Source organism: Pseudomonas sp. GL-R-19 (genome assembly GCF_019956375.1).
In the GTDB taxonomy this organism is placed as follows: Bacteria; Pseudomonadota; Gammaproteobacteria; order Pseudomonadales; family Pseudomonadaceae; genus Aquipseudomonas.
Window position 1 is genome coordinate 1 of sequence record NZ_JAHBDJ010000088.1, and the last position, 56,320, is coordinate 56,320.

Consider the following 56,320-nt stretch of genomic DNA (forward strand, 5'->3'; position numbering starts at 1 on the left):
GCGAAAAGCCGCAGCCGACAGTTACGCGCCTTGGAACACAAGGCGCGCAAGCTGGGCATGCAGTTGGTGATGGCTGGATAATTTTTAGAGCAAAAACAATGGGTTATTTTTTGTTTGATAAGAGCTGGCTTGCCAGCGAAGAGGGCATCACGATCTGTAATTATCTTGGCTGACACACCGCCTTCGCTGGCAAGCCAGCTCCTACAGGAGGCGTCTTGAAGCATTCCAAGCGTGTGGCCGTTTGCCGCACTTTTGCCTGTCAGCCCCCGCGCTTGGTTATACTCCCTGCGATCCGCCTGGAGCGCTCATCAGGAGAGCTCATGCTCGCCCCCGTTCAAATCACTTCTGCCACTCGCCAGAACCTCTGGCGGCTGACGTTCATCCGCACCTTGGTGCTGGCCGCACAGGCCGGCTCCGTGGGCCTGGCCTACTGGCTCGAATTGTTGCCGCTGCCCTGGTTTCAACTGGCTGCGACCCTCGGTTGTTCGATGCTGTTGTGCCTGTTCACGGCGATTCGCCTGCGTACCTCGTGGCCGGTAACCGAGCTCGAATACGCCGTGCAACTGGCCTGCGACCTGTTTATCCACAGCGCCTTGCTGTATTTCTCCGGTGGCTCGACCAACCCCTTCGTCTCCTATTACCTGGTGCCGCTGACCATTGCCGCGGTGACGTTGCCATGGCGTTATTCGGTGGTCCTGTCGGGTATCGCGCTGACGATGTACACGCTGTTGCTGGCGCAGTTCTACCCACTGCAAACCTTCCCGATCGCTCGGGAAAACCTGCAGGTGTACGGGATGTGGTTGAGCTTCGCCCTTGCCGCCGCCGTGATCACGTTCTTCGCCGCGCGCATGGCCGAAGAGCTGCGCCGTCAGGAAGAGCTGCGCGCCATTCGTCGCGAAGAAGGCCTGCGCGATCAACAACTGCTGGCCGTCGCCACCCAGGCCGCCGGTGCGGCCCATGAACTGGGCACGCCGCTGGCGACCATGAGTGTGCTACTCAAGGAAATGCGTCAGGACCACCATGACCCGATGTTGCAGGATGACCTGAGCGTGCTGCAGGATCAGGTCAAGTTGTGTAAAGAGACCTTGCAGCATCTGGTGCGCGCCGCCGAGGCCAATCGCCGGTTGGCGGTGGAGATGCAGGACGTCACCGATTGGCTTGATGAAGCCCTTAATCGCTGGCACCTGATGCGCCCGGAAGCCAGTTATCGCTTCCAGCGCCTCGGCCAGGGTCCGGTCCCACGCATGGCGCCGCCGCCAGACCTGACCCAGGCTTTGCTGAATCTGTTGAACAACGCCGCCGATGCCTGCCCCGAAGGGCTGCAAGTGACGCTGGACTGGGATTGGGAAAACCTCACCATCAGCATTCGTGATCATGGTGCCGGTGTGCCGCTGGCCATCGCCGAGCAAATCGGTAAACCGTTTTTTACCACCAAGGGCAAAGGCTTCGGCCTGGGCCTGTTTTTGAGCAAGGCCAGCGTGACACGCGCCGGCGGCTCAGTGAAACTCTACAGCCATGAGGAAGGCGGCACGCTCACCGAGCTGCGCCTGCCCCGTGTCGCCCGAGGAGACGAACATGAGTGAAGAGATCCAAGTCGAAGGCGAAGAACTGCCGCATTTGCTGCTGGTCGATGACGACGCCACGTTCACCCGCGTCATGGCCCGCGCCATGGCCCGCCGCGGTTTTCGTGTCAGCACTGCCGGTTCCGCCGAAGAAGGCCTGGAGCTGGCCAAGGCCGACCTGCTGGATTACGCCGCTCTGGACCTGAAGATGGACGGCGATTCCGGCCTGGTGCTGCTGCCCAAATTGCTGGAAATGGACCCGGAAATGCGCGTGGTGATCCTCACCGGCTATTCGAGCATTGCCACCGCCGTCGAGGCGATCAAGCGCGGTGCCTGCAACTACCTGTGCAAGCCGGCGGACGCCGACGACGTGCTGGCGGCGCTGCTGTCCGAACACGCTGACCTCGACAGCCTGGTGCCGGAAAACCCGATGTCCGTGGACCGCCTGCAGTGGGAGCACATCCAGCGCGTGCTGACCGAGCACGAAGGCAACATCTCGGCCACCGCCCGTGCCCTGGGCATGCACCGCCGCACCCTGCAGCGCAAACTGCAGAAGCGTCCCGTTCGCCGCTGAACCTGAGCTGAACGAATGCGGGCCATATCTCGCGACAAATCGAACCGATCATCTATGATCGGTTCGTTTGTGTTCTTTTCTCTATCGAGCCTTATCCATGAATCAGAACGCTGAGTACTCCGCGGTCAACGACGCCGTGCGCGGGCAGTTTTTTCGCAAAGTGTGGGCGATGATCACGCCTTACTGGCGCAGTGAAGAGAAGGTCAAGGCCTGGACACTGCTGATCGCGGTGATTGCATTGTCGCTGATCAGCGTGGGGATCTCGGTGTGGTTCAACACCTGGTACAAGGATTTCTACAACGCCCTGCAAAAGAAGGACGAAGCGGCGTTCTGGCAACTGATCCTGTACTTCTGCGCGATTGCGGCGGTGGCGATCGTCGGTGCGGTGTATCGGCTCTACCTGACGCAGATGCTGACGATCCGCTGGCGGGCATGGCTCACCGAAAAGCATTTCGCCCGCTGGTTGGGTGATAAAAACTACTACCAGCTGGAGCAGGGCGGTTACACCGATAACCCGGACCAGCGGATTTCCGAAGACCTCAACAACTTCACCTCCAACACCCTTGAGTTGGGGATCGGGTTGCTGCGCAATATCGTCAGCCTGGTGTCGTTCTCGATCATTCTGTGGGGCGTGTCGGGCAGCATTGAAGTATTCGGCATCACCATTCCCGGCTACATGTTCTGGTGTGTCCTGGTTTACGCCGTGGTGGGCAGTTGGTTGACGCATTTGATCGGTCGTCGCCTGATCGGCCTGAATAACCAACAACAACGCTTCGAAGCCGACCTGCGTTTCTCCATGGTGCGGATTCGCGAGAATGCTGAAAGCATCGCGTTGTACAACGGCGAACCGAACGAAAATCGTCGGTTGAGCAGTCGCTTCGGGATGGTCTGGCATAACTTCTGGGACATCATGAAAGTGTCCAAGCGCCTGACGTTCTTCACCGCCGGTTACAGCCAGGCCGCCATCATTTTCCCTTTCATGGTTGCTGCGCCGCGTTACCTCTCCGGAAAGATCGAACTGGGCGAGCTGATGCAAATCAGCTCGGCATTCGGCAATGTGCAGGAGAGTTTCAGCTGGTTCATCAGCGCGTACCAGAGCCTCGCTTCCTGGCGCGCCACCTGCGATCGTCTGCTGAGCTTCCACCAGGCCATGCGTGACAACGAAGAGCGTGCGCCGGCCATCGACGTACAGAATTCGGGCTCGGTGCTGAAGGTGCACAACCTCGGCCTCGACCTGGCTGAAGGTCGTCACCTGCTGACCAACGCCGACATGACCGTGGAGGAGGGCGACCGTGTGATGCTCAGCGGTCGTTCCGGCAGCGGCAAGTCGACCCTGCTGCGGGCGATGGGCCATCTGTGGCCGGCCGGCCACGGCAGTATTCGCCTGCCAGCGGCGCGTTACCTGTTCCTGCCGCAAAAACCGTATTTGCCGATTGGCACCCTGCGTGATGTTCTCAGTTATCCACAGGCTGGCGATATCTATCCGAACGAACGCTACGTGCAGGTCCTGGAAACCTGTCGCTTGCCGCACCTGATTGCCCGTCTCGACGAAGCCAACCACTGGCAGCGCATGTTGTCGCCGGGTGAGCAGCAGCGCCTGGCCTTTGCCCGTGCGCTGCTTTATGCACCGCAATGGCTGTACATGGACGAAGCGACTTCGGCGATGGACGAAGAGGACGAGGCCACGCTGTATCAGGCGCTGATCGACGAGTTGCCGGGGCTGAGCATTGTCAGCGTCGGCCATCGCAGCAGCTTGAAGCGCTTCCACCCACGGCACATTCGTATCGAGAATGGCCATCTTGTGGACCAGGCCGTAACCGCCTGAACACCCCGATTCCTTGTAGGAGCGAGCTTGCTCGCGATGGAGGCTAACGATAACGCGTGCATTCTGAATAAACGCGGTGCGTTCAAGTCCATCGTCGGATCGCCGCCCGGAGCAAGCTCGCTCCTACAAGGTCAAGGTGATCGTACAACCGCGTTGCGCTATGATGTGCTTTCAGCAGCCGAACTTTTCGAGACAGATGTTCACCATGGAAAACCTGAACGACGCACCACGCCTCCCACGCAAGCGCCGCAGCCTCGCTCAGGAACTGGTGACGGTGCTGTCCGAGCAGATCCGCGACGGTCATCTCAAGCGTGGCGACAAGTTGCCCACCGAGTCGGCCATCATGGATGCCCATGGCGTCAGCCGCACCGTGGTGCGCGAAGCGATTTCCCGTTTGCAGGCGGCAGGGCAGGTGGAAACCCGCCACGGTATCGGCACCTTCGTGCTCGACACGCCGAGCCCGAGCGGTTTCCGTATCGACCCGGCGACCGTGGTGACCTTGCGCGATGTGCTGGCGATCCTGGAGCTGCGCATCAGCCTGGAAGTGGAGTCCGCCGGGCTGGCGGCGCAACGTCGCACTCCGGAACAACTGGCCAACATGCGCGCCGCCCTCGATGCGTTGAACGAAAGCGCCGCTCATGCCAGTGATGCCGTGGCGTCGGACTTCGCCTTCCACCTCGAAATCGCGCTGTCCACCGGCAACCGCTACTTCACCGACATCATGACCCATCTGGGCACCAGCATCATTCCGCGCACACGGCTGAATTCCGCGCGCCTGGCCCATGATGACCAGCAGCACTACATGAGTCGCCTGAGCCGTGAGCACGAGGAAATCTACGACGCCATTGCCCGTCAGGATTCCGATGCGGCCCGGGCCGCCATGCGTTTGCACCTGACCAACAGCCGTGAGCGGTTGCGTCATGCGCATGAAGAGGCTGAGGCGCAGCGGGGCTAAGCGTTCTGTTTCAGCGATTCATAGTCTGATATTCCGTCTTCGTCGGAGCGCCGCCCGGAGCCGGCTCGCTCCCACAGTTGATCGTGGATATTCCCGGGTCCTGGATTCGCTCCCGATCCAGTGTGGGAGCGAGCCTGCTCGCGAAGGGGCCACCCGCCACTCCACAAACCTTTTCTCGGCCCAGAAAACTGGCCTCACTCCAGTTATTCCTGTCCCTATCTTCCGACAACGTATCTCCTGAGCGCCTATTTTTCGAGGTGTGATCGTCCCTGTTCTCCCTTCCATGGAAGCCCTGTAAAACAAGGGTTAAACGCATTTTTGTCGAACAATTTTCACCCACGGCGATGAAATGCAGTTGACGGTTGTATTTTAAGTTGTACGATGACCTACAACTTCAGCGCGGGCTGAACGGTTTTCTCACACAACGTCGCTATCCAGGGTGTTCGAATAATGAATCCACAAGAACTGAAGTCCATCCTCTCTGCCGGTCTGCTGTCTTTCCCGGTTACCGATTTCAATGCTCAGGGCGACTTCAATCGCGCGGGTTACATCAAGCGTCTCGAATGGCTGGCCCCATACGGCGCCTCGGCGCTGTTCGCTGCGGGCGGCACCGGTGAGTTCTTTTCTCTGGCGGCCAGCGAATATTCGGAAATCATCAAGACCGCCGTCGACACCTGCGCCACCAGCGTGCCGATTCTGGCCGGCGTGGGCGGTTCGACCCGTCAAGCCATCGAATACGCTCAGGAAGCCGAGCGTCTGGGCGCCAAAGGTCTGTTGCTGCTGCCGCACTACCTGACCGAAGCCAGCCAGGACGGCGTTGCCGACCACGTTGAAGCGGTGTGCAAATCGGTCAACATCGGCGTGGTGGTCTACAACCGTAACGTCTGCCGCCTGACCGCGCCGCTGCTGGAACGTCTGGCCGAGCGCTGCCCGAACCTGATCGGCTACAAGGATGGCCTGGGTGATATCGAGTTGATGGTGTCGATCCGTCGCCGCCTCGGTGATCGCTTCAGCTACCTGGGTGGCTTGCCGACCGCCGAAGTCTACGCCGCCGCCTACAAGGCCCTGGGCGTACCGGTCTACTCCTCGGCGGTGTTCAACTTCATCCCGAAAACCGCGATGGACTTCTACCACGCGATCGCTCGTGAAGATCACGCCACCGTCGGCAAGATCATCGACGACTTCTTCCTGCCGTACCTGGACATCCGTAACCGCAAGGCCGGTTATGCCGTGAGCATCGTCAAGGCCGGGGCAAAAATTGCCGGCTACGACGCAGGTCCTGTGCGCGCACCGCTGACCGATCTGACTGGGGAAGAGTACGAAATGCTCGCCGCGCTGATCGACAAGCAGGGCGCCCAGTAACACCCGATAAAACCAGGGCCGCTGAGCAATCGGCGGCTTTTTGCGTGAGGTCTTTTTATCAAGGGGCAGTCCAGTGACTGATTCAAAGCGTTTCGATAACTACATCAACGGCGAGTGGGTTGCCGGCGGCGACTATTCGACCAACATCAACCCGTCCGAACTGACCGACGCCATCGGCGACTACGCCAAGGCTGATCTGGCTCAGGTCCACGCCGCCATCGACGCCGCCCGTGCCGCGTTCCCGGCCTGGTCCACATCCGGCATTCAGGCGCGTCATGATTCCCTGGACAAAGTCGGTACCGAGATCCTCGCCCGCCGCGAAGAGCTCGGCACCCTGCTGGCCCGGGAAGAGGGCAAGACCCTGCCTGAAGCCATCGGTGAAGTGACCCGCGCCGGCAACATCTTCAAGTTCTTCGCCGGTGAATGCCTGCGCCTGTCCGGCGACTACCTGCCGTCGGTGCGTCCGGGCGTCAACGTTGAGGTCACTCGCGAAGCCCTGGGCGTGGTCGGTCTGATCACCCCGTGGAACTTCCCGATTGCTATCCCTGCATGGAAAATCGCTCCGGCCCTGGCCTATGGCAACTGCGTCGTGCTCAAGCCGGCGGACCTGGTTCCGGGTTGCGCCTGGGCCCTGGCCGAAATCATCTCCCGCGCAGGCTTCCCGGCCGGTGTGTTCAACCTGGTGATGGGCAGCGGTCGCGTGGTGGGCGATGCACTGGTCAACAGCCCGAAAGTCGATGGCATCAGCTTCACCGGTTCCGTGGGCGTGGGTCGTCAGATCGCCGTCAGCTGCGTATCGCGCCAGGCCAAGGTTCAGCTGGAAATGGGTGGCAAGAACCCGCAGATCATTCTCGACGACGCCGACCTCAAGCAAGCGGTCGAATTGTCGGTACAGAGCGCGTTCTACTCCACCGGCCAGCGTTGCACCGCTTCCAGCCGCTTTATCGTCACCGCCGGCATCCACGACCAGTTCGTCGAAGCCATGGCCGAGCGCATGAAGTCGATCAAGGTCGGTCACGCCTTGAAAGCCGGTACCGATATCGGTCCGGTGGTTTCCCAGGCTCAGCTTGAACAGGACATGAAGTACATCGACATCGGCCAGTCCGAAGGTGCGCGTCTGGTCAGCGGCGGTGGTCTGGTGACGTGCGACACCGAGGGCTACTTCCTCGCGCCAACCCTGTTTGCCGACAGCGAAGCCTCGATGCGTATCAGCCAGGAAGAGATCTTCGGCCCGGTGGCCAACATCGTCCGTGTCGCCGATTACGAAGCAGCCTTGGCCATGGCCAACGACACCGAGTTCGGGCTGTCGGCGGGCATTGCCACCACGTCCTTGAAGTACGCCAACCACTTCAAACGCCACTCCCAGGCCGGGATGGTGATGGTCAACCTGCCGACCGCCGGTGTGGATTACCACGTTCCGTTCGGTGGGCGTAAAGGTTCATCCTATGGATCACGTGAGCAAGGTCGCTATGCGCAAGAGTTTTACACCGTTGTGAAGACTGCCTACATCGGTTCGTAACGCACCACCCTCCTGTAGGAGCGAGCCCTGCTCGCGATGGTCTTGAGGTCGCGACGGTAAACCTGATGCCCCGCGTCATCGTTGACCACCATCGCGAGCAGGCTCGCTCCTACAAGGAAACACCAAAGATTCACCCGCGCATAAAAATAATCAGTGGGAGTACATCTACATGCAATCGACCCAAAAGCCGACTCACGTCCGCTATTTGATCCTGCTCATGCTGTTTCTGGTGACCACGATCAACTACGCCGACCGGGCTACCATCGCAATCGCCGGCTCCAGCCTGCAGAAAGACCTGGGCATTGATGCCGTTACCCTCGGCTACATCTTCTCCGCATTCGGTTGGGCCTACGTGGCCGGGCAAATCCCCGGTGGCTGGCTGCTGGACCGTTTCGGTTCGAAAAAAATCTACGCGTTGAGTATCTTCACCTGGTCGCTGTTCACCGTGCTGCAGGGTTATGTCGGCGAGTTCGGCATGTCCACGGCAGTGGTTGCGCTGTTCATGCTGCGCTTCCTGGTGGGCCTGGCTGAAGCGCCATCCTTCCCCGGTAACGCACGTATCGTAGCGGCCTGGTTCCCGACCGCTGAGCGCGGCACTGCCTCGGCGATCTTCAACTCGGCGCAGTACTTTGCCACTGTGTTGTTCGCGCCGCTGATGGGCTGGATCGTCTACAGCTTCGGCTGGCAGCACGTGTTCATCGTCATGGGCGTGATCGGCATCATCTTCTCCGGGATCTGGCTGAAGGTTATCCACAGCCCGCGTCAGCACCCGATGATCAATGATGCCGAGTTCAAGCACATCGCCGACAACGGCGGTATGGTCGACATGGATCAGGACAAGGGCAAAGGCAAGAAGACCGATGGTCCGAAGTGGGACTATATCCGGCAGTTGCTGACCAACCGCATGATGCTCGGCGTATACCTGGGCCAATACTGCATCAACGGCATCACCTACTTCTTCCTGACCTGGTTCCCGGTGTACCTGGTGCAGGAACGCGGCATGACCATTCTCAAGGCCGGTTTCATTGCGTCCTTGCCGGCGATCTGCGGCTTCATCGGTGGTGTATTGGGCGGGGTGATTTCCGATTACCTGCTGCGCAAAGGCCATTCCCTGACCTTCGCCCGCAAGGCGCCGATCATTGCCGGCCTGCTGGTTTCCAGCAGCATCGTCGCCTGCAACTACGTGGATGTTGAATGGATGGTGGTCGGTTTCATGGCCCTGGCATTCTTCGGCAAAGGCGTGGGCGCTCTGGGCTGGGCGGTGGTGTCCGACACCTCGCCGAAGCAGATCGCCGGCCTGAGCGGTGGCCTGTTCAACACCTTTGGTAACCTCGCTTCCATCACCACCCCGATCGTCATCGGCTACATCATCAGCTCCACCGGTTCGTTCAAGTGGGCACTGGTGTTTGTCGGCTGCAACGCTTTGGTCGCAGTGTTCAGCTATCTGGTCATCGTGGGCCCGATCAAGCGCGTGGTACTCAAAGAGCCGCCCGCGAACGGTACTGAAGCCCCTGGCAAATTGTCTCAAGCGCATTCCTGAGGAGCGGCGTCATGCAGTTGATTGAACATTCCGACTCGCCGCGCTACATCCGCCTGCACGAGCGGGATAACGTGGTCATCGTGGTCAATGATCAGGGCGTACCGGCCGGTACCGAATTTTCGGACGGCCTGGTCACCCTGGACTTCGTGCCGCAGAGCCACAAGGTCACTCTGGAAGACATTCCCGAAGGTGGCCAGGTGATTCGTTACGGCCAGGTCATTGGCTACGCCTTGCAGCCGATTCCCCGCGGTAGCTGGGTCAAGGAAGATCAACTGCGCATGCCAACCGCGCCACCGCTGGATAGCCTGCCGCTGTCCACCGATGTGCCGGCCGCGCAGGCACCGCTGGAAGGTTTCACCTTCGAGGGTTATCGCAATGCCGACGGCACCGTTGGCACGCGCAACATTCTCGGCATCACCACCACCGTGCAATGCGTGACCGGCGTGCTCGATCATGCGGTCAAGCGTATCAAGGCCGAGTTGCTGCCCAAGTACCCGCACGTCGATGACGTGGTGGCGCTGACCCACAGTTACGGCTGTGGCGTGGCCATCACCGCCACCGACGCCTACATCCCGATTCGTACCGTACGCAACCTGGCACGTAACCCGAATCTGGGCGGCGAAGCCTTGGTCATCAGCCTGGGTTGCGAGAAGTTGCAGGCCGGGCAGGTGATGCACGAGAACGACAGTTCGGTGGATCTCAGCGAGCCGTGGTTGTATCGGCTACAGGATTCCAGCCACGGCTTCACCGAGATGATCGAGCAGATCATGGAGCTGGCCGAGACGCGCTTGAAGAGGCTCGATCAGCGCCGTCGGGAAACCGTGCCGGCGTCCGAGCTGATTCTTGGCATGCAATGCGGCGGCAGTGATGCGTTCTCCGGTATCACCGCCAACCCGGCGCTCGGTTATGCCTCGGACCTGCTGCTACGGGCCGGTGCGACGGTAATGTTTTCCGAAGTCACTGAAGTGCGCGATGCCATTTATCTGCTGACCTCCCGCGCGGAAAACCAGGACGTCGCCCAGGAACTGGTGCGGGAAATGGACTGGTACGACCGCTACCTGGCAAAGGGCGAGGCAGATCGTAGCGCCAACACCACGCCGGGCAACAAGAAGGGCGGGTTGTCGAACATTGTCGAGAAGTCCCTGGGCTCGATCGTCAAGTCCGGCAGCAGCGCTATCAATGGCGTGCTTGGCCCAGGCGAGCGTTTCAAGCGAAAGGGCCTGATCTTCTGCGCGACCCCGGCCAGCGACTTTGTCTGTGGGACCTTGCAGCTGGCGGCGGGGATGAACCTGCATGTATTCACCACCGGTCGTGGTACGCCTTACGGTTTGGCCATGGCCCCGGTCGTCAAGGTCTCGACCCGGACGGAACTGGCGCAACGCTGGCCGGACCTGATCGACATCGACGCCGGGCGTATTGCCACCGGCCGCGCATCGATCGAGGAACTGGGCTGGGAGCTGTTCCATTACTACCTGGATGTGGCGAGCGGCAAGAAACAGACGTGGGCCGAGCAGCACAAGCTGCATAACGACATCACCCTGTTCAACCCGGCGCCGATTACCTGAGACTGTGGCGAGGGAGCTTGCTCCCGCTGGACTGCGTAGCAGTCCCATTTTTTGGGGCCGCTTCGCGACCCAGCGGGAGCAAGCTCCCTCGCCACATGTGTTTCATTGCCTGTTCAAGGGGCGATCTAGCAGGCGCCGAAGTCTTCAGTGGCTTATCATTAGCCACCTAACGACGCCCACCAAGGTTACCCCCGGCATGCTGGCAATTTTCCTCGAAACCCTGAATATCACCGCGCCGGTGTTTGCCATGCTGTTTCTGGGGGTGCTGCTCAAACGCATCGACTGGATCAACGACAACTTCATCCACACGGCGTCGGCACTGGTGTTCAACGTCACCATGCCGGCGTTGCTGTTTCTGGGCATCCTGCATGCCGACCTGCACGCGGCATTGCAGCCGGCGCTGCTGATCTATTTCTCCGTGGCGACGCTTTTGTGTTTTGCCATTGCCTGGGGCTGGGCGATCTGGAAGTGCCCGCGGGAAGATCGCGGGATCTACACCCAGGGCGCCTTTCGCGGTAACAACGGGGTCATCGGCCTGGCGCTGGCAGCCAGCATGTACGGCGACTACGGGATTTCCCTCGGGGCGATTCTCGCGGCGCTGGTGATCCTGTTTTACAACACCCTCTCGACCATCGTGCTGGCGGTCTACAGTCCGGTGATCAAGTCCGATCCTTGGAGCATCTGCAAAAGCGTGTTCAGCAATCCGCTGATCATCAGCGTGATTGCGGCGGCGCCGTTCGCCTGGTTCAAGATCGGCTTGCCCGGCTGGCTGGAGACCTCCGGCCAGTATCTGGCGCAAACCACGCTGCCGCTGGCGCTGATCTGCATTGGCGGCACGCTGTCGCTGGCGGCACTGCGCAAAAGCGGCCACATGGCGCTGAGTTCAAGCCTGTTGAAGATGATCGGCCTGCCGGTGCTGGCGACGCTGGGGGCATGGCTGTGGGGCTTTCGTGGGGCGGAACTGGGGATTCTGTTCCTGTACTTCGGCAGCCCGACTGCCGCTGCCAGTTTCGTCATGGCCCGGGCGGCGGACGGCAATCACGAGTTGGCGGCGGCAATTATCGTGATCACTACGCTGATGGCGGCTGTCACCACCAACATCGGGATCTTCTTCTTGCAGTGGGGCGGGTGGATTTAAAGGCAAAGGTCAAAAGATCGCAGCCTGCGGCAGCTCCTACAGGAAAACGTAATCCTATGTAGGAGCTGCCGCAGGCTGCGATCTTTTCAAAGCAATAAAATTATTCCGGCTTCTGGTAACTGTCGATCACTTCCTGCGCCGCCCGAAACGCATCGATCGCCGCCGGCACACCGGCATACACCGCGCAATGCAGCAGCGCCTCGCGAATTTCTTCCACGGTGCAGCCGTTGTTCAGCGCACCGCGCACGTGACCTTTCAATTCCTGCGGGCATTTGAGTGCGGTCAGGGCCGCGAGGGTGATCAGGCTGCGGGTTTTCAGCGGCAGACCTTCGCGATTCCATACCCCGCCCCAGGCGTGTTCATTGACGAAATCCTGCAGCGGCTGGGTGAATTCGGTGGCGTTGCCCAGTGCGATGTCGACGAAGGCGTCGCCCATCACTTGGCGGCGGACTTCAACGCCGGGTTTTTGATTCTCGGTCATGGGACTTCCCTCTTATGGTGTTGGCGACGCCAGGCGCGTAGCGACGTGAACAGCAAAAACGCCACCAACGCCGGCAGGACGAAAAACAGCATCAAGTGTTCCAGCTTGCCGGCCAGTGGCATGCCGGTGGTGAACGACACCACGTGCAGTCCATAGGCCAGGTACAAACCCAGAAACAGCAGGCCTTCGGCGCGGGTCACCCGGTAGCCGGAGTAAAACACCGGCAGGCACAGCGCCGCGACGCCGAGCATCACCGGCAGGTCGAAATCCAGGGCGTTGGGCGACACCGACAGCGGCGACGGCGCCACCAGTGCGGTAAAGCCGAGCACGCCCAGGAGGTTGAACAGGTTGCTGCCGATCACGTTGCCCACGGCAATCTCGCGCTCGCCGCGCATTGCGGCGATCAACGAAGTGGCGAGCTCAGGCAGTGATGTGCTGACAGCGACGATGGTCAGGCCGATGATCCGCTCCGACAACCCCAAATCGGTGGCGACCGCAACCGCTGCACCCAGTAACAAGTGCCCGGCGTACACCAGCATCGCCAGTCCGGCGACGATCATCAGCAGGCTGCTCAGCCATGGCGCTTGCGGGTGGTGGTCATGGCTCGATACCGGCCGTGCCGAGTGCCGTGACTGGCGCAGCAACAAGCCCAGGTAAATCGCCAGAGCCGCAATCAGCATCACGCCGTCGGCCCGGGTCAGTTCTTCATTCCAGGCGAGTACGAACACCAACAGGCTGGCGCCGATCATCAACGGAATATCCAGACGCACCAGTTGTCGGGAAACCCTCAACGGAATGATCAGCGCGGACAACCCGAGGGTGACAAGGATGTTGAAAATGCTGCTGCCGATCACGCTGCCGACCGCGATGTCGGCGTTGTGCGCCAGGGTGGCTTGCAGGCTGACTGCCATCTGCGGGGCGCTGCTGCCGAGGGCGACGATGGTCAGGCCGATGATCAGCGGGCGTATGTGCAACCTTGCGGCAATGCGTACGGCGGCGCGCACCATCAATTCGGCGCCGACAATCAGCAGGAGCAATCCGCTGAGCAATTCGATCACGCTGATCAGGGGTAAATCGGCTAATCCGAAAATGGTCGGGGCTCCATCGGTCAGTCGTCGAGGGCCTGGACGCGAACCCGTGCGGTGCCGCTTTTAAGCATGCCCAGGCGCGCGGCGGCTTCGTGGGACAGGTCGATCAGACGGCCACGGGTGTGCGGTCCGCGATCATTGATGCGCACCACGCAGGATTTGTCGTTATTCAGATTGGTCACCTTCACCCGTGTACCGAAGGGTAGCTGGCGATGGGCGGCGGTCATGGAATTCTTGTCGAAACGCTCGCCGTTGGCGGTGCGTTTGCCTTGGTGTTTGGCGCCGTAATACGAAGCCACGCCGGTTTTGTCGTAGCCGTGTGGATCAACGGTGTCGGTGCTGGCGCAACCGGCCAGGAGCGAGAGGAGGGCGCAGGCGCCGAATAGACGTTTCATTTCAAAGGCTCCCAAAATAGTTGTGGCGAGGGAGCTTGTCGGATCGCCGCCCGTCCCGCTCGGCCGCGAAGCGGTCGCAAAATCAGCCAATGCATTCTTGTAGAAAAAATGCGGTTACCGATTTGGGTCTGCTTCGCAGACCAGCGGGAGCAAGCTCCCTCGCCACAGGACGCGGAGCCAGTAAAAATTGCTGGCTCCATCCTGATCAGCCTTCGAGCTTGCTTTTCAGCAATTCGTTCACTTGTTGCGGGTTGGCCTTGCCTTTGGAGGCTTTCATGGCCTGGCCGACGAAGAAGCCGAACATCTTGCCGCGCTTGGCTTCGTCTGCCGCACGGTATTGCTCGACCTGCTCGGCGTTGGCCGCGAGCATTTCGTCCAGCACCGCCGAGATGGCGCCGGTGTCGGTCACTTGCTTGAGGCCGCGCTTGTCGATGATCTCGTCCGCGCTGCCTTCGCCGTTGGCCATTGCTTCAAACACCACCTTGGCGATCTTGCCGGAGATGGTGTTGTCCTTGATGCGCAGCAGCATGCCGCCCAGTTGCTCGGCCGAAACCGGCGACTGGTCGATGTCCAGGCCTTGCTTGTTGAGCAGGCTGCCCAACTCGACCATCACCCAGTTCGCCGCCAGTTTGGCGTCGCCGCTGATGCTCGCGACTTGTTCGAAGTAGTCGGCTTGCTCACGGCTGGTGGCCAGGACGCTGGCGTCGTAGATCGACAGACCGAATTGCTCCTGGAAGCGCTCGCGCTTCTGTGGTGGCAGTTCCGGCAGGGTGGCGCGCACGTCGTCGAGGAACGAGTTCTCGATGACTACCGGCAGCAGGTCCGGATCGGGGAAGTAACGGTAGTCGTTGGCTTCCTCTTTGCTGCGCATCGGACGGGTTTCGTCCTTGTTCGGATCGTACAGGCGGGTCTGCTGGATCACTTTTCCGCCGTCTTCGATCAGCTCGATCTGACGCTGGATCTCGGAGTTGATCGCCTTCTCGATGAAACGGAACGAGTTGACGTTCTTGATCTCGCAGCGGGTGCCGAATTCAACCTGGCCTTTCGGACGGATCGACACGTTGCAGTCGCAACGCAGCGAGCCTTCGGCCATGTTGCCGTCGCAGATTCCGAGGTAACGCACCAGCGCGTGAACTGCCTTGACGTAAGCCACGGCTTCCTTGGCGCTGCGCATGTCCGGCTCGGAGACGATTTCCAGCAACGGCGTACCGGCACGGTTCAGGTCGATGCCGCTGGCGCCGCTGAACTCTTCGTGCAGGCTCTTGCCGGCGTCTTCTTCCAGATGCGCGCGGGTGATGCCGACACGTTTGACCGTGCCGTCTTCGAGGGCGATGTCCAGGTGGCCCTTGCCGACGATCGGCAATTCCATCTGGCTGATCTGGTAGCCCTTGGGCAGGTCCGGGTAGAAATAGTTTTTACGGGCGAACACGTTGTGCTGGCCGATCTCTGCGTCAATTGCCAGACCGAACATCACCGCCATGCGCACCGCTTCCTGGTTCAGCACCGGCAGTACGCCGGGCATGCCGAGGTCAACCAGGCTGGCCTGGGTGTTCGGCTCGGAACCGAAGGTGGTGGAACTACCGGAAAAGATTTTCGACCGGGTGGTGAGCTGGGTGTGAATCTCCAGCCCGATCACGACTTCCCATTGCATGTGTGTCTCCTCAGAAGCCGGTTGGGGTGCGGGTGTGCCAGTCAGTGTTCAGCTGGTACTGATGGGCAACATTTAGCAAGCGGCCTTCCTGGAAATACGGGGCGAGCAATTGCACGCCAACCGGCAGACCATCGACAAAACCTGCTGGCATGGACAAGCCAGGCAGACCCGCGAGGTTGGCGGTGATGGTGTAGACGTCTTCCAGGTACGCAGCGACCGGGTCGCTGTTCTTGGCGCCGAGCTTCCAGGCCGGGTTCGGCGTGGTTGGGCCGAGGATGATGTCGACCTCATTGAAGGCCGCCATGAAGTCGTTCTTGATCAAGCGACGAATCTTCTGCGCCTTCAGGTAGTAGGCGTCGTAGTAACCGGCGGACAGCGCATAGGCGCCAACCATGATCCGGCGCTGAACTTCCGGCCCGAAGCCTTCGCCACGGGAGCGCTTGTACAGGTCTTCGAGGTTTTTCGGGTCTTCGCAGCGATAGCCGAAACGCACGCCGTCAAAACGCGACAGGTTGGAAGAGGCTTCCGCCGGGGCGATCACGTAGTACGCAGGAATCGCGTGCTGCATGTTCGGCAGGCTGATTTCCTTGACCACGGCGCCGAGCTTTTTCAGCTCTTCAACGCTGGCCATGACCAGGTCGGCGATGCGTGGGTCGAGACCGGCGCTGAAATACTCTTTAGGTACGCCGATGCGCAGGCCTTGCAGCGAGCCGTTGAGACTGGCGCTGTAGTCCGGCACGGGTTCATCGATGCTGGTGGAGTCGTTCGGATCGAAGCCGGCCATGCCCTGCAGCAAGATCGCGCAGTCTTCGGCGGTGCGGGCCAATGGACCGCCCTGATCGAGACTGGACGCGTAAGCGATCATGCCCCAGCGCGAAACGCGACCGTACGTGGGTTTCAGACCGGTGAGGTTGGTCAGGGCCGCCGGCTGACGAATCGAACCGCCAGTGTCGGTGCCGGTCGCCGCAGGCAGCAGACGAGCGGCAACCGCAGCAGCCGAACCGCCGGACGAGCCGCCCGGAACGTATTCCAGGTTCCACGGGTTTTTCACCGCGCCGTAGTAACTCGACTCGTTGGCCGACCCCATGGCGAATTCGTCCATGTTGGTCTTGCCCAGGGTCACGGCCCCGGCAGCGGCCAGTTTGGCGACGACAGTGGCGTCGTACGGTGCCTTGAAGTTGTCGAGCATCTTCGAGCCGCAGCTGGTGCGAATGCCCTGGGTGCAAAACAGGTCCTTGTGGGCGATCGGCGCGCCGAGCAGGGCGCCGCTCTCACCATTGGCCCGACGAGCGTCAGCGGCTTTCGCCTGCGTCAGCGCCAGGTCCTCGGTGAGGCTGATGAAACTGTTGAGCTGTGGATCGAGCTGGGCGATGCGCGCCAGCAGGACTTTGGTCAGCTCTTCGGAGGAAAACTTTTTATCGGCGAGTCCGCGGGCGATCTCGGCCAGAGTCAATTGATGCATTGCAGGCTCTTTCCCTTTAGTCGATGACTTTCGGAACCAGGTACAGGCCGTTTTCGACCGCTGGTGCGATGGACTGGTAGGCCTCGCGGTTATTGGTCTCGGTCACGACGTCTGCACGCAGGCGCTGGCTGGCTTCCAGTGGGTGAGCCAGCGGTTCGATACCGTCGGTATTGACCGCCTGCATTTCGTCGACCAGCCCGAGAATGCTGTTGAGGGCCGAAGTGATGTGTGGAAGATCGGCATCATTGAGGCCAAGGCAGGCCAGATGAGCGATTTTTTCCACGTCGGAGCGTTCAAGCGCCATTGGGATTCTCCAGTGGAAAACAAAACGGACCGCGTCCGTGTGTTAGATTGTCGGAACACTACCGCACTTCTACGGTCATAAGGCCGCGATTGTGGGGCTTGGTGCACAGAAAAGCGGCCAATTTAACATATTGGCGCCTTGCCCAAAATCCCTGTCGTTGTTAGAGTTTGCCGCACTTTTTTACCCACGCGTTGCCTAGGGTCCTTTCCCCATGTTCAAGAAACTGCGTGGCATGTTTTCCAGCGATCTTTCCATTGACCTGGGCACTGCCAACACCCTTATTTACGTGCGCGAGCGCGGTATCGTCCTGAATGAGCCCTCCGTTGTGGCCATTCGGACACACGGTAACCAGAAAAGTGTCGTTGCTGTCGGCACCGAGGCCAAGCGCATGCTCGGCCGTACGCCGGGCAACATTGCTGCCATTCGTCCGATGAAGGACGGCGTGATCGCCGACTTCAGCGTGTGCGAAAAAATGCTGCAGTACTTTATCAACAAAGTTCACGAAAACAGCTTCCTGCAGCCCAGTCCTCGCGTGTTGATCTGCGTTCCATGCAAATCCACCCAGGTTGAGCGTCGTGCCATCCGTGAATCGGCCCTTGGCGCCGGTGCCCGTGAAGTGTTCCTGATCGAGGAGCCGATGGCCGCTGCGATCGGTGCCGGCCTGCCGGTTGAAGAAGCTCGCGGTTCGATGGTCGTGGATATCGGTGGCGGTACCACTGAAATCGCGCTGATCTCCCTGAACGGCGTGGTTTACGCCGAATCCGTACGCGTTGGCGGCGACCGTTTCGACGAAGCGATCATCACCTACGTACGTCGTAACTACGGCAGCCTGATCGGCGAATCCACCGCCGAGCGCATCAAGCAGGAAATCGGTACTGCCTACCCGGGCGGCGAAGTTCGCGAAGTCGATGTTCGTGGCCGTAACCTGGCCGAAGGCGTTCCGCGCGCATTCACCCTGAACTCCAACGAAGTGCTGGAAGCTCTGCAAGAGTCCCTGGCGACCATCGTTCAGGCCGTGAAAAGCGCCCTTGAGCAATCGCCTCCGGAACTGGCTTCCGACATCGCCGAGCGTGGCCTGGTATTGACCGGTGGTGGCGCCTTGCTGCGTGACCTGGACAAATTGCTGGCCCAGGAAACCGGTCTGCCGGTGATCGTTGCCGAAGACCCGCTGACCTGCGTTGCTCGCGGCGGTGGCCGTGCATTGGAAATGATGGATAAACACACCATGGACCTGCTTTCCAGCGAATAAGTCGCCGGATTGCCTCTATGCTGTTGAGCGCGCAGGCGGCACTTTGCGGTGCTGCCTGTTCGCGTTTATCTTCTGTCAGTCTGCATCCAGGCCGGATTGCTGCCACATGAATAAACAGAACTTTTGCCTGGAAGGAGCGGCTTATTAAACCGCTTTTCACCAAGGGCCCTTCACTGGGCGTGCGCCTGTTGGTGCTGGTCGTGCTATCGGTCGCGCTGATGGTGGTCGATGCCCGTTTCAGTCTGCTCAAGCCTGCACGCAGCCAGATGTCGCTGGTGCTGATGGACGCCTACTGGATCACTGACCTGCCTGGACGACTGTGGGAAGGTATTGCCAGTCAGTTCGGCAGCCGGACCGAGCTCGTCGCCGAAAACGAAAAACTCAAGACCGAGAACCTGCTGTTGCAGGGGCGCATGCAGAAGCTTGCCGCCCTGACCGAGCAGAACGTTCGGCTGCGCGAGTTGCTCAACTCCTCGGCCCTGGTCAACGAGAAGGTCGAAGTGGCCGAGTTGATCGGCATGGACCCCAACCCGTTCACCCATCGCATCATCATCAATAAAGGTGAGCGCGACGGCGTGGTCCTCGGTCAGCCGGTACTCGATGCCCGTGGCCTGATGGGCCAGGTGGTCGAGTTGATGCCCTACACCTCCCGCGTCTTGCTGCTGACCGATACCACCCACAGCATTCCGGTGCAGGTTAACCGCAACGGGTTGCGGGCGATTGCCAGCGGCACCGGCAACCCGGAACGTCTCGAATTGCGGCATGTGGCCGATACCGCCGACATCAAGGAAGGCGATTTGCTGGTCAGCTCCGGCCTCGGTCAGCGGTTCCCGGCCGGTTATCCGGTGGCGACGGTCAAGGAAGTCATTCACGATTCCGGCCAGCCGTTCGCCATTGTCCGCGCCATTCCGACCGCTGCCTTGAACCGCAGCCGTTACCTGCTGCTGGTGTTCAGCGACAACCGTACGGCCGAAGAGCGCGCCAACGATGCCGCCCAGGCTCAGGAAAGCCTGGATGCACAGGGCGGTGGCCCGATCATTCCGGCGACAGTTCCGAAACTGGTCAACCCGGTAGCCCCCGCTGCACCGGCCGCCGCACCGGCAGCTCCTGCCACGGTGGCGCCCGCGGCCACTGCGCCAGCCAAGCCAGTCACCACGCCAGCCAAGCCAACCACCACGCCAGCCAAGCCTGCGGCCACGCATCCTGCGGCGGCTAAACCGCCAGCGGCGCAACCCGCTGCCGCGAAGCCTGCCGCCAAACCGCCAGTCTCCGCGCCGGCCACTCCAGTGGGGAGAGAATAATGGGCGGTGTAAAAGCATCCCGAAACGGCTGGATAGTCTGGCTGACGTTCGCCGTCGGTCTGCTGCTGAGCGTTTCGCCTCTGCCGCAATTCATGGAAATCCTGCGCCCGCTGTGGCTGGCCTTGTTGCTGGCATTCTGGGCGTTGAACCTGCCGCAGACCGTCGGGATGGTGACGGCGTTTTGTCTGGGGCTGGCTGAAGACGTGCTCTACGGCACTTTGCTTGGGCAGAACGCCTTGATCCTGACCCTCATCACCTACCTGGTGCTGGCGCTGCAGCAACGTCTGCGGATGTTTCCGATGTGGCAACAGAGCCTGGTGATCCTGGTGATCTTCGGCCTCGCCCAGCTTGTACAACTATGGCTCAGTGCCTTGACCGGCAATCGTCAGCCGACGCTGGCGCTGGTGCTGCCGGCACTGGTCAGCGCGTTGCTCTGGCCCTGGATCAGTTTCGGTTTGCGCGGATTGCGTCGACGCTACAAAATCAATTGATTCGCTCAGGCATTAGACAGGGAGAGGTCTTGATGAAACGGTTGTACCTCGCCTCTGGCTCGCCGCGTCGGCGTGAATTACTCACGCAGATCGGCGTTCCGTTCTCCGCCGTGAGTGCGGACATCGATGAAACTCCTTTAGCTCAAGAATCCCCATCGGCCTATGTCGAGCGCCTGGCGCGCGACAAGGCCGAGGCCGGGCGCGGCGTCGTCGTGTCTGACGAACCGTTCTGCGTGCTCGGCGCCGATACCGCCGTGGTACAGGGCGGAAAAATTCTCGGCAAACCGGTTGATCAAGCGGATGCGTGCGCCATGCTGATGATGTTGTCAGGGTGTGAGCATGAGGTCCTGACCGCGATCGCAGTGCTCGATGGCGAACGCTGCGAGTCCCGGGTTGTCACCAGTCGGGTGCGATTTCGTGCTATCAGTCGTGATGAAGCCGCGGCCTACTGGGCCAGCGGCGAACCACGGGACAAGGCGGGCGGTTATGGCATTCAAGGACTGGGTGCGGTGTTTGTCGCCGGACTCAATGGAAGTTATTCAGCGGTAGTCGGACTACCGCTTTGCGAAACCGCGGAACTGCTCGGCCATTTCGGCATACCCTGTTGGCAACCCCGGAACGCGCTTTAAGCGTCGTCCTGAACAGATGCGGCCATTATCGTGAACATGCCTGAACGAGACCCTGCCATGAGTGAAGAGATCCTGATCAACATCACGCCGATGGAATCGCGCGTGGCGGTGGTCGAAAACGGTGTCCTGCAAGAGGTCCATGTCGAGCGCACACAAAAGCGCGGGATCGTCGGCAACATCTATAAAGGCAAAGTCGTGCGGGTATTGCCGGGGATGCAGGCGGCATTCGTCGATATCGGCCTGGATCGTGCCGCGTTCATTCATGCGTCGGAAATTTCCCTGCGCGAAGGCCCGGCGGTCGAGAGCATCAGTGCACTGGTGCACGAAGGCCAGAGCCTGGTGGTGCAAGTGACCAAGGACCCGATCGGCTCCAAAGGCGCACGCCTGACCACTCAGCTGTCGATCCCTTCGCGTTACCTGGTGTACATGCCACGCACGGCCCATGTCGGCATTTCCCTGAAGATCGAAGACGAGGCCGAGCGCGAGCGACTCAAGCAAGTGGTCACTGATTGCGTGGCCAAGGAAGGGATCAAGGAAGCCGGCGGTTTCATTCTGCGCACCGCAGCCGAAGGTGCCGGCGCGGATGAAATCCTCATGGACATCCGCTACCTGCGAAGGCTCTGGGATCAGATCAGTGCCCAGATCAAAACCATCAGCGCGCCCAGCGTGATCTACGAAGACCTCGGTCTGGCGCTACGCACCCTGCGTGATCTGGTGAGCCCGAAAATCGAGAAGATCCGTATCGACTCCCGGGAAACCTTCCAGAAAACCACGCAATTCGTCGCCGAATTGATGCCTGAGATTGCCGACCGTCTGGAGCATTACCCGGGCGAGCGGCCGATTTTTGACCTGTATGGCGTCGAAGACGAAATCCAGAAGGCTCTCGAGCGCAAGGTCCCGCTCAAGTCCGGCGGTTACCTGGTGGTCGACCCGGCTGAAGCCATGAGCACCATCGACGTCAACACCGGGGCGTTCGTCGGCCATCGCAACCTCGAAGAAACCATCTTCAAGACCAACCTCGAAGCCGCGACAGCCATCGCTCGTCAATTGCGCCTGCGCAACCTCGGCGGAATCATCATCATCGACTTCATCGACATGGAAGATGAAGAACACCAGCGCCAGGTGTTGCGCACGCTCGAAAAGCAACTGGAGCGCGATCACGCCAAGACCAACATCATCGGTATCACCGAACTGGGCCTGGTGCAGATGACCCGCAAGCGCACCCGCGAAAGCCTTGAGCAGGTGTTGTGCGAGCCGTGCAACGCCTGTCAGGGGCGCGGCAAGCTCAAGACCCCGGAAACCGTTTGCTACGAAATCTTCCGCGAAATCCTGCGTGAAGCACGCGCCTATCAGGCAGAAGGCTATCGTGTATTGGCAAACCAGAAAGTGGTGGACCGCCTGCTCGACGAAGAGTCGGGCAACGTCGCCGAGCTGGAAGGGTTTATCGGGCGCACCATCCGCTTTCAGGTCGAAACCATGTATTCCCAGGAACAATACGACGTGGTGCTGCTCTGAAGCCTATCGTTTTGATTGCTCGAGAATGGCTGGCCTCAGCTTTTTGCAAAACTTTTGCCATGGGGGCCACCTGACATGGACCGTCTGACACGCATTTTGGCCGCACTGACCCGCTGGGGTCTGGGCCTGTGCGCGTTGGTTTTGGTGTTGATGGCGCTCTACGTCAGCCTCGGACGGGAGCTGACGCCGTTAGTCGCCGAGTACCGTGCCGACATCGAAACCAAAGCCAGCGATGCCTTGGGCATGTCGTTGCAGATCGGCGAGCTCGAAGGCAACTGGAGTGGATTCGCCCCCATACTGATGGCGCACGACGTGACGGTCGGTGAGGGCGCCAATGCCTTGCACCTGGATCAGGTGCGTGCGGTGCCGGACCTTTGGGCCAGTCTTCTGGCGCGACAGGTACGCATCGCTCATCTGGAACTCAGCGGCCTGAAGATCAGCGTCAAGGAGGGTAACGACGGTCAATGGGCACTGGAAGGTTTGCCCGTGCAACAGGATCAACCAACCGATCCGGAACAGCTGCTCAATCGTATGCAGATGATCCAGCAACTGTCGGTGCTCGACAGTCAGGTGACTTTGCAGCCGTTTGCACAGTCGCCGCTGACCCTGACCTACGTCGGCCTCAATCTGAAAACCGGGGCGTCACGGCAGCGGCTCGACGCGCGGCTGACGCTGCCTGACGGGCAGCCGGTGGCGATGAGTTTGCGCACCCGCATTCGTGCCAGTCAATGGCAGGACAGTGAAGCCGAGGTCTACCTGAGCCTGCCGCAAAGCGACTGGTCGAAATGGTTGCCCGAGCGAGTGACCCAAGAGTGGAGTTTCTCTGAGATCAAAGCCGGCGGCGAGTTTTGGCTGACCTGGGGCAAAGGTGCCCTGCAAAGTGCTGCGGTCCGTTTGAATGCACCACAACTCAAGGGTGCCTACGCCGAGCGCAAGCAGATCCAGATCAACAATCTGGCCCTGAACGGCTACTTCCAGCGCAGTGCCGAAGGCGCGTCGGTGATTCTCGATTCCCTGGCGATGAACCTTGGTGAGACCCGCTGGGAAACGCATTTGCAACTCAAGCAAAACGCGGCCACTGATAAAACCGAAGAGCTCTGGCGCTTGCAAGCCGACCGGGTCGATCTCACTCCGCTGACCCCGCTGCTCAACGCTCTGGCGCCGTTGCCAGAAGGTTTTGCCACGGTCGTCGAGCGGCTCAAAGTCACGGGCAGCCTGCGTAACGTGCTGGTCGACTTGCGCCCCAATGCCATAGACGACAGCAAGTTCGGCTTTGCCGCCAATCTCGACCAGGTAGGCTTCGATGCCTATCACGGTGCGCCGGCGGCGCGAAATGTCAGCGGCAGCATCAGTGGTGACCTGGGGCGCGGCGAATTGCGCATGGACAGCAAGGATTTCATGCTGCATCTGGACCCTATTTTCGCCAAGCCATGGCAGTACATTCAGGCCAATGCGCGGCTGACCTGGAAGCTCGATAAAGAAGGTTTCACCCTGATCGCGCCATACCTGAAGGTGCTGGGCGAGGAAGGCAAGATCGCCGGCGACTTCCTGATTCGCCTGCATTTCGATCACACCCAGGAAGACTACATGGACCTGCGGGTTGGCATGGTGGACGGAGACGGTCGCTACACCGCCAAGTACTTGCCGACAGTCCTCAGCCCGGCGCTGGACGAATGGCTGCGTACCGCAATTCTCAAGGGCGCGGTGGACCAAGGCTTCTTCCAGTATCAAGGGTCGCTCAACCATGGTGCCGCAGACGAGGATCGCAGCATCAGCCTGTACTTCAAGGTTCACGATGCCGAACTGGCCTTCCAGCCGGGCTGGCCCCATGTCAGCAAGGTCAGCGGCGATGTGTTTGTCGAAGACAGTGGCGTGCGGATTCTGGCCAGCAAGGGCCAGTTGCTCGATACCCAGGTCAACGATGTTTACGTCAACATTCCCCATGTGCCTGCCGGGCAGAACGTTCATTTGTTCCTCGATGGCGGATTTGCCGGCGGTTTGGGCGATGGCCTGAAAATCCTCCAGGAAGCGCCAATCGGTACCGGGGCAACCTTTGCCGGGTGGGAAGGCGAGGGTGATCTGCAAGGCAAGTTGAAGCTGGATATCCCGCTGGCCAAAGGCGAGGAGCCGAAGATCCTCGTCGATTTCAAGACCGCCAAGGCACGCTTGAAACTGGCTGAACCTGTGCTGGAGCTGACCCAGCTCAAAGGTGATTTCCGTTTCGACAGTGCCAAGGGCCTGAGTGGACAGAGCATCAGCGCACGGGCGTTCGACAAGCCGGTCACCGCACAGATTTTTGCCGACGGCAGCCCGGGCAAGCTCAATACCCGGGTGACCGCGTCGGGCCAGGTCGAGGTCAGGAAACTGACCGACTGGCTGAAGGTGACCCAGCCTCTGCCGGTGAGTGGCGTGATCCCTTATCAACTGCAACTGACCCTCAATGACGCCGACAGCCAATTGCTGGTCAATTCCAACCTCAAGGGCGTAGCCGTCGATTTGCCTGCACCGTTCGGCATGGCCGCCGATGCCGGGCGCGACACAACGTTCCGCATGACCTTGCAGGGCGACGAACGGCGTTATTGGGTCAACTACGGGGACCTGGCGGGTTTCACGTTTGCGGCCCCGGCCAGCAATTTCGCTGACGGTCGCGGGGAATTGTTCCTCGGTTCCGGCGAAGCCGTGTTGCCTGGCGCCAAAGGCCTGCGGATACGGGGCGTACTGTCGGAACTGGACGTTGGCCCGTGGAAAGATCTGGCGGATAAATACGCCGGAGAGGATCCCGGCGGCAGCGCCAGGCAATTGCTCAGCGGCGCGGACTTCAAAGTGGACAAGCTTAGCGGTATCGGCACCACGCTCGACCAGGCCTCGATTCAGCTGGCGCGCAAGCCTTCCGCCTGGGCGCTGCAACTCGACAGCCAGCAGATCAAGGGCAGTGCCAATCTGCCCGATGCGAAAGCCACGCCAATCACGATCAATCTGCAAACCGTGCGCCTGCCCGCACCGGACCCGGCCGTGCTGGCCGATGAAAACTCGCCGGATCCGCTGGCGTCGGTGGACCCGACGAAAATCCCCGCGATGGACATCACCATCAATCAGTTATTCCAGGGCCAGGATCTGGTGGGGGGCTGGTCGCTGAAGATTCGTCCTACGCCCAAGGGCATCGTGTTCAACTCGCTGGACCTGGGCCTCAAGGGCCTACTGTTGGTGGGCAGCGGTGGTTGGGAAGGCGTGCCTGGCGCCAGCAACAGCTGGTACAAGGGACGCATCAGCGGCAAGAACCTGGCCGATGTGCTCAAGGGCTGGGGGTTCGCGCCGAGCGTCACCAGCCGGGACTTTTATATGGATGTCGATGGCCGCTGGCCCGGCTCGCCAGCCTGGGTGGCGACCAAACGCTTCTCCGGCTCGCTCGATGCGACGCTCAATCAGGGCCAGTTCGTCGAGGTCGAAGGCAGTGCCCAGGCGTTGCGGGTATTTGGTTTGCTCAACTTCAACTCCATCGGCCGGCGCCTGCGCCTGGACTTCTCCGACCTGTTCGGCAAAGGTCTGAGTTATGACCGGGTCAAGGGGCTGCTGGTTGGGACCAATGGCGTATATGTCACCCGTGAGCCGATCCGGCTGACCGGCCCGTCGAGCACCATCGAACTCGACGGCACGTTGAACATGGTGGCCGATCAGATCGATGCGAAACTGCTTGTGACCTTGCCGGTGACCAATAACCTGCCGATTGCCGCACTGATCGTCGGTGCACCCGCGGTCGGCGGGGCACTGTTCCTGATCGACAAGCTGATCGGCGACCGGGTCTCCCGTTTCGCCAGTGTGAAGTACACGGTCCAAGGGCCGTGGAAAGAACCGAAAATCACCTTCGACAAGGCTTTTTGAGGTCCTTTTTCAAAAGGCACTCGGCAAGTCTATGGAGTAGCATGGCCGCATACGATTCCAGGAGTGCGCCATGTCTGTAGCGGTGATTCAAATGGTCAGCCAGAGCGATGTGCCGGCTAATCTGGCCCAGGCCCGTCGACTGCTCGAGCAAGCGGCCGCCGGTGGTGCGAAGCTTGCGGTATTGCCGGAAAACTTCGCCGCCATGGGCCGGCGCGACGTTGCCGACATCGGGCGCGCCGAAGCCTTGGGCGAAGGCCCGATCCTGCCCTGGTTGAAACAGACCGCACGCGACCTCAAGTTATGGATTGTGGCCGGCACGTTGCCGTTGCCGCCGGTGGATCAGCCGGCGGCGAAAGCCCATGCCTGTTCGTTGCTGGTCGATGACCAGGGCGATACGGTGGCGCGCTACGACAAGCTGCACCTGTTCGATGTGGACGTGGCGGACAATCGTGGCCGTTATCGTGAATCCGATGACTATGCTTATGGCAACGCAGTGGTCGTGGCGGACACGCCCGTCGGCCGGGTTGGCCTGACGGTCTGCTATGACCTGCGCTTTCCCGAGCTGTACAGTGAATTGCGCGCGGCCGGCGCGGAACTGATTACTGCCCCTTCGGCCTTCACCGCGGTGACCGGCGCGGCGCATTGGGATGTGCTGATACGTGCGCGGGCCATCGAGACGCAATGTTATGTGCTCGCGGCCGCCCAAGGTGGGACGCATCCGGGGCCGCGGGAAACCTTTGGCCATGCCGCCATCGTCGACCCCTGGGGGCGTGTGCTGGCGCAAAAGGATCAAGGTGAGGCCGTACTGCTGGCCGAACGCGACAGCAGCGAACAGGCGTCCATCCGGGCGCGGATGCCGGTGTCCAGTCACCGGCGATTTTTCTCGCAGGGCGCCCAGCGACCTGCATCAGAACGACGAATTTAAGGCGTAAAGCATATGAGCGAGTTGTTGTCCTCAGTCAGTGAACACCTGCTGGCGCCCGGTGGCGTCACGATCGAGAGCCTGCAAGGCGTGCTCGGCGATCTGGCCGGGCCGGGCATCGATGCGGCCGACCTGTATTTCCAGGGGCAGATCTCCGAGTCCTGGGCGCTGGAAGACGGCATCGTCAAGGAAGGCAGTTTCAACCTTGACCAGGGTGTCGGCGTGCGTGCGCAATCGGGCGAAAAAACCGGTTTTGCCTACAGCAATGCCATTACTCTTGAAGCCCTGGGCGCGGCGGCGCGGGCCGCCCGTTCGATCTCCCGCGCTGGCCAGAATGGCACCGTACAGGCATTCACCAGCCAGGACGTCGCACAATTGTATGCGCCGGACAATCCGCTGGAAGTGCTGACCCGCGCCGAGAAAGTCGATTTGCTCAAGCGAGTCGACGCCGCGACCCGCGCCCTCGACCCACGCATCCAGCAAGTCACCGTGAGCATGGCCGGTGTCTGGGAGCGGATTCTGGTGGCTTCCACCGACGGCGGTCTGGCGGCGGATGTGCGGCCACTGGTGCGTTTCAATGTCAGCGTGATCGTCGAACAGAACGGTCGCCGCGAGCGCGGTGGCCATGGCGGTGGCGGTCGGACCGATTACCGTTACTTCCTCGGCGAAGACCGCGCCATGGGCTATGCCCGTGAAGCGTTGCGTCAGGCACTGGTCAACCTTGAAGCCATTCCGGCGCCGGCCGGTACCTTGCCGGTGGTGCTCGGTTCCGGTTGGTCGGGTGTGCTGCTGCATGAAGCCGTCGGTCATGGTCTGGAAGGCGACTTCAACCGCAAGGGCAGTTCGGCTTATAGCGGGCGCATGGGCGAGATGGTCGCATCGAAGCTTTGCACCATTGTCGATGACGGCACCCTGGCCGGTCGCCGTGGTTCATTGAGTGTCGATGACGAAGGCACGCCGACCGAGTGCACCACGCTGATCGAAAACGGCGTGCTCAAAGGCTACATGCAGGACAAGCTCAACGCGCGCCTGATGGGCGTGGCGCGAACCGGTAACGGCCGTCGCGAATCCTACGCGCACCTGCCGATGCCGCGCATGACCAACACCTACATGCTCGCCGGCGAAAGCGACCCGGCGGAAATCATCGCCTCGGTGAAGCGCGGCATCTACTGCGCCAACCTGGGTGGCGGTCAGGTGGACATCACCAGCGGCAAGTTCGTGTTCTCCACCAGCGAGGCGTACCTGATCGAGGACGGCAAGATCACCGCTCCGGTCAAGGGCGCAACCCTGATCGGCAACGGGCCGGAAGCCATGAGCAAGGTGTCGATGGTCGGTAATGACCTGTCGCTGGACAGCGGCGTGGGCACGTGTGGCAAGGATGGGCAATCGGTGCCGGTGGGTGTCGGCCAGCCAACGCTGAAGATTGATGCGATCACCGTGGGTGGCACGGGCGCATAAGGATGAAGACATCCCCTGTAGGGGCTGCCGAAGGCTGCTCCTACAGGGGATTGGCGTTACTCAGCGCAGACCGCGTTGAGTCTCGTCCAGCTCACGGATGTACTTGAAGATTTTACGGCTGGCAGCAGGAGGTTTGTTTTGCGCAACCTCATGCTGGGCCTGACGGATCAGGGAGCGCAATTGCTGGCGGTCCGCGTCCGGGTAGTCGACGACGAATTTTTCCAGAACGGCATCGTCGCCGGCAATCAGACGATCGCGCCAGCGTTCCAGGTTATGGAAGCGTTCGTTGTATTGACGGGTGGAGGCATCGAGTTGATCGAGCAAAACCAGAATGGCGGCAGTGTCCTGATCGCGCATCAGTTTGCCGATGAACTGAAGGTGCCGTTTACGCGCGATGTTCGCGGTGTGCTTGGGCGCATCGGCCAGAGCCCGACGCATTCCGTCGGTCAAGGGCAGTTTTGCCAGCAAGTCAGGCTTGAGTGTTGTAAGGCGCTCGCCAAGGTCAACCAGAGCATGCAGCTCGCGTTTGACCTGGGATTTGCTTTTTTCTCCCGTATCGAGGGAGTCGTCGTAAGAATCAACCATGGTGGCCGTCCGCAAAGAAACGCCGCCATGATAACCAGTCGGGGGCCGCTTGTCCGGCCCGGTCGCTCGATGACCGTTACCGAAAGCAGAATTTGAGTGGAGAACAGCATGAGTGCAGTTGAAAGCGTCGGCCCACAAGCGTTGCCGGCACTGCAGGAGCAAGTCGAGCAGATCATCGCTGAAGCCAGGCGCCAAGGGGCCAGCGCCTGTGAAGTGGCGGTGTCACTGGAGCAGGGCTTGTCGACCACGGTGCGCCAGCGTGAAGTCGAAACGGTAGAATTCAACCGCGATCAGGGTTTTGGCATCACCTTGTACGTCGGTCAGCGCAAAGGTTCGGCGAGCACGTCGGCCAGTGGTCCGGAAGCGATTCGCGAAACCGTCGCCGCTGCACTGGCCATCGCCAAGCACACTTCGGAAGACGAAGCCTCGGGCCTGGCAGATGCCGCACTGATGGCCCGTGATATTCAGGATTTTGACCTGTTCCACCAATGGGACATCACTCCGGAGCAGGCCATCGAGCAGGCTCTGGCCTGTGAGGCCGCGGCGTTTGCCGCCGACAGCCGAATCAAGAACGCTGACGGCACCACCCTCAGCACCCATCAGGGTTGCCGCGTTTATGGCAACAGCCACGGGTTTATCGGCGGTTACGCATCGACTCGTCACAGCTTGAGCTGCGTGATGATCGCCGAAGCGGACGGCCAGATGCAGCGCGATTACTGGTACGACGTGAACCGCCAGGGCAATCTGCTCGCCGACCCGGTCAGCATCGGCCAGCGTGCCGCACAACGGGCGGCGAGCCGTCTGGGCGCGCGGCCGGTGCCGACTTGCGAGGTGCCGGTGCTGTTTTCCGCCGAGTTGGCCGGGGGCCTGTTCGGCAGTTTCCTGTCGGCGATTTCCGGCGGTAGCCTGTATCGCAAGTCGTCGTTCCTTGAAGGCACACTGGGCCAGAAGCTGTTTCCGGAATGGCTGACCATCGACGAGCGTCCGCACTTGATGCGAGCCTTGGGCAGCGCGGCGTTCGATGGCGATGGCCTGGCAACCTACGCCAAACCGTTCGTCGAAAAAGGCGAGTTGGTGTCGTACATCCTCGGTACCTACTCCGGCCGCAAGCTCGGCATGCCAAGTACGGCCAACGCCGGCGGCGTGCACAACCTGTTCGTCACCCATGGTGATGAAGACCAGGCGGCCTTGCTGCGGCGCATGGGACGCGGACTGTTGGTCACCGAGTTGATGGGCCAGGGGCTGAACATGGTCACCGGCGATTATTCCCGGGGCGCGGCGGGTTACTGGGTCGAGAACGGCGAAATCCAGTTCGCGGTCCAGGAAGTGACCATCGCCGGCAACATGCGCGATATGTTCAAGCAGATCGTGGCCGTGGGTAACGATCTGGAACTGCGCAGCAACATTCGCACGGGTTCCGTGCTGATCGAGCGGATGACGGTGGCGGGTAGCTAAACTTCGCCGTTACACAAAAAAGGCGCGCCACCCATCCGGGTGGCGCGCCTTTTTTTGATGTTTACTCGCCTTCGTCGAAGTAGCGATTGATCAGGTCTACCAGCGCGTCCATCGCTTCCTGTTCCTGCTCGCCTTCAGTGCTCAGGTGGATTTTGGTGCCCTTACCGGCAGCGAGCATCATCATGGCCATGATGCTTTTGCCATCTACTGTGGATTCAGGTGTGCGTCCTACCCTGATCGTGCAGTCCTTGAACTGGCCGGCGACCCCGACGAATTTTGCAGAAGCACGGGCATGCAGGCCCAGCTTGTTGATGATTTCGATTTCCCGAGCAGGCATCGCGATGTGAATCCTTTAGCTGAGGTCGCGGTGGCGAACCTGGACGTTCTTCAGGGATTTTTGCAGCGCCTGCCCCAGACGCTCGGTCAGGTAGACGGAGCGGTGATGTCCGCCAGTGCAGCCAATGGCAATGGTGACGTAGGCGCGGTTGCTGGCGGCAAAACGAGGCAGCCACTTTAGCAGGTATGTGGAAATGTCCTGGAACATCTCTTCGACATCCGGCTGTGCCGCCAGGTAATCGGCAACCGGTTGATCGAGCCCGGACTGCTCGCGCAATTCCGGTTTCCAGTAAGGGTTGGGCAGGCAACGCACATCGAATACCAGGTCGGCGTCCACCGGCATGCCACGCTTGAACCCGAAGGATTCTACCAGGAACGCAGTGCCCGGCTCGGGCTGATTCAACAGACGCAGTTTGATGGCGTCGCGCAGCTGGTACAGGTTCAGGCTGGTGGTGTTGATCTTGAGATCGGCGAGGTCGGCAATCGGCCCGAGCAGGTCGCTCTCGACGCTGATGGCTTCGGCCAGCGAGCGGTTGGCGTTGGTCAGGGGGTGGCGTCGGCGGGTTTCCGAGAAGCGCTTGAGCAAGGTTTCTTCGTCGGCATCCAGGTACAGCACATCGCACTGGATGTGGCGGTTGCGGACTTCTTCGAGCAGCTCGGGGAAGCGTGACAGGTGGCTGGGCAGGTTGCGCGCGTCAATGGAAACGGCGACCAGCGGCTGTAGCAGCTCGGTATGAATCAAGGCTCGTTCGGCCAGTTCCGGCAGCAGACCGGCAGGCAGATTGTCGATGCAGTAGTAGCCGTTGTCCTCAAGAACGTCGAGGGCGGTACTTTTACCTGAGCCGGAGCGGCCACTGACGATGATCAAGCGCATGATTACTGACCGTTCTGCTCGTCCAGGACAACCTGATACAGGGTTTCGTTGCTTGCAGCATTACGCAGTTTATCGCGAACTTCCTTGCGGTCGAGCATGCTGGCGATCTGTCGCAGCAGCTCAAGGTGCGCATCGGTGGCAGCCTCCGGGACCAGCAATACGAACAACAGGTCAACCGGCGCGCCGTCGATGGCGTCGAAGTCGATAGGGGCGTCCAGGTGCATCAATGCGCTGATGGGTGAAACACAGCCCTTGAGACGGCAGTGTGGAATAGCGATCCCGTTGCCAAAACCGGTGGAGCCGAGTTTTTCACGGGCAATCAGCGCCTCGAAGACATCTTGCATCTCCAGAGCCGGCACTTCGCGGGCGATCAGATTGGCAATTTGTTCGAGGGCTTTCTTTTTACTGCCTCCCGGCACGTTCACCAGGGAACGGCCGGGGGTCAGGATACTTTCAAGTCGGATCATGGGTTGGGAGTGTTAACGACCGGTTGCGCCCTGGAGGAGGCTCTGGGTCTTTTCCTTATGCTTTTTGAGTTGTTTATCCAGCTTGTCGGTGAGTGCGTCGATCGCGGCGTACATATCGGTATGTTCCGCGTTGGCGACCACTTCATTTCCGGGAATATGCAGCGTGGCTTCGATTTTCTGCTTCAGTTTTTCGACGGTCATCGTGACCTGCACATTAGTGATCCTGTCGAAATGTCGCTCCAATCGTTCGAGTTTTTCGCCGATGTAGGTGCGAAGAGGTTCGGTCACTTCCAGTTGGTGTCCACTGATGTTGACTTGCATACAGCTTCTCCTTCGTTGCCAGTGCATAAAGCGGCAGATCAGATGATCTGCCACTGGAACGCTGTGGCGTGGCCCTACATCAACCGCTTGCGTTCGCTCGAAGGCGCGATCCCGAGGGATTCGCGGTACTTGGCGACGGTGCGGCGAGCCACCTGAATGCCTTGTGCCTCCAGTAAACCAGCGATCTTGCTGTCACTCAATGGCTTTTTCTGATTTTCCGCGGCAACCAGTTTTTTGATGATCGCGCGGATCGCCGTGGACGAGCATTCGCCGCCTTCGGAGGTGCTGACGTGACTGGAGAAAAAGTACTTCAGTTCATAAATGCCCCGGGGGGTGTGCATGAACTTCTGGGTGGTCACCCGTGAAATCGTCGACTCATGCATGCCGACCGCTTCGGCGATGTCATGCAGGACCAGCGGCTTCATGGCTTCGTCGCCATATTCGAGGAAACCACGCTGATGCTCGACGATCTGGGTGGCAACCTTCATAAGGGTTTCATTACGGCTCTGCAGGCTCTTGATGAACCAGCGGGCCTCCTGCAACTGATTGCGCATGAACGTGTTGTCGGCGCTGGTGTCGGCGCGGCGCACGAAACCGGCGTACTGGGCGTTGACCCGCAGCCGTGGCACCGACTCCTGATTGAGCTCCACCAGCCAGCGCTCGTTGTCCTTGCGCACGATAACGTCAGGAACGACATACTCGGCTTCGGCGGACTCGATCTGCGAACCCGGGCGCGGGTTGAGGCTCTGGACCAGCTCGATGACCTGGCGGAGTTCATCTTCCTTGAGCTTCATGCGGCGCATCAGCTGGCTATAGTCGCGGCTGCCAAGCAAGTCGATGTAATCGGTGACCAGACGCTTGGCCTCAGCCAGCCAAGGGGTCTTGGCGGGTAACTGGCGCAATTGCAGCAGCAGGCATTCGCCCAGGTTGCGGGCGCCGATGCCGGCGGGCTCGAATTGCTGGATGCGGTGCAGGACCGCTTCGATTTCGTCCAGTTCGATGTCCAGTTCCGGATCGAAGGCGTCGAGGATTTCCTCGAGGGTTTCGTCCAGGTAGCCCTGGTTGTTGATGCAGTCGATCAGGGTCACGGCGATCAGGCGATCGGTGTCGGACATCGGGGCCAGGTTCAGTTGCCACAGCAAGTGGCTTTGCAGGCTTTCGCCGGCCGAGGTGCGGGTGGTGAAGTCCCACTCGTCGTCGTCATTGCTGGGCAGGCTGCTGGCGCTGGTCTGGTAAACGTCTTCCCACGCGGTGTCGACGGGGAGTTCGTTGGGGATGCGCTCGTTCCAGTCACCCTCATCGAGGTTATCGACCGTCGGGGCGCTTTCCTGGTAGGAAGGTTCCTGGATGTCGGTGTTGGGCTTCTGTTCGGCGTTGTCGGCCAAGGGGTCGGTGTTATCGAAGTCGTCGCCTTCTTCCTGGCGTTCGAGCATCGGATTGGACTCCAGGGCCTCCTGGATTTCCTGTTGCAGGTCCAGGGTCGACAATTGGAGCAGGCGGATAGCCTGTTGCAGCTGCGGTGTCATCGTCAGCTGCTGGCCCATTCTCAAGACTAGCGATGGTTTCATGGCAGGGGCTTAACACCTTATTCGCCGGCGCACACGCGCCATCCACTACAGAGCGCCGGGGCGCCAAACTTAAGCAAATTATATGCCTGAAACTGAAGGGTTTGCCTAGAGCGCTGTAACAATAAAAAAGAGTTGATTTTTTATCGAGACAAGCGCTTGTCGACTGCTCTGGCGTCTCGGTGTCTTACAGGCGGAATTCGTGGCCCAGGTACACTTCCTTCACCAGGTCGTTGGCCAGGATGGTTTCAGCGTCGCCTTCGGCGATCAGTTGGCCGTCGTTGACGATGTAGGCGGTTTCGCAGATATCCAGGGTTTCACGAACGTTGTGGTCGGTGATCAGCACGCCAATGCCCTTGGCCTTGAGGTGGTGAATGATCTGCTTGATGTCCCCGACCGAAATCGGGTCCACGCCGGCGAAGGGTTCGTCGAGGAGGATGAATTTCGGGTTGGTGGCCAGGGCTCGGGCGATTTCCACGCGACGGCGCTCACCGCCAGACAGGCTCATGCCGAGGTTGTCGCGGATGTGGCTGATGTGGAATTCCTGCAGCAGGCTTTCCAGTTCCTTGCGACGACCGGCCTTGTCGAGTTCCTTGCGGGTCTCGAGGATGGCCATGATGTTGTCGGCCACCGACAGTTTGCGGAAGATCGATGCTTCTTGCGGCAGGTAGCCGATACCGGCCTTTGCGCGACCGTGCATCGGCTGGTGGCTGACGTCCAGGTCATCGATCAGGACGCGGCCCTGGTCGGCTTGCACCAGGCCGACGATCATGTAGAAGCAGGTGGTCTTGCCGGCGCCGTTCGGGCCAAGCAGGCCGACGATCTGACCGCTGTCGATGGACAGGCTGACGTCGCGCACGACCTGGCGGCTCTTGTAGCTCTTGGCCAGATGCTGAGCTTTCAGAGTTGCCATTACCGGGCCTTATTCTCGTCGGTTTTCTTCTTCGGCTGGATCACCATGTCGATACGCGGACGTGCCTCGGTGACCTTGCTGCCCGTGGCGCGACCGGCGCTGGCGAGCTTCTTGACCGTGTCGTAGACGATTTTTTCGCCCTGGGTGACGTTGTTGTCCTTGTCGACAACTTTGGCCTTGTCGATCAGTACGACCCGGTTTTGCGCGGCGTGATACTGGATCGTCACGCCCCAGCCCTGGACAGGCTTGGTATCGCCAGCGGTTTGCAGTTGCTCGAAGTACGCCAGGTTGCCCACCGAGGTCACTACGTCGATGTCGCCAGTCGGGGTGCGGGTGATGGTCACGGTGTTGCCGGTCACCTTCATCGAGCCCTGGGTGATGATCACGTCACCCTTATAGGTGGCTATACCTTGCTTGTCGTCCAGTTGGGCATCGTCGGCCTGAATGCGGATAGGCTGCTGTTGATCTTCCGGCAGAGCCCAGGCGCTCACGCTTCCCAGTGCTGCGCCCAGACTGAGCAAAATCGGGAGGGTTTTAACGAGCCTCATACTGTCCTCTTACGTTCGATAGCAGGTGTATCCTGCTTTCTTTCAAATACGCTTTCATTCCCTTGCCAGTCGATACACCGCCAGCGCCGTCGATTCTAACGTCTTGCTCGGTCTGCGCATATTGCTGCTGCGGGAACACGGTCATGCGGGTGCTGGTGATCAGGGTCTTGCGGTTTTTCTCGTCGAAGCGCGTGATGCGCACGTCATCGATCAGTTCGACCTGTGTGCCATCAGGGTTGACCTCGCCGTGCAAGCTCTGGACGTGCCACGGGAATTCAGTGCCGCGGAACACATTCAGGTCGGGGTTGGTCAGCAATGTCACCTCGGTGGCTTTCAGGTGCTCGACCTTGTCCGACACCAGATCATATTGCAGCTTGCCGTCCGGCAGGTACTGCACGCTGTGGGCGTTGATGGCGTAATAGTCGATCGCGCTTTCATCGACCGGCGTTACCGGCTTGTCGAGGAAGCGTTCCGGGCTGATGTTCCAGTAGCCTACCGCGGCGAATATCGCTGCGATGCAACTGAACATCAGGGTATTGCGAAACTTTTTGCTCAGCATAATGGGCTCACAGGTACGCAGCATTGGCCGCATCGAGGCGGCCCTGGGCACGCAGGATCAGTTCGCAGAACTCGCGAGCGGCGCCTTCACCACCACGGGCGAGGGTGATGCCGTGAGCGTGTTCACGCACGAAACTGGCGGCATTGGCCACCGCCATGCCCAGGCCGACGCGGCGAATCACCGGCAGGTCCGGCAGGTCGTCGCCAAGGTAAGCCACCTGTTCATAGCTCAGGTTGAGTTGGGCCAGCAGTTCGTCGAGTACCACCAGTTTGTCCTCGCGCCCCTGATACAGGTGCGGGATGCCGAGGTTCCTGGCTCGCCGTTCCACCACCGGGGTCTTGCGGCCGCTGATGATGGCGGTCTGCACGCCGGCGGCCATCAACATCTTGATGCCCTGACCGTCGAGTGTGTTGAACGTCTTGAATTCGCTGCCGTCTTCGAGGAAGTACAGGCGGCCATCGGTCAACACGCCATCGACATCGAACACCGCCAGTTTGATCTGTTTGCCGCGTTGCAACAGGTCCGCACTCATTACATTACTCCTGCACGCAGCAAGTCGTGCATGTTCAGGGCGCCGACCGGGCGGTCTTCGCTGTCGACCACGACCAATGCGTTGATCTTATGGTCTTCCATGATTTTCAGCGCTTCGGCGGCGAGCATCTCGGCGCGCGCGGTCTTGCCATGGGCCGTCATGACCTGGTCGATGATGGCGTTGTGGATATCGATACTGTGGTCCAGCGTGCGGCGCAAATCGCCGTCGGTGAAGATTCCGGCCAGTTTGCCGTCGGCTTCCAGAATGACGGTCATGCCCAGGCCCTTGCGGGTCATTTCCATCAGGGCATCCTTGAGCAGGGTGCCGCGCTGGACCTGCGGCAGTTCCTGGCCTGCGTGCATGACATTTTCCACTTTCAGCAGCAGGCGTCGGCCGAGGGCGCCGCCTGGATGGGAAAAGGCGAAGTCTTCGGCGGTAAAGCCACGGGCTTCCAGCAACGCGACTGCCAGGGCGTCGCCCATGACCAGGGCGGCGGTGGTCGACGAGGTCGGTGCCAGGTTCAGCGGGCAGGCTTCGTGCTCGACGTGAACATTCAGGTTGACCTCGGCGGCCTTGGCCAGCGCGGAGTCAGGATTGCCGGTCACGCTGATCAATTGAATGCCCAGGCGCTTGATCAGCGGCAGCAGGGTCACGATTTCATTGGTGGAGCCGGAGTTCGAGAGCGCCAGAATGATGTCGTCGCGGGTAATCATGCCCATGTCGCCGTGGCTGGCTTCAGCCGGGTGCACAAAAAATGCCGTGGTGCCGGTGCTGGCCAGGGTCGCGGCAATCTTGCTGCCGATGTGCCCCGACTTGCCCATGCCGACCACGACCACGCGGCCTTTGCTGGCCAGAATCATCTCGCAAGCGCGTACGAAATCAGCATCGATATGGGGCAGCAGGCCTTGCACGGCTTCTATCTCGAGGCGGATGGTGCGTTGTGCTGATCGAATCAGGTCGCTGGATTGGCTCATGTCAGAAATCGTATAGCCTGATGAAAAGTCGGCGATTATAACGGTAATGATCGAATCCCTCACGCAAGTTCGTTGCGCATTGTCATTACCTGTTACGGGAAACCTTCTAAAAGGGGGCTTTCAACCGGTCATACAGTTGAACAAGCCCCGGCTTTGGCCTTGGGCGCGCAGCCTTTGCAGTGATATAGTTCGCCGCCAGTTCGGCCTGCCCGGGAGGTTTGTGCTTTCGTCAGGAAGCCAGGCGTCCGAGAGAGAGGCTGCATCGCAAGGAGTTTAGATGAGTGCCGATAACGCCTACGCGGTCGAGCTGAAGGGACTGTCCTTCAAGCGCGGTGCGCGCAGCATTTTTAATAATGTCGATATCCGTATCCCGCGCGGCAAGGTCACCGGCATCATGGGGCCTTCCGGGTGTGGCAAGACCACGCTTTTGCGTCTGATGGGCGCCCAGTTGCGGCCTACCAGGGGCGAAGTCTGGGTCAACGGTCAGAATCTGCCAAAACTGTCGCGCAGCGACCTGTTCGATGCGCGCAAGCATATGGGCGTGCTGTTTCAGAGCGGCGCACTGTTCACTGACCTCGATGTATTCGAGAACGTCGCCTTTCCGTTGCGGGTCCATACGCAACTGCCGGATGAAATGATCCGCGACATCGTCCTGCTCAAGCTTCAGGCTGTGGGCCTGCGCGGTGCCATCGACCTGATGCCCGACGAGCTTTCCGGCGGCATGAAGCGCCGTGTCGCGCTGGCCCGGGCGATTGCGCTCGACCCGCAGATCCTCATGTACGACGAGCCCTTTGTCGGCCAGGACCCCATCGCAATGGGTGTTCTGGTGCGCCTGATTCGTTTGCTCAACGATGCGCTGGGCATCACCAGCATCGTGGTGTCCCATGACCTGGCCGAGACCGCGAGCATTGCCGATTACATTTATGTAGTGGGCGATGGCCAGGTGTTGGGGCAGGGGACGCCGGACGAGTTGATGAACTCGGATGAACCGCGCATTCGTCAGTTCATGACTGGCGAACCCGACGGCCCGGTCCCGTACCACTTTCCAGCGACGGATTACCGCGCAGATCTTCTGGGGAAGCGCTGATGCGCAGAATTTCATTGATAGAACGCGTTCGCCGCTTCGGCCAGGCCGGCATCGATGCGCTGGCGGTGTTCGGGCGTTCGAGCCTGTTCCTGTTCCATGCCTTGCTCGGCCGGGGCGGTATCGGTGGCGCCTTCGGGCTGCTGGTCAAGCAGCTGCATTCGGTGGGCGTGATGTCCCTGGTGATCATCGTGGTCTCCGGGGTGTTCATCGGCATGGTGCTGGCGCTGCAGGGCTTCAACATTCTTTCCAGCTATGGTTCGGAGCAGGCCGTCGGGCAGATGGTGGCGCTGACGCTGCTGCGTGAACTGGGGCCGGTGGTGACTGCCTTGCTGTTCGCCGGGCGCGCGGGTTCGGCGTTGACCGCCGAAATCGGCAATATGAAATCCACCGAGCAGCTGTCCAGCCTGGAAATGATCGGGGTTGACCCGCTCAAGTACATCATCGCGCCACGTTTGTGGGCCGGTTTCATTTCCCTGCCGGTGCTGGCGATGATTTTCAGCGTGGTGGGTATCTGGGGCGGCTCGTGGGTAGCTGTCGACTGGCTGGGAGTCTATGAAGGTTCCTACTGGTCGAACATGCAGAACAGCGTGACGTTCACCGAGGATGTGCTCAACGGGGTCATCAAAAGTATCGTCTTTGCCTTTGTCGTGACCTGGATCGCCGTATTCCAAGGCTATGACTGCGAACCCACTTCCGAGGGGATCAGTCGTGCCACTACCAAGACCGTTGTATATGCCTCGTTGGCAGTACTCGGCCTGGACTTTATTCTGACCGCCTTGATGTTTGGAGATTTCTGATGCAAAACCGCACCCTGGAAATCGGTGTCGGCCTTTTCTTGCTGGCTGGCATCCTGGCTTTGCTCTTGTTGGCGTTGCGGGTCAGTGGCCTGTCCCCGAGTCCGAGCACCGATACGTATAAACTTTACGCCTACTTCGACAATATCGCCGGTTTGACGGTCAGAGCTAAAGTGACCATGGCCGGTGTGACCATCGGCAAGGTCACGGCTATCGATCTGGATCGCGACAGCTTTACCGGTCGGGTGACCATGCAGCTGGAAAAACGCATCGATAATCTTCCGGCGGACTCTACTGCATCTATCCTGACCGCTGGCCTGTTGGGCGAAAAGTACATCGGTATCAGCGTGGGCGGGGAAGACACCCTGCTCAAGGATGGTGGAACCATCCATGACACGCAGTCATCGCTGGTGCTCGAAGACCTGATCGGTAAATTCCTGCTCAATACCGTTAGCAAAGAAGCTAAATGAGGAACTGTTAAATGATCTCTACCTTGCGACGTGGCCTGTTGGTAATACTCGCGGTGTTTCCGTTGGTGTCCCACGCCGTGGCGGCGCCTTCCGCGCACGAACTGGTACAGGACACCACTAATCGGATGCTGGCCGATCTGGCGGCCAACAAAGAAAAGTACAAGCAGGATCCGCAAGACTTTTATGCGGCACTGAACACCATCGTCGGGCCGGTCGTGGATGCCGAGGGTATTTCCAAGAGCATCATGACGGTCAAATACTCGAAGAAAGCATCCCCGGCGCAGATGAAGACCTTCGAAGAAAACTTCAAGAGGGGTCTGTTCCAGTTCTATGGCAACGCCTTGCTCGAGTACAACAACCAGGGCATCACCGTTGATCCGGCCAAAGACGAGTCGGGCGACCGTACCAGCGTTGGCATGACCGTCAAGGGCAGCAGCGGCGCGATCTATCCGGTGTCCTACACGCTGGAGAAGATCAACGGCGAGTGGAAACTGCGTAACGTCATCATCAACGGCATCAACATCGGCAAGCTGTTCCGCGATCAGTTCGCCGATGCGATGCAGCGCAATGGCAACGACCTGGACAAGACCATCAATGGTTGGGCCGGGGAAGTCGCCAAGGCCAAGGAAGCCACCGACAAGAAACCAGGGCAGTCAACCCAATGAGTGAGTCGGCAGTCCAGATGGACGAAGCGGGCGAGTTGCGACTCAGGGGCGTGCTGGATTACCGCACCGGTCCTGGCCTGCGTGAGCAGGGCAAGGCGCTGATCAAGGCCAGCACGGCCGCGGCGCTGGTGGTCGATTGCTCGGCGGTGACCAAGTCCAGCAGTGTCGGTTTGTCGTTGCTGCTGTGCTTTATCCGCGATGCGCAGGTGGCCGGCAAGGCCCTGAGCATCCGTGGGATGCCGGAAGACATGCGTGAAATCGCTCAGGTCAGCGAGATGACCGAGCTGTTGGCGCACCCCTGACACGCATCTATAAAGAAGCCCCCCGTCCGAGTCCTGCTTGGCGGGGTTCGCAGGCGCGGGGCTTTTTTGTATGATGTCCGACCCGCGCGCACAGGGCGCCGAATGAGGTTGAGCATGCAGGCCAACGAAGTTAAGAGCTTTCTTGAAGGAAAGCTGCCCGGAACGAAAGTAGAAGTCGAGGGCGAAGGCTGCAATTTCCAGCTGAACGTGATTAGCGATGAACTGGCGGCATTGAGCCCGGTCAAGCGTCAGCAGCAGGTCTATGCCCATTTGAACCCGTGGATCGTCGATGGCAGCATCCATGCGGTCACTATGAAATTTTTCAGCAGCACGGCCTGGGCCGAGCGCACCTGAGCCCAAGGGCGTCGAGATTCTTATGGATAAATTGATTATTACCGGTGGCGTTCGTCTTGATGGCGAAATCCGCATCTCCGGGGCAAAGAACTCTGCCCTGCCGATCCTGGCGGCCACCTTGCTGTGCGATGGCCCGGTGACCGTGGCCAACCTGCCGCACCTGCACGACATCACCACCATGATCGAGCTGTTCGGCCGCATGGGCATCGAGCCTGTGATCGACGAAAAACTCTCCGTCGAAATCGACCCGCGCACCATAAAGACCCTGGTCGCACCGTACGAACTGGTTAAAACCATGCGTGCGTCGATCCTGGTGCTGGGCCCGATGGTTGCCCGTTTCGGTGAAGCCGAAGTCGCCTTGCCTGGCGGTTGCGCCATCGGTTCGCGTCCGGTTGACCTGCACATCCGTGGCCTGGAAGCCATGGGCGCGGTCATTGACGTCGAAGGCGGCTACATCAAGGCCAAGGCTCCTGAAGGCGGCCTGCGCGGTGCGCACTTCTTCTTCGATACCGTCAGCGTGACCGGTACCGAAAACATCATGATGGCCGCAGCGCTGGCCAAAGGCCGCAGCGTCCTGGCTAACGCCGCGCGCGAGCCTGAAGTGGTCGATCTGGCGAACTTCCTGAACGCCATGGGCGCCAAGGTTTCCGGCGCCGGTACCGACACCATCACCATCGATGGCGTCGAGCGTCTGCACACCACCACTTATAAAGTGATGCCCGACCGTATCGAAACCGGCACCTACCTGGTGGCGGCGGCGGTGACCGGCGGCCGCGTGAAGGTCAAGGACACCGATCCGACCATCCTCGAAGCCGTTCTGGAAAAACTCCGGGAGTCCGGTGCCGAAATCAACACCGGCGAAGACTGGATCGAGCTGAACATGCATGGCAAGCGGCCGAAAGCCGTCAACGTGCGGACCGCTCCGTACCCGGCGTTCCCGACCGACATGCAGGCGCAGTTCATCTCCCTCAACGCCATTGCCGAAGGCACGGGCGCCGTGATCGAGACGATCTTCGAAAACCGCTTCATGCACGTCTATGAGCTGCACCGCATGGGCGCCAAGATCCAGGTCGAGGGCAACACCGCGATCGTCACCGGCACCGAAAAACTCAAGGGTGCGCCAGTGATGGCGACCGACCTGCGTGCTTCGGCCAGCCTGGTGATCTCGGCCCTGATCGCCGACGGCGACACCCTGATCGACCGCATCTACCACATAGACCGTGGCTACGAATGCATCGAAGAGAAACTGCAGATGCTGGGCGCCAAGATCCGTCGCGTTCCGGGCTAGTACCTGCTGCATGGGCATAAGGACGTGCCCGTTGATTTGTTGAAGTCGGGCCGTTTTCGGCTCGATGTGTGTCCGGCGCCATTTGCGACCGGGCATGAGTACCTTGATAAGGACTGACGTTTCCCATGTTGACCATCGCACTGTCCAAGGGCCGCATCCTTGACGACACCTTGCCGCTTCTGGCTGAAGCAGGCATCGTGCCGACCGAGAATCCGGACAAGAGCCGCAAGCTGATCATTCCCACGACCCAGGCAGATGTGCGCCTGCTGATCGTGCGTGCCACCGATGTGCCGACCTATGTCGAACATGGTGCTGCTGACCTCGGCGTCGCCGGCAAAGATGTGCTGATGGAATACGGCGGCCAGGGCCTGTACGAGCCGCTGGACCTGCAAATTGCCCAGTGCAAGCTGATGACTGCCGGCAAGGTCGGCGCGGTCGAGCCCAAGGGCCGTCTGCGCATCGCCACCAAGTTCGTCAACGTTGCCAAGCGCTACTACGCCGAACAGGGCCGTCAGGTCGACATCATCAAGCTCTATGGTTCGATGGAGCTGGCGCCGCTGATCGGTCTGGCGGACAAGATCATCGACGTGGTCGACACCGGTAACACGCTGCGGGCCAACGGCCTGGAGCCACAGGATTTCATTGCTGCCATCAGCTCCCGGCTGATCGTCAACAAAGCTTCGATGAAGATGCAGCACGCCCGTATCCAGGCGTTGATCGACACCCTGCGCAAGGCAGTGGAGTCTCGACACCGCGGCTGATTCACCTGCGCGACGTTAAGTCGCGCCCGTCTATCCGCCTCATAGCCAGAATTCTCAGGTGCCCAAGCGGATGGAGTGCTAGCTTCGGGCGCCTGAGTTTTTGCCATTCCTATGAGGCTCTCGCTATGACCGCACCGACTGCAATTCGCCGACTCAACGCTGCTGACCCGGATTTCGCGCATCATCTGGATCATCTGCTGAGCTGGGAAAGTGTGTCTGACGACTCGGTCAATCAGCGGGTGCTGGACATCATCAAGGCCGTGCGTGAGCGTGGCGATGCGGCACTGGTGGACTTCACCCGTCAGTTCGACGGCCTGGACGTGAAGTCCATGGCCGACCTGATCCTGCCGCGTGAGCGTCTGGAACTGGCGCTGACCCGCATCTCCGTGGCCCAGCGCGAAGCCCTGGAAGTCGCCGCGGCTCGTGTGCGCAGCTACCACGAAAAACAGAAGCAGGACTCCTGGAGCTACACCGAGGCCGACGGTACCGTGCTGGGCCAGAAAGTCACGCCGCTGGATCGCGCCGGTCTGTACGTGCCGGGCGGCAAGGCGTCGTACCCATCGTCGGTACTGATGAACGCGATTCCGGCCAAGGTCGCCGGCGTCACCGAAGTGGTCATGGTCGTGCCGACCCCGCGCGGTGAAATCAACGAGCTTGTGCTGGCTGCGGCCTGCATCGCCGGTGTCGACCGCGTGTTCACCATCGGTGGCGCCCAAGCCGTGGCGGCATTGGCTTACGGCACCGAAAGCGTGCCGAAGGTCGATAAAGTGGTCGGCCCGGGCAACATCTATGTCGCCACCGCCAAGCGCCACGTGTTTGGCCAGGTCGGAATCGACATGATCGCCGGCCCTTCGGAAATCCTTGTGGTGTGCGACGGCCAGACCGATCCGGACTGGATCGCCATGGACCTGTTCTCCCAGGCCGAGCACGACGAAGACGCCCAGGCCATTCTGGTCAGCCCCGACGCCGAGTTCCTCGACAAGGTCGCCGCCAGCATCGCCAGGCTGATGCCGACCATGGAGCGTGCCGCGATCATTGAAACCTCGATCAATGGCCGTGGTGCACTGATTAAGGTTCGCGACATGGAACAGGCCATCGAAGTGGCCAACCGCATCGCGCCGGAGCACCTCGAATTGTCCGTTGCCGATCCACAAGCCTGGCTGCCGCAAATCCGCCACGCCGGTGCGATCTTCATGGGCCGTCACACCTGCGAGGCCCTGGGTGATTACTGCGCAGGCCCGAACCACGTGTTGCCGACCTCCGGCACCGCGCGTTTCTCCTCGCCGCTGGGTGTGTACGACTTCCAGAAACGTTCGTCGATCATCTTCTGCTCCGAGCAGGGCGCGTCCGAGTTGGGCAAAACCGCTTCGGTGCTGGCCCGTGGCGAGTCGCTGACTGCCCACGCCCGCAGTGCCGAATATCGCATCAGCGACGAAGACTTTCTACAAGGGCAGGGGAACTGAACATGAGTAAATTCTGGAGCCCGTTCGTCAAGAATCTGGTGCCTTACGTCCCGGGCGAGCAGCCGAAGCTGGCAAAACTGGTGAAGCTCAACACCAACGAAAACCCGTACGGCCCGTCGCCAAAAGCCCTTGCGGCGATGCAAACCGAACTCAATGACAACCTGCGTCTGTACCCGGACCCGAACAGCGATCTGCTCAAGCAAGCCGTCGCCAGGTACTACGGCGTGCAAGGCAATCAGGTGTTCCTCGGCAACGGTTCCGATGAAGTGCTGGCGCACATCTTCCACGGTTTGCTGCAGCACGATCAGCCGCTGCTGTTCCCGGACATCAGCTACAGCTTCTACCCGGTCTACTGCGGGTTGTACGGCATCAAGTTTGACGCGGTGCCGCTGGACGAGCAGTTCCGGATCAACCCGGCGGACTACGCCAGGCCGAACGGCGGGATTATCTTCCCCAACCCGAACGCGCCGACCGGCTGCCTGTTGGCGCTGGAGGCGGTGGAGCGGATTCTCAAGGCCAGCCCGGATTCGGTGGTCGTGGTGGACGAGGCTTACATCGATTTCGGCGGCGAGACCGCAATCACCCTGGTGGACCGTTATCCGAACCTGCTGGTGACCCAGACCCTGTCCAAGTCCCGTTCCCTGGCCGGTCTGCGGGTTGGCCTGGCGGTGGGGCATCCGGATCTGATCGAGGCGCTGGAGCGGATCAAGAACAGCTTCAACTCCTATCCGCTGGATCGCATGGCGAATGTCGGTGCTGCCGCGGCGTTCGAGGATCGCGAGTATTTCGACAAGACCTGTCGGTTGGTGATCGAGAATCGCGAGAAGGTCGTTGCACAGCTAGAGGAGAAGGGTTTTGAAGTGCTGCCATCGGCGGCGAACTTCATTTTCGCCCGTCACCCCCGGCATGACGCGGCGGGCCTGGCGGCCAAGCTGCGTGAGCAAGGCGTGATCGTCCGGCACTTCAAGCAGGAGCGGATTGCCCAGTTCCTGCGGATCTCCATCGGCACACCAGAGCAGAATCAGGCGCTGATCGACGGCCTGGGCGACCTGTAAACCACCGCTACACCCTTGTAGGAGCGAGCTTGCTCGCGATGGACTCAAGAGCGCCGCGTTTAGTCAGTAAATGCGCGTTATCGTTAACGACCATCGCGAGCAAGCTCGCTCCTACAAGGGCTTGTCTCAGCGGCTTACTCTTCTTCTTTATCCTTGACCGGAGCCGGCGGCGGACGCAGGCCGACTTCCGCGGTCAGCTTGAGTTCCTTGCCGTTGCGCATCACCTCGATCGCGACCTTGTCGGTCGGTTTGATCCGCGCCACCTGATTCATCGAGCGACGGCCATCACCGGCCGGTTCGCCATCTATGGCAAGAATCACATCACCCAGTTGCAGGCCGGCCTTCTGTGCCGGACCGTCGCGGAAAATCCCCGCCACGACAATGCCTGGACGCCCGGACAAACCGAACGATTCGGCCAGTTCCTGGGTCAGCGGCTGCACTTCGATACCCAGCCAGCCACGAATCACCTGGCCGTGCTCGATAATCGACTTCATCACTTCCATCGCCAGCTTCACCGGGATCGCGAAACCAATGCCCTGGGAGCCGCCGGACTTGGAGAAGATCGCCGTATTGATACCGGTCAGGTTACCGACGGCATCCACCAGCGCACCGCCGGAGTTGCCGGGGTTGATCGCCGCATCGGTCTGGATGAAGTCTTCGTAGTTGTTCAGGCCCAGTTGGTTGCGACCGGTGGCGCTGATGATGCCCATGGTCACGGTCTGGCCGACGCCGAACGGGTTGCCGATGGCCAGCGCGACGTCGCCGATGCGGATGTTGTCGGAACGCCCCACGGTGATAGACGGCAGGTTTTTCAGGTCGATTTTCAGCACTGCGAGGTCAGTCTCCGGGTCGCTGCCAATCACCCGCGCCAGGGTTTCCCGGCCGTCCTTGAGTGCCACCACGATCTGGTCGGCGCCGCTGGTCACGTGGTTGTTGGTCAGGATGTAGCCTTCCGGGCTCATGATCACACCGGAACCGAGGCTCGATTCCATGCGTTTCTGCTTGGGCGAGTTATCACCGAAGAAGCGCCGGAACTGCGGATCTTCGAACAACGGATGGGTGGGTTTGTTGATGACTTTGGTGGTGTACAGGTTCACCACCGACGGCGCCGCGGTGGATACCGCTTCGGCATAAGACACCGGACCCTGCTGCATACTGGTGGTTTGCGGTGCTTGTTGCAGGTTGACGTCGAGGCTCGGAAGCCCGACCCACTGCGGGTAACGCTGGATTATCAAAAGAGCGACAAGCACGCCGGCCAACAGCGGCCAGCCGGAAAAACGCAGCGCCTTGAGCATTAAGCACTTCCTGAGAGAGTTGCAGGCGGTATGAGACCGCTCATAATGACGCGCATTATACGAGGCCGCACGCGCCTCTGAACGGGATATTTAGGAGTCTTTCATGGCCGTCGCCCTGAGCACCCTGGTCGAAGAAGCCGACCGTTACCTCAACAGCGCCAAAATCGCCGATTACTGCCCCAATGGCCTGCAGGTCGAAGGCCGTCCGCAAGTGATGCGCATTGTCAGTGGCGTCACTGCCAGCCAGGCCTTGCTCGATGCGGCAGTGCAGGCCAATGCCGACCTGGTGCTGGTGCACCACGGCTACTTCTGGAAAGGCGAGAACCCATGCATCACCGGCATGAAGCAGCGCCGCTTGAAGACCCTGCTCAAGCACGATATCAGCCTGTTGTCCTATCATCTGCCGCTGGATCTGCACCCGGATGTTGGCAATAACGTGCAGCTCGCACGGCAGCTCGACATCACCGTCGAAGGTCCGCTGGACCCGGACAACCTGAAGATTGTCGGCCTGGTCGGCTCGCTGAATGAGCCGATGACGCCCCGGGATTTCGCTCGCCGCGTCCAGGAAGTGATGGGCCGTGAGCCGCTGTTGATTGAAGGCAGCGCGATGATCCGCCGTGTCGGCTGGTGCACCGGTGGTGGCCAGGGTTACATCGATCAGGCCATTCTGGCAGGCGTCGACCTGTACCTCAGCGGCGAGGCTTCCGAGCAAACCTTCCACAGCGCCCGGGAAAACGACGTCAGCTTCATCGCCGCCGGTCACCATGCCACCGAGCGCTACGGCGTCCAGGCGCTGGGGGATTACCTGGCGCGGCGCTTTGCGCTGGAACACATCTTCATCGATTGCCCGAATCCGATCTGACGAAACGCCATCCCTGTAGGAGCGAGCCTGCTCGCGATGAACCTGAGAGCACCGCGGGGTGTCAGGCTTCCAGCGTTATCGTTAGCGACCATCGCGAGCAGGCTCGCTCCTACAGAGGGCCGCATTCAACCCAAACGGGCAGGCATATTCATATGCTCTTTCGATCTAGTTGGTGTCCTGATTAGAAGAGGTCGCTGTGCTAGGATCCTCGCTCGAACACGGCCCGCTGGCCGTTCATAAGAAAGCTTTCGTGAGTAGCCATGGTTGACAAACTGACGCATCTGAAACAGCTGGAGGCGGAAAGCATCCACATCATCCGCGAGGTGGCCGCCGAGTTCGATAACCCGGTGATGCTGTACTCCGTCGGTAAAGATTCCGCCGTGATGCTGCACCTTGCGCGCAAGGCATTCTTCCCGGGCAAACTGCCGTTCCCGGTGATGCACGTCGACACCCAGTGGAAGTTCAAGGAAATGTACGCGTTCCGCGACCGTATGGTCGAAGAGCTCGGCCTTGACCTGCTGGTGCACGTCAACCCTGATGGCGTCGCGCAAGGCATCAACCCGCTCACCCACGGCAGTGCCAAGCACACCGATATCATGAAAACCGAAGGCCTCAAGCAGGCCCTCGACAAGTACGGTTTCGATGCTGCTTTCGGTGGTGCCCGTCGTGACGAAGAGAAGTCCCGTGCCAAAGAGCGCGTGTATTCCTTCCGCGATACCAAGCACCGCTGGGACCCGAAAAACCAGCGTCCCGAGTTGTGGAACGTCTACAACGGCAAGGTCAACAAGGGCGAATCGATCCGCGTTTTCCCATTGTCGAACTGGACCGAACTGGACATCTGGCAGTACATCTACCTTGAAGGCATCCCGATCGTGCCGCTGTATTTCGCCGCCGAGCGCGACGTTATCGAGATGAATGGCACCTGGATCATGATCGACGATGAACGCCTGCTCAATCACCTGAGCGATGAAGACAAGGCTCGCATCGTCAAGAAGAAGGTCCGTTTCCGCACACTCGGCGACTACCCGTTGACCGGTGCGGTCGAGTCCGAGGCTACCAGCCTGACCGACATCATTCAGGAAATGCTCCTGACGCGAACTTCCGAGCGCCAGGGCCGGGTCATCGATCACGATGGCGCAGGCTCGATGGAAGAAAAGAAACGTCAGGGTTATTTCTAAGGGGTTGTCATGTCGCACGCATCTGATTTGATCAGCGAGGACATCCTCGCCTATCTGGGCCAGCACGAACGCAAGGAAATGCTGCGCTTTCTTACCTGTGGCAACGTCGATGACGGCAAGAGCACCCTGATCGGGCGCCTGCTGCACGACTCCAAAATGATCTACGAAGATCACCTGGAAGCCATTACCCGCGACTCGAAAAAAGTCGGCACCACCGGTGATGATATCGACCTGGCGTTGCTGGTCGACGGCCTGCAGGCCGAGCGGGAACAGGGCATCACCATCGATGTCGCTTACCGCTACTTCTCCACCGCCAAGCGCAAATTCATCATCGCCGACACCCCCGGCCATGAGCAGTACACCCGCAACATGGCCACCGGTGCGTCCACCTGTGACCTGGCGATCATTCTGGTCGACGCCCGTTATGGCGTGCAGACCCAGACCCGTCGCCACAGCTTTATTGCTTCGTTGCTGGGCATCAAGCACATCGTGGTCGCCATCAACAAGATGGACCTCAACGGCTTCGACGAAAAAGTCTTCGAGTCGATCAAGGCCGATTACCTGAAGTTCGCCGAAGGCATCGCCTTCAAGCCGACCACCATGGCCTTCGTGCCGATGTCGGCGCTCAAGGGCGACAACGTGGTGAACAAGTCCGAGCGTTCGCCGTGGTACACCGGCCAGTCGTTGATGGAAATTCTGGAAACCGTCGAGATCGCCAGCGACCGCAACTACAGCGACCTGCGTTTCCCGGTGCAGTACGTCAACCGTCCGAACCTGAACTTCCGTGGTTTCGCCGGCACCCTGGCCAGTGGCGTCGTGCACAAGGGCGACGAAGTCGTGGTGCTGCCGTCGGGCAAGAGCAGTCGCGTGAAATCCATCGTCACCTTCGAAGGTGAGCTGGAGCATGCAGGTCCTGGTCAAGCGGTGACGCTGACCATGGAAGACGAGATCGATATCTCCCGCGGCGACTTGCTGGTACACGCCGACAACCTGCCGCAAGTGACTGACGGCTTCGACGCCATGCTGGTGTGGATGGCCGAAGAGCCGATGCTGCCGGGCAAGAAATACGACATCAAGCGTGCCACGACGTACGTGCCGGGTTCGATCACCAGCATTGTCAACCGCGTTGACGTGAACACCCTGGAAGAAGGCCCTGCCAGTGCCTTGCAGCTGAACGAGATCGGTCGGGTCAAGATCAGCCTCGATGCAGCCATCGCGCTGGACGGTTACGCGAGCAACCGCACCACCGGTTCGTTCATCGTCATCGATCGTTTGACCAATGGCACCGTCGCTGCCGGCATGATCGTCGCTCAACCAGTGGCGCACGGCAGTAGCACGCATCACGGCAAACTCGCGCACGTCGCCACCGAAGAACGCGCCCAGCGCTTCGGCCAGCAACCGGCCACCGTGTTGTTCAGCGGCTTGTCCGGCGCGGGCAAAAGCACGCTGGCCTACGCGGTTGAACGCAAGCTGTTCGACATGGGCCGTGCAGTGTTTGTGCTTGACGGTCAGAACCTGCGTCACGACCTGAACAAAGGTCTGCCACAGGATCGCGCCGGGCGTACCGAGAACTGGCGTCGTGCCGCACACGTTGCGCGTCAGTTCAACGAAGCCGGTCTGCTGACCCTGGCGGCGTTCGTTGCGCCAAGTGCCGAAGGTCGTGAACAAGCCCGGGAACTGATCGGCAAGGAGCGTCTGCTGACGGTCTACGTCCAGGCTTCGCCAACAGTCTGCGCCGAGCGTGATCCGCAAGGTTTGTACGCAGCGGCCGGGGATAACATCCCGGGCGAATCCTTCCCGTACGACGTGCCGCTGGATGCCGATCTGGTGATCGACACCCAGTCCGTTTCGCTGGAAGAAGGCGTGAAGCAAGTGCTGGGTCTGCTGCGCGAGCGTGGTGCGATCTAAGTCTTGGCTGGAAATGAAAAAACCGCCGATGAGTGATCATCGGCGGTTTTTTTTTGTTCTTGAAAACGCCTTCGCTGGCAAGCCAGCGAAGAGGCCAGTACAGGCACCTCAAGACTTCGCTGGATACTCGCGGTGCATCTGTTCGAGCAACGCATCCTTGTCCTGCCACAGCTGATTGATCCAGCCCTGAAATTGCAGGCGGTATTCACCGTCCTGGTCATAGTTCTTGCCAATGAATTGCGGCGCAATCTTCAGTTCTTCAAAGTGCACCACCACATCCGCAACGTTCCCACACAGCAAGTCCCAGAAACCCGGGCGCCCGGCGGGGTAGTGGATGGTCACATTGACCAGGGATTCAAGTTGTTCGCCCATCGCATCCAGCACAAACGCAATGCCTCCGGCCTTGGGCTTGAGCAGGTACTTGAAGGGTGACTGCTGCTGGGCATGCTTACCCTTGGTGAAGCGCGTGCCCTCGACGAAATTGAAAATGCCCACCGGGTTGTCGCGGAATTTCGCGCAGGTCTTGCGCGTGGTTTCCAGGTCCTTGCCTTTCTTTTCCGGATGCTTCTCCAAATAAGCCTTGGAGTAGCGCTTCATGAACGGGAAGCCCAGTGCCCACCAGGCCAGGCCGATCACCGGAACCCAGATCAGCACCTGCTTGAGAAAGAACTTCAGCGGTTGGATGCGCCGGTTGAGCACGTATTGCAGCACCAGGATGTCAACCCAGCTCTGGTGGTTGCTGGTGATCAGGTACGAGTGCCGATAGTCGAGGCCTTGCAGGCCGCTGATGTGCCAGCGGGTGCGGCGGACGAGGTTCATCCAGCCTTTGTTGATACTGATCCAGGCTTCATGGGTATGACTCATCAGCCAGTGCGCGAGGCGCTGGGTGAGGGCGAACGGGAGTGCCTTGACGAGTGCCACGCAGAACAGGAACGAACAGAGCAAAATCGTGTTCAGTGCCAACAGCAGCGAGGCGATCACGCCTCGCAGCGCAGCAGGTAGAAAATCCAGCATTTACACATCCATAGGTCGGTTGGCTGCCTGGATCGCGGTCAACGCGATGGTGTAGACGATGTCATCGACCTGCGCGCCGCGCGGCAAATCGTTCACCGGTTTGCGCAGGCCTTGCAGCATCGGCCCGAGGCTGACGCAGTCGGCGCTGCGCTGCACGGCCTTGTGGGTGGTGTTGCCGGTGTTCAGGTCGGGGAACACGAACACCGTGGCACGACCGGCCACCTGACTGTTCGGCGCCAGTTGCCTGGCCACGGTTTCGTTGGCAGCGGCGTCGTACTGCAATGGGCCGTCGATCAATAATGAGTTCTGTTGTTCGTGGGCGAGCAACGTCGCTTCGCGGACCTTCTCGACTTCTTCACCGCTGGCCGACTCACCGCTGGAGTAACTGATCATCGCCACTCGTGGAGTGATGCCGAATGCCGCCGCCGAGTCGGCGCTTTGCAACGCAATCTCGGCCAGTTCGCTGGCGCTCGGGTGCGGGTTCATCACGCAGTCGCCGTAAACCAGCACTTCTTCCGGGAACAGCATGAAGAACACCGAAGACACCAGCGTGCAGCCCGGCGCGGTCTTGATCAGTTGCAGGGCTGGGCGGATGGTGTTGGCCGTGGAGTGAATGACTCCGGACACCAGCCCGTCGACCTCATCCAGCGCCAGCATCATGGTGCCGATCACCACAGTGTCTTCCAGTTGTTGCTCGGCCATGGGTGCGTTGAGGCTTTTGCTTTTACGCAGGGCGACCATCGGCTCGACGTAACGCTCACGGATCAGGTCTGGATCGAGGATTTCCAGCCCTGGCGGCAACTCGATACCCTGGGCGCGGGCGACGGCTTCGACATCCGCCGGTTTCGCCAGCAATACGCAACGGGCAATGCCACGGGCCTGGCAGATCGCGGCAGCCTGCACGGTCAGCGGCTCGCTGCCTTCGGGCAACACGATGCGCTTGTTGGCCGCCTGGGCGCGCTGGATCAATTGATAGCGGAAAACGGCTGGCGACAGGCGCATCTCCCGTGGTGTACCGCAGCGCTGGTGCAGCCAGTTGGCGTCGAGATGACTGGCGACGAAGTCGGTGATGATTTCGGCGCGCTCGCGGTCATCGATAGGGATTTCCTTGTTCAGGCCATTGAGCAGGTTGGCGGTGTCGTAGGAGCCGGTACTCACTGACAGCACCGGTAACCCGGCCTGCAGGGCGCCGCGGCACAGGTCCATGATGCGTGGGTCGGGCAGGGTGTCGCTGGTCAGCAGCAGGCCGGCCAGCGGCACGCCGTTGATCGCCGCGAGGCTGACGGCGAGGATGATGTCGTCGCGATCGCCGGGGGTCACCACCAGCACGCCGGGCTTGAGCAACTCCACGGTGTTGCGCATGGTGCGGGCGCAAATGATGATTTTGGTCATGCGCCGGGTTTCATAATCACCGGCGTTGAGCACTTGCGCACCCATCAGGTCGGCGACGTCGCGGGTGCGCGGCGCATTGAGTTCCGGCTGAAACGGAATGCAGCCGAGCAGACGGAAATCACCGCTGCGCAGCAACGGCGAATGCTCTTTAAGACGGGCGGCGAAGGCGTCCATGCTCTCGTCAGTCTTGACCTTGTTGAGGATCACGCCGAGGACTTTCGGATCCTTCGGACCACCGAACAATTGCGCCTGCAATTCAACGCGGCCGGAGAGTTCGGCCAGCACTTCGTTTTCCGGAGCCGAAACCAGAATCACCTCGGCATCGAGGCTCTTGGCCAAATGCAGGTTGACCCGCGCGGCATAACTGGCACTGCGGGTCGGCACCATGCCTTCAACCACCAGCACGTCTTTGCCGACGGCTGCTTGCTGGTACAAGGTGATGATTTCTTCGAGCAACTCATCAAGCTGGCCGTCGCCGAGCATCCGCTCGACGTGCGCCAGACCCAGCGGTTGTGGCGGTTTCAGACCATGCGTGCGCGCCACCAGCTCGGTGGAGCGCTCAGGGCCGGTGTCACCTGGATGCGGTTGTGCAATCGGTTTGAAAAAGCCGACCTTGAGGCCGGCGCGCTCAAGGGTACGCACCAGCCCGAGGCTGATGGAGGTCAGACCCACACCAAAATCGGTGGGTGCGATAAAAAAAGTTTGCATGCGGATTCTCTAAAGGAGCATTGCAAAGGCGATGACCTATAACTGGTCGTCTACCGAAATTCAGTCGCCAAGGTTATCGCTAACCGAGCCTTGTGCGCACCAACCACAATCAAAGGGCTGGCCTATTTTTTCCTGGCGCTGCGCAGGGTCCATGACCCAGGCGCGGGATTGCCAGGGTGGCTGGTGCCGCAGGTGTTGGGTGTGGCCGCAGGAAAGCTCGGCCACCCAGTGTCCGTCCTCGTCCTGATGGAAGCCTGTGATCGTCGAATTCCGTCTGTCCGGGTTGTGTTCGCTTTCGGACGATTGCTTCGCTAAACTTGGCCTTTCAATCTTCTTATGCAAAAGGTCTCGCCCCATGCTGATCGCCGCCAATAAGGCTGTCTCCATCGACTATACCCTGACCAACGACGCTGGTGAGGTCATCGACAGCTCCGCCGGCGGCGCGCCGCTGGTCTACCTGCAAGGCGCAGGCAACATCATCCCGGGCCTGGAAAAGGCTCTGGAAGGCAAGGCCGTCGGCGACGAGCTGACCGTAGCCGTTGAACCGGAAGACGCTTACGGCGAATACGCTGCCGAACTGGTCAGCACCCTGAGCCGCAGCATGTTCGAAGGCGTCGATGAGCTGGAGGTGGGCATGCAGTTCCACGCTTCCGCACCGGACGGCCAGATGCAGATCGTGACCATCCGTGATCTGGACGGCGACGATGTGACCGTCGACGGCAACCACCCGTTGGCCGGTCAGCGCCTGAATTTCCAGGTCAAGATCATCGACATCCGTGACGCCAGCCAGGAAGAAATCGCTCATGGTCACGTCCATGGCGAAGGTGGCCATCACCACTGATTTCTGCGCTAAGCTCAGATAACTGGAGAGGCGCCTTGTGGGCGCCTTTTTAGTCTGCGGCTGTCCCTGACGGCATCGCCAAGTGGCTGTTTCGAAGAGAACACGGGAATCTGGAGTACGCCATGAGTGCTTTTCACGACCTTAAATTGACAGCCCTGGATGGTCAGGAGCTACCTCTGGCGCCTTTCAAAGGCCAAGTCGTGCTGGTGGTCAACGTCGCCTCCAAATGCGGCTTGACCCCGCAGTACGCGGCGCTGGAAAACCTCTACCAGCAATACAAGGCCAAAGGCTTCAGCGTGTTGGGCTTGCCGTGCAACCAGTTTGCCGGGCAGGAACCGGGGACCGAGCAGCAGATCAAGGATTTCTGCAGTCTCAACTATGGCGTGACCTTTCCGTTGTCCAGCAAGCTGGAAGTCAACGGGCATGATCGTCATCAGTTGTACCGCTTGCTGGCAGGCGAGGGCGCGGAGTTTCCCGGCGACATCACCTGGAACTTCGAGAAGTTCCTGCTGGGCAAGGACGGCCGCGTACTGGCTCGGTTCTCGCCACGTACGGCGCCAGATGATCCGACCATCGTTCATGCGATCGAAAAAGCGCTGAGCTGATCCCCCCCTGTAGGAGCGAGCTTGCTCGCGATGGTCGTCAACGATAACGCTGCAAGCCTGATACGGCGCGGCGTTCTCCAGTCCATCGCGAGCGAGCTCGCTCTTACAATATTCCCTATCTTTTGATCCTTAATCACTGCAATCAATAATGCTGTTCAATGCGTTGGACTCTCCATATTATCGCCGTCATAAAGTTATTTTTCCGTGGAGCGTCCCATGCCCGTCAAAGCCCTGTTCAAACCGTTCCACCTCGGCACCCTTGAACTGCCGACCCGCGTCGTCAT

The 56,320-nt window shown here is 60.4% G+C and carries 55 protein-coding genes (1 of these 55 cut by a window edge); 34 read left to right on the forward strand and 21 right to left on the reverse strand.

The features are described 5' to 3' along the window. Positions 1–320: 320 nt before the first annotated feature. The 9 genes from KGA83_RS27870 (at position 321) to KGA83_RS27910 (ending at position 12,040) form a co-directional block, all read left to right on the forward strand. On the forward strand, positions 321–1,583 hold the full coding sequence (locus KGA83_RS27870; RefSeq protein ID WP_108218180.1) for an ATP-binding protein: 1,263 nt from the start codon (positions 321–323) through the stop codon (positions 1,581–1,583). After that, on the forward strand, positions 1,576–2,136 hold the full coding sequence (locus KGA83_RS27875) for a response regulator transcription factor (RefSeq protein ID WP_223531382.1): 561 nt from the start codon (positions 1,576–1,578) through the stop codon (positions 2,134–2,136). The genes KGA83_RS27870 and KGA83_RS27875 overlap by 8 nt, the downstream gene beginning before the upstream one ends. Before the next feature lie 97 nt (positions 2,137–2,233). Further along, positions 2,234–3,961: an ABC transporter ATP-binding protein/permease gene (locus tag KGA83_RS27880; protein WP_223531383.1), complete on the forward strand. Its 1,728-nt coding sequence runs from the start codon at positions 2,234–2,236 to the stop codon at positions 3,959–3,961. Positions 3,962–4,166: 205 nt separating this feature from the next. Beyond that, on the forward strand, positions 4,167–4,916 hold the full coding sequence (locus KGA83_RS27885) for a FadR/GntR family transcriptional regulator (protein WP_223531384.1): 750 nt from the start codon (positions 4,167–4,169) through the stop codon (positions 4,914–4,916). Between the two features lie 450 nt (positions 4,917–5,366). After that, positions 5,367–6,278: a 5-dehydro-4-deoxyglucarate dehydratase gene (gene kdgD, locus KGA83_RS27890; protein ID WP_223531385.1), complete on the forward strand. Its 912-nt coding sequence runs from the start codon at positions 5,367–5,369 to the stop codon at positions 6,276–6,278. Positions 6,279–6,351: 73 nt separating this feature from the next. Beyond that, on the forward strand, positions 6,352–7,797 hold the full coding sequence (locus tag KGA83_RS27895) for an aldehyde dehydrogenase family protein (protein ID WP_223531386.1): 1,446 nt from the start codon (positions 6,352–6,354) through the stop codon (positions 7,795–7,797). 169 nt (positions 7,798–7,966) lie between these two features. Continuing rightward, a complete protein-coding gene (locus KGA83_RS27900; protein ID WP_108218184.1) occupies positions 7,967–9,337 on the forward strand; it encodes an MFS transporter in 1,371 nt (456 codons plus the stop codon). Between the two features lie 11 nt (positions 9,338–9,348). After that, entirely contained in the window at positions 9,349–10,902 is a 1,554-nt protein-coding gene (gene garD, locus KGA83_RS27905) for a galactarate dehydratase (RefSeq protein WP_108218185.1), read from the forward strand. A 196-nt stretch (positions 10,903–11,098) separates the two neighbouring features. After that, the gene (locus KGA83_RS27910) at positions 11,099–12,040 is read left to right on the forward strand and encodes an AEC family transporter (RefSeq protein ID WP_108218186.1); all 942 of its coding nucleotides are present in this window, start codon (positions 11,099–11,101) and stop codon (positions 12,038–12,040) included. A gap of 100 nt (positions 12,041–12,140) precedes the next feature. Here the strand turns inward: KGA83_RS27910 and KGA83_RS27915 are convergent, their stop codons facing one another. The 6 genes from KGA83_RS27915 to gatC form a co-directional block, all read right to left on the reverse strand. After that, positions 12,141–12,521: a carboxymuconolactone decarboxylase family protein gene (locus tag KGA83_RS27915; protein ID WP_108218187.1), complete on the reverse strand. Its 381-nt coding sequence runs from the start codon at positions 12,519–12,521 to the stop codon at positions 12,141–12,143. Next, a complete protein-coding gene (locus KGA83_RS27920) occupies positions 12,518–13,579 on the reverse strand; it encodes a calcium/sodium antiporter (protein ID WP_108218188.1) in 1,062 nt (353 codons plus the stop codon). The genes KGA83_RS27915 and KGA83_RS27920 overlap by 4 nt, the downstream gene beginning before the upstream one ends. Positions 13,580–13,629: 50 nt before the next feature. After that, positions 13,630–14,004: a septal ring lytic transglycosylase RlpA family protein gene (locus KGA83_RS27925; RefSeq protein ID WP_108218189.1), complete on the reverse strand. Its 375-nt coding sequence runs from the start codon at positions 14,002–14,004 to the stop codon at positions 13,630–13,632. 205 nt (positions 14,005–14,209) lie between these two features. Next, entirely contained in the window at positions 14,210–15,655 is a 1,446-nt protein-coding gene (gene gatB, locus KGA83_RS27930; protein WP_108218190.1) for an Asp-tRNA(Asn)/Glu-tRNA(Gln) amidotransferase subunit GatB, read from the reverse strand. A gap of 10 nt (positions 15,656–15,665) precedes the next feature. Beyond that, entirely contained in the window at positions 15,666–17,117 is a 1,452-nt protein-coding gene (gene gatA, locus KGA83_RS27935; protein WP_108218191.1) for an Asp-tRNA(Asn)/Glu-tRNA(Gln) amidotransferase subunit GatA, read from the reverse strand. Between the two features lie 16 nt (positions 17,118–17,133). Next, entirely contained in the window at positions 17,134–17,421 is a 288-nt protein-coding gene (gatC, locus tag KGA83_RS27940; protein WP_007976465.1) for an Asp-tRNA(Asn)/Glu-tRNA(Gln) amidotransferase subunit GatC, read from the reverse strand. Positions 17,422–17,632: 211 nt separating this feature from the next. On the opposite strand from gatC, the gene mreB reads away from it, so the two are divergent. From mreB to tldD, 8 genes are all read left to right on the forward strand, one after another. After that, positions 17,633–18,670, forward strand: a complete 1,038-nt coding sequence (gene mreB, locus KGA83_RS27945; RefSeq protein WP_002555108.1) for a rod shape-determining protein MreB — start codon at positions 17,633–17,635, stop codon at positions 18,668–18,670. Between the two features lie 143 nt (positions 18,671–18,813). Next, a complete protein-coding gene (gene mreC / locus KGA83_RS27950; protein WP_108218192.1) occupies positions 18,814–19,971 on the forward strand; it encodes a rod shape-determining protein MreC in 1,158 nt (385 codons plus the stop codon). Continuing rightward, positions 19,971–20,462 (forward strand): rod shape-determining protein MreD, encoded by a 492-nt coding sequence (mreD, locus tag KGA83_RS27955; RefSeq protein WP_007970244.1) that lies wholly within the window; start codon positions 19,971–19,973, stop codon positions 20,460–20,462. The genes mreC and mreD overlap by 1 nt, the downstream gene beginning before the upstream one ends. A 32-nt stretch (positions 20,463–20,494) precedes the next feature. Further along, the gene (locus KGA83_RS27960) at positions 20,495–21,091 is read left to right on the forward strand and encodes a Maf family protein (protein ID WP_108218193.1); all 597 of its coding nucleotides are present in this window, start codon (positions 20,495–20,497) and stop codon (positions 21,089–21,091) included. Positions 21,092–21,148: 57 nt separating this feature from the next. Next, a complete protein-coding gene (gene rng / locus KGA83_RS27965) occupies positions 21,149–22,606 on the forward strand; it encodes a ribonuclease G (protein ID WP_007970246.1) in 1,458 nt (485 codons plus the stop codon). Between the two features lie 75 nt (positions 22,607–22,681). Then, the gene (locus tag KGA83_RS27970) at positions 22,682–26,485 is read left to right on the forward strand and encodes a YhdP family protein (protein ID WP_108218194.1); all 3,804 of its coding nucleotides are present in this window, start codon (positions 22,682–22,684) and stop codon (positions 26,483–26,485) included. A gap of 70 nt (positions 26,486–26,555) precedes the next feature. Then, positions 26,556–27,410 carry a carbon-nitrogen hydrolase family protein gene (locus tag KGA83_RS27975; RefSeq protein WP_223531387.1) on the forward strand — a complete coding sequence of 285 codons (855 nt, stop codon included), beginning with the start codon at positions 26,556–26,558 and terminating at the stop codon, positions 27,408–27,410. Between the two features lie 12 nt (positions 27,411–27,422). Beyond that, the gene (tldD, locus tag KGA83_RS27980; protein ID WP_108218196.1) at positions 27,423–28,865 is read left to right on the forward strand and encodes a metalloprotease TldD; all 1,443 of its coding nucleotides are present in this window, start codon (positions 27,423–27,425) and stop codon (positions 28,863–28,865) included. 60 nt (positions 28,866–28,925) lie between these two features. On the opposite strand, the gene yjgA is transcribed toward tldD, so the two are convergent. Next, complete coding sequence (gene yjgA / locus KGA83_RS27985) at positions 28,926–29,450, reverse strand: ribosome biogenesis factor YjgA (RefSeq protein WP_108218197.1); 525 nt, start codon at positions 29,448–29,450, stop codon at positions 28,926–28,928. 108 nt (positions 29,451–29,558) lie between these two features. Here yjgA and pmbA point away from each other — a divergent pair, with 108 nt between their 5' ends. Beyond that, the gene (gene pmbA, locus KGA83_RS27990; protein ID WP_008018721.1) at positions 29,559–30,905 is read left to right on the forward strand and encodes a metalloprotease PmbA; all 1,347 of its coding nucleotides are present in this window, start codon (positions 29,559–29,561) and stop codon (positions 30,903–30,905) included. 61 nt (positions 30,906–30,966) lie between these two features. Here pmbA and KGA83_RS27995 read toward each other — a convergent pair whose 3' ends face one another. The 10 genes from KGA83_RS27995 to KGA83_RS28040 all read right to left on the reverse strand — a co-directional run bounded on the left by KGA83_RS27995 (position 30,967) and on the right by KGA83_RS28040 (position 37,994). Then, positions 30,967–31,242 carry an HPr family phosphocarrier protein gene (locus tag KGA83_RS27995; RefSeq protein ID WP_108218198.1) on the reverse strand — a complete coding sequence of 92 codons (276 nt, stop codon included), beginning with the start codon at positions 31,240–31,242 and terminating at the stop codon, positions 30,967–30,969. A 15-nt stretch (positions 31,243–31,257) separates the two neighbouring features. Next, positions 31,258–32,115: an RNase adapter RapZ gene (rapZ, locus tag KGA83_RS28000; protein WP_108218199.1), complete on the reverse strand. Its 858-nt coding sequence runs from the start codon at positions 32,113–32,115 to the stop codon at positions 31,258–31,260. 2 nt (positions 32,116–32,117) lie between these two features. Next, on the reverse strand, positions 32,118–32,582 hold the full coding sequence (gene ptsN / locus KGA83_RS28005; RefSeq protein WP_108218200.1) for a PTS IIA-like nitrogen regulatory protein PtsN: 465 nt from the start codon (positions 32,580–32,582) through the stop codon (positions 32,118–32,120). A 12-nt stretch (positions 32,583–32,594) separates the two neighbouring features. Beyond that, positions 32,595–32,903, reverse strand: a complete 309-nt coding sequence (hpf, locus tag KGA83_RS28010) for a ribosome hibernation-promoting factor, HPF/YfiA family (protein WP_108218201.1) — start codon at positions 32,901–32,903, stop codon at positions 32,595–32,597. Positions 32,904–32,977: 74 nt separating this feature from the next. Beyond that, positions 32,978–34,471 carry an RNA polymerase factor sigma-54 gene (locus KGA83_RS28015; RefSeq protein WP_108218202.1) on the reverse strand — a complete coding sequence of 498 codons (1,494 nt, stop codon included), beginning with the start codon at positions 34,469–34,471 and terminating at the stop codon, positions 32,978–32,980. A 184-nt stretch (positions 34,472–34,655) separates the two neighbouring features. Continuing rightward, complete coding sequence (lptB, locus tag KGA83_RS28020) at positions 34,656–35,381, reverse strand: LPS export ABC transporter ATP-binding protein (RefSeq protein WP_008054366.1); 726 nt, start codon at positions 35,379–35,381, stop codon at positions 34,656–34,658. Next, complete coding sequence (gene lptA, locus KGA83_RS28025; RefSeq protein WP_108218203.1) at positions 35,381–35,929, reverse strand: lipopolysaccharide transport periplasmic protein LptA; 549 nt, start codon at positions 35,927–35,929, stop codon at positions 35,381–35,383. The genes lptB and lptA overlap by 1 nt, the downstream gene beginning before the upstream one ends. Next, complete coding sequence (lptC, locus tag KGA83_RS28030) at positions 35,916–36,488, reverse strand: LPS export ABC transporter periplasmic protein LptC (protein ID WP_108218204.1); 573 nt, start codon at positions 36,486–36,488, stop codon at positions 35,916–35,918. The genes lptA and lptC overlap by 14 nt, the downstream gene beginning before the upstream one ends. 7 nt (positions 36,489–36,495) lie before the next feature. After that, on the reverse strand, positions 36,496–37,020 hold the full coding sequence (locus tag KGA83_RS28035) for a KdsC family phosphatase (protein WP_108218205.1): 525 nt from the start codon (positions 37,018–37,020) through the stop codon (positions 36,496–36,498). Then, a complete protein-coding gene (locus KGA83_RS28040) occupies positions 37,020–37,994 on the reverse strand; it encodes a KpsF/GutQ family sugar-phosphate isomerase (RefSeq protein ID WP_108218206.1) in 975 nt (324 codons plus the stop codon). Before KGA83_RS28040 ends, KGA83_RS28035 begins: the two co-directional genes overlap by 1 nt. A gap of 277 nt (positions 37,995–38,271) precedes the next feature. Here KGA83_RS28040 and KGA83_RS28045 point away from each other — a divergent pair, with 277 nt between their 5' ends. The 10 genes from KGA83_RS28045 (at position 38,272) to hisC (ending at position 46,233) form a co-directional block, all read left to right on the forward strand. After that, positions 38,272–39,081: an ATP-binding cassette domain-containing protein gene (locus tag KGA83_RS28045; RefSeq protein WP_108218207.1), complete on the forward strand. Its 810-nt coding sequence runs from the start codon at positions 38,272–38,274 to the stop codon at positions 39,079–39,081. Continuing rightward, entirely contained in the window at positions 39,081–39,878 is a 798-nt protein-coding gene (gene mlaE, locus KGA83_RS28050; RefSeq protein ID WP_108218208.1) for a lipid asymmetry maintenance ABC transporter permease subunit MlaE, read from the forward strand. Before KGA83_RS28045 ends, mlaE begins: the two co-directional genes overlap by 1 nt. Continuing rightward, positions 39,878–40,345, forward strand: coding sequence for an outer membrane lipid asymmetry maintenance protein MlaD (gene mlaD, locus KGA83_RS28055; protein ID WP_056728368.1), 468 nt, complete (start codon positions 39,878–39,880; stop codon positions 40,343–40,345). The genes mlaE and mlaD overlap by 1 nt, the downstream gene beginning before the upstream one ends. Before the next feature lie 11 nt (positions 40,346–40,356). Continuing rightward, on the forward strand, positions 40,357–41,010 hold the full coding sequence (locus KGA83_RS28060) for a phospholipid-binding protein MlaC (RefSeq protein WP_108218209.1): 654 nt from the start codon (positions 40,357–40,359) through the stop codon (positions 41,008–41,010). After that, entirely contained in the window at positions 41,007–41,312 is a 306-nt protein-coding gene (locus KGA83_RS28065; protein ID WP_108218210.1) for a lipid asymmetry maintenance protein MlaB, read from the forward strand. The genes KGA83_RS28060 and KGA83_RS28065 overlap by 4 nt, the downstream gene beginning before the upstream one ends. Positions 41,313–41,426: 114 nt before the next feature. Further along, entirely contained in the window at positions 41,427–41,666 is a 240-nt protein-coding gene (locus KGA83_RS28070; RefSeq protein ID WP_108218211.1) for a BolA family protein, read from the forward strand. A 22-nt stretch (positions 41,667–41,688) separates the two neighbouring features. Further along, on the forward strand, positions 41,689–42,954 hold the full coding sequence (gene murA / locus KGA83_RS28075) for a UDP-N-acetylglucosamine 1-carboxyvinyltransferase (RefSeq protein ID WP_108218212.1): 1,266 nt from the start codon (positions 41,689–41,691) through the stop codon (positions 42,952–42,954). A 125-nt stretch (positions 42,955–43,079) separates the two neighbouring features. Next, on the forward strand, positions 43,080–43,715 hold the full coding sequence (gene hisG, locus KGA83_RS28080) for an ATP phosphoribosyltransferase (RefSeq protein ID WP_007941260.1): 636 nt from the start codon (positions 43,080–43,082) through the stop codon (positions 43,713–43,715). A gap of 125 nt (positions 43,716–43,840) precedes the next feature. Further along, positions 43,841–45,178, forward strand: a complete 1,338-nt coding sequence (gene hisD, locus KGA83_RS28085) for a histidinol dehydrogenase (RefSeq protein WP_108218213.1) — start codon at positions 43,841–43,843, stop codon at positions 45,176–45,178. A 2-nt stretch (positions 45,179–45,180) separates the two neighbouring features. Then, entirely contained in the window at positions 45,181–46,233 is a 1,053-nt protein-coding gene (gene hisC, locus KGA83_RS28090) for a histidinol-phosphate transaminase (protein ID WP_108218214.1), read from the forward strand. A 134-nt stretch (positions 46,234–46,367) separates the two neighbouring features. Here hisC and algW read toward each other — a convergent pair whose 3' ends face one another. Next, a complete protein-coding gene (algW, locus tag KGA83_RS28095) occupies positions 46,368–47,528 on the reverse strand; it encodes a Do family serine endopeptidase AlgW (protein ID WP_108218215.1) in 1,161 nt (386 codons plus the stop codon). A 103-nt stretch (positions 47,529–47,631) separates the two neighbouring features. On the opposite strand from algW, the gene KGA83_RS28100 reads away from it, so the two are divergent. From KGA83_RS28100 to cysN, 3 genes are all read left to right on the forward strand, one after another. Next, the gene (locus KGA83_RS28100) at positions 47,632–48,390 is read left to right on the forward strand and encodes a Nif3-like dinuclear metal center hexameric protein (protein ID WP_108218216.1); all 759 of its coding nucleotides are present in this window, start codon (positions 47,632–47,634) and stop codon (positions 48,388–48,390) included. Between the two features lie 260 nt (positions 48,391–48,650). Continuing rightward, entirely contained in the window at positions 48,651–49,568 is a 918-nt protein-coding gene (gene cysD, locus KGA83_RS28105; protein WP_108218218.1) for a sulfate adenylyltransferase subunit CysD, read from the forward strand. Positions 49,569–49,577: 9 nt separating this feature from the next. Next, positions 49,578–51,476, forward strand: a complete 1,899-nt coding sequence (gene cysN / locus KGA83_RS28110; protein WP_223531388.1) for a sulfate adenylyltransferase subunit CysN — start codon at positions 49,578–49,580, stop codon at positions 51,474–51,476. A gap of 108 nt (positions 51,477–51,584) precedes the next feature. Here cysN and KGA83_RS28115 read toward each other — a convergent pair whose 3' ends face one another. From KGA83_RS28115 to KGA83_RS28125, 3 genes are read right to left on the reverse strand one after another with little or no spacing between them, the layout of a single operon-like run. Then, a complete protein-coding gene (locus tag KGA83_RS28115) occupies positions 51,585–52,490 on the reverse strand; it encodes an acyltransferase (protein WP_108218220.1) in 906 nt (301 codons plus the stop codon). Then, positions 52,491–54,590, reverse strand: coding sequence for a phosphate acetyltransferase (pta, locus tag KGA83_RS28120; RefSeq protein ID WP_108218221.1), 2,100 nt, complete (start codon positions 54,588–54,590; stop codon positions 52,491–52,493). A gap of 60 nt (positions 54,591–54,650) precedes the next feature. Then, entirely contained in the window at positions 54,651–54,977 is a 327-nt protein-coding gene (locus tag KGA83_RS28125; protein WP_108218222.1) for a DUF3565 domain-containing protein, read from the reverse strand. Here KGA83_RS28125 and KGA83_RS28130 point away from each other — a divergent pair. The 3 genes from KGA83_RS28130 to KGA83_RS28140 form a co-directional block, all read left to right on the forward strand. After that, positions 54,946–55,431: a peptidylprolyl isomerase gene (locus KGA83_RS28130; RefSeq protein ID WP_007901600.1), complete on the forward strand. Its 486-nt coding sequence runs from the start codon at positions 54,946–54,948 to the stop codon at positions 55,429–55,431. The two genes, KGA83_RS28125 and KGA83_RS28130, sit on opposite strands and share 32 nt — an antisense overlap. Positions 55,432–55,553: 122 nt before the next feature. After that, the gene (locus KGA83_RS28135; RefSeq protein ID WP_108218223.1) at positions 55,554–56,036 is read left to right on the forward strand and encodes a glutathione peroxidase; all 483 of its coding nucleotides are present in this window, start codon (positions 55,554–55,556) and stop codon (positions 56,034–56,036) included. Positions 56,037–56,252: 216 nt separating this feature from the next. Beyond that, a protein-coding gene (locus tag KGA83_RS28140) for an NADH:flavin oxidoreductase (RefSeq protein ID WP_223531389.1) crosses the window boundary here: on the forward strand, positions 56,253–56,320 show its beginning. It continues 1,036 nt past the right edge of the window; the window shows 68 of its 1,104 coding nt (coding positions 1–68); it begins with the start codon at positions 56,253–56,255; the stop codon falls past the right edge of the window.

Bases quoted from the DNA above. Each gene is read 5' to 3' on its own strand.
- cysD (WP_108218218.1), top strand. From the start codon at position 48,651: ATGGTTGACAAACTGACGCATCTGAAACAGCTGGAGGCGGAAAGCATC.
- KGA83_RS27880 (WP_223531383.1), top strand. From the start codon at position 2,234: ATGAATCAGAACGCTGAGTACTCCGCGGTCAACGACGCCGTGCGCGGG.
- KGA83_RS28065 (WP_108218210.1), top strand. From the start codon at position 41,007: ATGAGTGAGTCGGCAGTCCAGATGGACGAAGCGGGCGAGTTGCGACTC.
- tldD (WP_108218196.1), top strand. From the start codon at position 27,423: ATGAGCGAGTTGTTGTCCTCAGTCAGTGAACACCTGCTGGCGCCCGGT.
- mreD (WP_007970244.1), top strand. From the start codon at position 19,971: ATGGGCGGTGTAAAAGCATCCCGAAACGGCTGGATAGTCTGGCTGACG.
- lptA (WP_108218203.1), bottom strand. From the start codon at position 35,929: ATGAGGCTCGTTAAAACCCTCCCGATTTTGCTCAGTCTGGGCGCAGCA.
- KGA83_RS27910 (WP_108218186.1), top strand. From the start codon at position 11,099: ATGCTGGCAATTTTCCTCGAAACCCTGAATATCACCGCGCCGGTGTTT.
- hpf (WP_108218201.1), bottom strand. From the start codon at position 32,903: ATGCAAGTCAACATCAGTGGACACCAACTGGAAGTGACCGAACCTCTT.
- pta (WP_108218221.1), bottom strand. From the start codon at position 54,590: ATGCAAACTTTTTTTATCGCACCCACCGATTTTGGTGTGGGTCTGACC.
- gatC (WP_007976465.1), bottom strand. From the start codon at position 17,421: ATGGCGCTTGAACGCTCCGACGTGGAAAAAATCGCTCATCTGGCCTGC.
- KGA83_RS28115 (WP_108218220.1), bottom strand. From the start codon at position 52,490: ATGCTGGATTTTCTACCTGCTGCGCTGCGAGGCGTGATCGCCTCGCTG.
- lptC (WP_108218204.1), bottom strand. From the start codon at position 36,488: ATGCTGAGCAAAAAGTTTCGCAATACCCTGATGTTCAGTTGCATCGCA.
- algW (WP_108218215.1), bottom strand. From the start codon at position 47,528: ATGCTCAAGGCGCTGCGTTTTTCCGGCTGGCCGCTGTTGGCCGGCGTG.
- KGA83_RS27960 (WP_108218193.1), top strand. From the start codon at position 20,495: ATGAAACGGTTGTACCTCGCCTCTGGCTCGCCGCGTCGGCGTGAATTA.
- hisC (WP_108218214.1), top strand. From the start codon at position 45,181: ATGAGTAAATTCTGGAGCCCGTTCGTCAAGAATCTGGTGCCTTACGTC.
- yjgA (WP_108218197.1), bottom strand. From the start codon at position 29,450: ATGGTTGATTCTTACGACGACTCCCTCGATACGGGAGAAAAAAGCAAA.
- KGA83_RS27885 (WP_223531384.1), top strand. From the start codon at position 4,167: ATGGAAAACCTGAACGACGCACCACGCCTCCCACGCAAGCGCCGCAGC.
- cysN (WP_223531388.1), top strand. From the start codon at position 49,578: ATGTCGCACGCATCTGATTTGATCAGCGAGGACATCCTCGCCTATCTG.
- lptB (WP_008054366.1), bottom strand. From the start codon at position 35,381: ATGGCAACTCTGAAAGCTCAGCATCTGGCCAAGAGCTACAAGAGCCGC.
- kdgD (WP_223531385.1), top strand. From the start codon at position 5,367: ATGAATCCACAAGAACTGAAGTCCATCCTCTCTGCCGGTCTGCTGTCT.
- KGA83_RS28125 (WP_108218222.1), bottom strand. From the start codon at position 54,977: ATGGAGACAGCCTTATTGGCGGCGATCAGCATGGGGCGAGACCTTTTG.
- KGA83_RS27900 (WP_108218184.1), top strand. From the start codon at position 7,967: ATGCAATCGACCCAAAAGCCGACTCACGTCCGCTATTTGATCCTGCTC.
- KGA83_RS27995 (WP_108218198.1), bottom strand. From the start codon at position 31,242: ATGCCTGCTCGGGAAATCGAAATCATCAACAAGCTGGGCCTGCATGCC.
- hisG (WP_007941260.1), top strand. From the start codon at position 43,080: ATGTTGACCATCGCACTGTCCAAGGGCCGCATCCTTGACGACACCTTG.
- murA (WP_108218212.1), top strand. From the start codon at position 41,689: ATGGATAAATTGATTATTACCGGTGGCGTTCGTCTTGATGGCGAAATC.
- KGA83_RS28100 (WP_108218216.1), top strand. From the start codon at position 47,632: ATGGCCGTCGCCCTGAGCACCCTGGTCGAAGAAGCCGACCGTTACCTC.
- KGA83_RS27875 (WP_223531382.1), top strand. From the start codon at position 1,576: ATGAGTGAAGAGATCCAAGTCGAAGGCGAAGAACTGCCGCATTTGCTG.
- gatB (WP_108218190.1), bottom strand. From the start codon at position 15,655: ATGCAATGGGAAGTCGTGATCGGGCTGGAGATTCACACCCAGCTCACC.
- gatA (WP_108218191.1), bottom strand. From the start codon at position 17,117: ATGCATCAATTGACTCTGGCCGAGATCGCCCGCGGACTCGCCGATAAA.
- KGA83_RS28045 (WP_108218207.1), top strand. From the start codon at position 38,272: ATGAGTGCCGATAACGCCTACGCGGTCGAGCTGAAGGGACTGTCCTTC.
- KGA83_RS28040 (WP_108218206.1), bottom strand. From the start codon at position 37,994: ATGAGCCAATCCAGCGACCTGATTCGATCAGCACAACGCACCATCCGC.
- KGA83_RS27925 (WP_108218189.1), bottom strand. From the start codon at position 14,004: ATGAAACGTCTATTCGGCGCCTGCGCCCTCCTCTCGCTCCTGGCCGGT.
- KGA83_RS28130 (WP_007901600.1), top strand. From the start codon at position 54,946: ATGCTGATCGCCGCCAATAAGGCTGTCTCCATCGACTATACCCTGACC.
- rapZ (WP_108218199.1), bottom strand. From the start codon at position 32,115: ATGCGCTTGATCATCGTCAGTGGCCGCTCCGGCTCAGGTAAAAGTACC.
- pmbA (WP_008018721.1), top strand. From the start codon at position 29,559: ATGAGTGCAGTTGAAAGCGTCGGCCCACAAGCGTTGCCGGCACTGCAG.
- KGA83_RS27915 (WP_108218187.1), bottom strand. From the start codon at position 12,521: ATGACCGAGAATCAAAAACCCGGCGTTGAAGTCCGCCGCCAAGTGATG.
- KGA83_RS28060 (WP_108218209.1), top strand. From the start codon at position 40,357: ATGATCTCTACCTTGCGACGTGGCCTGTTGGTAATACTCGCGGTGTTT.
- ptsN (WP_108218200.1), bottom strand. From the start codon at position 32,582: ATGATCCGACTTGAAAGTATCCTGACCCCCGGCCGTTCCCTGGTGAAC.
- hisD (WP_108218213.1), top strand. From the start codon at position 43,841: ATGACCGCACCGACTGCAATTCGCCGACTCAACGCTGCTGACCCGGAT.
- garD (WP_108218185.1), top strand. From the start codon at position 9,349: ATGCAGTTGATTGAACATTCCGACTCGCCGCGCTACATCCGCCTGCAC.
- KGA83_RS27970 (WP_108218194.1), top strand. From the start codon at position 22,682: ATGGACCGTCTGACACGCATTTTGGCCGCACTGACCCGCTGGGGTCTG.
- KGA83_RS28070 (WP_108218211.1), top strand. From the start codon at position 41,427: ATGCAGGCCAACGAAGTTAAGAGCTTTCTTGAAGGAAAGCTGCCCGGA.
- mlaE (WP_108218208.1), top strand. From the start codon at position 39,081: ATGCGCAGAATTTCATTGATAGAACGCGTTCGCCGCTTCGGCCAGGCC.
- KGA83_RS28015 (WP_108218202.1), bottom strand. From the start codon at position 34,471: ATGAAACCATCGCTAGTCTTGAGAATGGGCCAGCAGCTGACGATGACA.
- KGA83_RS27975 (WP_223531387.1), top strand. From the start codon at position 26,556: ATGTCTGTAGCGGTGATTCAAATGGTCAGCCAGAGCGATGTGCCGGCT.
- KGA83_RS28135 (WP_108218223.1), top strand. From the start codon at position 55,554: ATGAGTGCTTTTCACGACCTTAAATTGACAGCCCTGGATGGTCAGGAG.
- mreB (WP_002555108.1), top strand. From the start codon at position 17,633: ATGTTCAAGAAACTGCGTGGCATGTTTTCCAGCGATCTTTCCATTGAC.
- KGA83_RS27870 (WP_108218180.1), top strand. From the start codon at position 321: ATGCTCGCCCCCGTTCAAATCACTTCTGCCACTCGCCAGAACCTCTGG.
- mlaD (WP_056728368.1), top strand. From the start codon at position 39,878: ATGCAAAACCGCACCCTGGAAATCGGTGTCGGCCTTTTCTTGCTGGCT.
- rng (WP_007970246.1), top strand. From the start codon at position 21,149: ATGAGTGAAGAGATCCTGATCAACATCACGCCGATGGAATCGCGCGTG.
- KGA83_RS28035 (WP_108218205.1), bottom strand. From the start codon at position 37,020: ATGAGTGCGGACCTGTTGCAACGCGGCAAACAGATCAAACTGGCGGTG.